This window comes from Mycobacterium sp. 852002-10029_SCH5224772, from assembly GCF_001667315.1.
Taxonomy (GTDB): domain Bacteria; phylum Actinomycetota; class Actinomycetes; order Mycobacteriales; family Mycobacteriaceae; genus Mycobacterium.
Window position 1 is genome coordinate 1 of record NZ_LZHT01000075.1, and the last position, 55756, is coordinate 55756.

Genomic DNA, 55756 nt, shown 5'->3' on the forward strand with positions numbered 1-55756 from the left:
TGCGCTTCGCGAGTTCAACTTCCCCCGCCGCGTTGAGCAACGCCGTCTTGCCGCTGAGGTCCAGTCGCACCGCACTTCTCAGGACATTCTCAGGTCGGCGGCACATTTGTGCACGTCAAGACGTGTGAGATGGCGGACCGCTGGGAACTCTGCAACCTGGTCGGTCGTTGAACCCGATGACAGAACAAGCCGAACGGGAGGTCGCTATGGCGAACGCCAGCACGAGCAGATTTGACGGCGATCTGGATGCTCAGAGCCCCGCGGCGGATCTAGTGCGCGTGTATCTGAACGGAATCGGCAAGACGGCGTTGCTCAACGCGGCGGGGGAAGTTGAACTCGCGAAGCGCATCGAAGCCGGGCTCTATGCCGAGCACCTGCTCCAAACGCGTAAGCGCCTCGGGGAGAACCGTAAACGCGATCTAGAGGCCGTGGCGCGCGACGGGAAAGCAGCGCGCCGTCACCTGCTGGAAGCGAACCTGCGCCTGGTGGTGTCGCTGGCCAAGCGGTACACGGGACGCGGCATGCCGCTGCTGGACCTCATCCAGGAGGGCAACCTCGGTCTGATCCGCGCGATGGAAAAGTTCGACTACACAAAGGGATTCAAGTTCTCGACCTACGCCACGTGGTGGATCCGTCAGGCCATCACCCGCGGCATGGCCGACCAGAGCCGCACCATCCGGCTGCCCGTGCACCTGGTCGAGCAGGTCAACAAGCTGGCGCGGATCAAGCGCGAGATGCACCAGAACCTGGGCCGCGAGGCGACCGACGAGGAACTGGCCGCCGAATCCGGCATCCCGGTCGAAAAGATCAACGACCTGCTCGAGCACAGCCGCGATCCGGTGAGTCTGGACATGCCGGTCGGCTCCGAGGAAGAAGCTCCGCTGGGCGACTTCATCGAGGACGCCGAAGCGATGTCGGCCGAGAACGCGGTGATCGCCGAGCTGCTGCACACCGATATCCGCAGCGTGCTGGCCACGCTCGACGAGCGCGAGCACCAGGTGATCCGGTTGCGGTTCGGCCTCGATGACGGCCAGCCGCGCACGCTGGACCAGATCGGCAAGCTGTTCGGGCTGTCCCGCGAGCGGGTTCGTCAAATCGAGCGGGACGTAATGTCCAAACTCCGCAACGGGGAGCGCGCCGACAGGCTACGGTCGTACGCGAGCTGACAACTCACTCAAGCTAGGTAGCAGACAGTATGCCCGCCGCGTCAGCGGCGGGCATACTGCTTGCCTGGGAGGCGTTACACCCATTCATGCAGCTGGCCAAGTAGACTCAGCGTCGATGGAAGGTGCTGAATGAACGACCTGGTTGACACCACCGAGATGTACCTGCGGACCATCTACGACCTCGAAGAAGAGGGCGTAACGCCGCTACGTGCCCGAATCGCCGAACGCCTCGATCAAAGCGGGCCGACTGTCAGCCAAACCGTCTCCCGCATGGAGCGCGACGGGTTGCTCCACGTGGCCGGTGACCGCCACCTCGAGCTCACCGACAAGGGCCGGGCGCTGGCCGTGGCCGTCATGCGCAAGCACCGCCTCGCCGAACGCCTGCTGGTCGACGTCATCGGGGTGCCCTGGGAAGAAGTGCACGCCGAGGCGTGCCGCTGGGAGCACGTGATGAGCGAGGAGGTCGAACGGCGATTGGTGAAGGTGCTCAACCACCCGACCACGTCGCCCTTCGGCAACCCGATCCCCGGGCTCCTGGACCTGGGCATGGGCCCCGAGTCCGGCGCCGAGGAGGCCAACCTCGTCCGCCTGACCGAGTTGCCCCCCGGCTCACCGGTGGCCGTGGTGGTGCGGCAGCTGACCGAACACGTCCAGGGCGACACCGGCCTGATCACCCGCCTCAAGGACGCCGGCGTCGTCCCCAACGCGCGCGTGACCGTCGAGACCGGCCCCGTCGGGGTGACCATCGTCATCCCGGGCCACGAGAACGTCACCCTGCCGCACGAGATGGCCCACGCGGTCAAGGTCGAAAAGGTCTGAACCCTCCGTCGCCGCCCAGCTAGCCCGCCCTGCGGCCGAAGGGCCGCCGCGGCGGCAGCCGCACCCCGAACTGCTCGGCGAGCCGGTAGCCGGTGAGTGCGAGATCCCGGATGTCCTCGGGCCGCAGACCCGACTGCAAAGCGGTGTCCAGCATGCCCGCCATGCGATGCTCGGGCTCGCAACCCAGCGCCTCCTGCAGCGACACCCCGGCCAACGGACCGTCGCCGCGGGCATAGGCGCTGAACGCGAGCAGGACCAGCGCCTCGACCCGCCACGGCGGCGGCAACGTGCGCGCGAGTACGGCCCACAACGATTCGACCTCGTCGGCTCCCTCGCCGACGGCGAGTGCGTAGAGGATGTCGCGCACCTGCGGATGGCTGAGCGCGCAGCCCAGCGCCGCCAGCTCGGCATCGGACAGCGCCTCGCCGGAGGCGACCCGGGCGGCGGCCGCCATCGCGTTCTCCACGTCGTCGCGGGTGCAGCGGACCGGATTCGCGCGATGCGCCGTCCGGCGCCGGGCGGCCTGCCGCCTGACCGCGCCGGCCAAGGCGGCGGTGCGCTTCGGATCGTCGGGCACGATGACCGCTTGCAGGTCGGCGCGCCGCGGGTAGAGGCGCCTGCCCTCCAGCACCGCCGCGGCCGCCAGCGGCGACGCCAAGGGATCCTCGACGAGGCCACTCGAGCCGCAACCCTCGACGCAATGCCAACGCCCGCCGAGGGCAACCCGGTCGACCACGTGGGTGGCCCATAGCTCAATGTCGCGCTGCGACAAGGACTCTGCGAGTGCCTCACACAGCTGCCGGTACTCCTCGTTGCAGCTGGGACAGTGCGCGCCGTCCGCGTCGACGATCACCGCGATGACGGCCTCGGGCTGGGCCGCGGCGGCGACCACGGCCAGATGGCCGACCCGGCCGGTCAACTCCTCGCAGAGGTCGACACGCATCACCGATCCGAGCTGCCGATCGCCCAAAGACACCAATATCAATGAATTTTCGGGAATGAAGCCGAGAACGGCGGGCAGCGCGGCGATGAGCGCGCCGGGGCGGGAAAGCTCGAAGTCGGGTTGTCGATGCGTCGTCATGAGCCCAACGCTGATGGCCGCCACCGTCAGCCGGTGCTCGCGCGCGCTCGCGCGGCAGCGGAGCTGTGGATGAACCCGGCACTGTGAGTGGTGCTGCTCTACTGTTTAGCGCATGAGCTCGGCGCAAGAGTACGACATGGTGGTCATCGGTTCGGGGCCCGGTGGGCAGAAGGCCGCCATCGCCTCCGCCAAGCTGGGCAAGTCGGTCGCCGTCGTCGAACGCGGCCAGATGATCGGCGGCGTGTGCGTCCAGACCGGCACCATTCCGTCAAAGACGTTGCGCGAGGCCGTCCTTTACCTCACCGGGATGAGCCAACGCGAACTCTACGGCGCCAGTTATCGGGTGAAAGAAAAGATCACCCCGGCCGATCTGCTGGCCCGCACCCAGCACGTGATCGGCAGGGAAGTGGACGTGGTGCGCAACCAACTGATGCGCAACCGGATCGACCTGCTGATCGGCCACGCGCGATTCATCGACTCGCACACCATCGAAGTCGAAGACCCCTCGCGGCGCGAAAAGATAACCATCAGTGGCAAATACGTCGTCGTCGCCACCGGCACCAGGCCGGCGCGGCCGTCGGGCGTCGAGTTCGACGAAGAGCGCGTCCTCGACTCCGACGGGATCCTCGACCTCAAGGTGCTGCCCACCTCGATGGTGGTCGTCGGCGCCGGCGTCATCGGCATCGAGTACGCCTCGATGTTCGCCGCGCTGGGCACCAAGGTCACCGTGGTGGAAAAGCGCGACGACATGCTGGACTTCTGCGACCCCGAAGTGGTCGAGGCCCTCAAGTTCCACCTGCGCGACCTGGCGGTGACGTTCCGCTTCGGTGAGGAGGTGACCGCGGTCGACGTCGGCTCGGCGGGCACCGTCACCACGTTGGCCAGCGCCAAGCAGATTCCCGCCGAGACCGTGATGTATTCGGCCGGGCGGCAGGGCCAGACCGACCATCTCGACCTGCACAAGGCCGAACTGGAGGCCGACGACCGCGGCCGGATTTTCGTTGACGACCATTTTCAGACCAAGGTGCCCCACATCTACGCCGTCGGGGACGTGATCGGTTTCCCGGCGCTGGCCGCGACCTCGATGGAGCAGGGGCGGCTGGCCGCCTACCACGCGTTCGGGGAAGCGTGCGACGGCATCACCGAGCTGCAGCCGATCGGCATCTATTCGATCCCCGAGGTCTCCTACGTCGGGGCCACCGAGGTCGAGCTCACCAAGGACTCGATCCCCTACGAGGTCGGGGTGGCCCGCTACCGGGAGCTGGCACGTGGCCAGATCGCCGGGGATTCCTACGGCATGCTCAAGCTGCTGGTGTCCACCGAGGACCTCACGCTGCTCGGGGTGCACATCTTCGGCACCAGCGCCACCGAGATGGTGCACATCGGACAGGCGGTGATGGGGTGCGGGGGCACCGTGGACTACCTGGTGGACGCGGTGTTCAACTACCCCACGTTTTCCGAGGCCTACAAGGTGGCGGCGCTCGACGTGATGAACAAGGTGCGGGCGCTCAACGAGTTCCGGCGCTAGCCAGACGGTGGCGACCCGCTGCGCCCTGTAGTGGCGATCGCCGCGGCCGCGCTGGCGATCACCACTAACAGGCGTCCTGCAGGTCGCTGGGGATCGGGTCGCCCGGACCACCGGCTTCGGCGCGGGCCAGCAGCTCCGCGGTCTGGGCGTCGAACGGCGCCGAATACGAGATGTCCGCGGCGCACCCGCCGCGCTCGAGACCACCGATCAGCCCGGTGAGCGTGGTACCGCTGACCCATGGCGCACCGCTGGTGCCGTCCACCAGACCTTCGCACGCCAGGGCGGGGAACCCGCTGTCGCTGACCGAGGTACTGCCCTGACACCCGATGGGCGCCCCACCCACGCCGACCGGATACCCCAGCACGGTGACGCGACTGCCCGGCGCGGGCGTCACCCCCAGCGTCAGCGCCAAACCCACCCGCGATTCGACGCCGGCGCCGCTGTCGTTGTTGACCCGCGCGACCGCGTAGTCGGCATGCGGGTCCTTGCTGGCGGTCCAGCGCGGATCGAGGTAGACCGCGTCCGCCTTCCACACGTCGGTGGCCGCGGGCGCGGCGTCGCCGGCGAAACCGGGAACGAAGGTGATCAGCGACGCCCCGGCCAAACAATGCGCCGCGGTCATGATCAGGTCCCCGCCCTTCGAATGCACCACCGAACCGGTGCAAACGTGTAGCGGCCCACCGTCGATGAAGATCGCCCCGATGCGCCGATCCGGCTCCACCGGACCCGCGACCGCCTTCTGCTCGGGCTGGCTGAGCCGCTGCACCGGGCCGCTGGCCCGCGGAGCCGACACCGGGGCGCCCGACACCTGCTCGACGGGCCGGTGACACGACGTCAGCGACGCCGCCACCCCCACCACCGAGCACAGCACCAGGATCCGAATGCGCATCGCCTTCATCATGCCCGACGGTGCGGTGCCGAGCCGACTTCCACGCAACACCGGGCGGCAAGGGGTTTGCTGACGCGCCGGCGGGTACCACCCGACATGTTCTGTCCGGATTACGTCTGAGAATTATCGCGTTTCATATGTAAACGCGGACCGGAGTTCGCTGTTCGATATCGGTGCCGCCTGATTCGGGGGACACTTGGTAGGGCACCCTGGAGAGACCTCGAGAGGAGGCGATCGAAGATGGATCACCATCAAGACGCAGGTGATCAGTACCAGCGCGGGCAGCCCGGCATGTACGAGCTGGAGCTGCCGGCGCCGCAGTTGTCGACGTCCGACGGCCGTGGCCCCGTGCTGGTGCACGCCCTGGAAGGCTTTTCCGACGCGGGCCACGCCATCCGGCTGGCGGCCTCACATCTCAAGGCGGTGCTAGATACCGAACTGGTCGCGTCCTTCGCGATCGACGAATTGCTGGACTACCGCTCGCGACGGCCGCTGATGACCTTCAAGACCGATCACTTCACCCACTACGACGATCCGGAACTGAGCCTGTACGCGTTGCGCGATACCGTCGGCACCCCGTTTCTGCTGCTGGCGGGGATGGAACCGGACCTCAAGTGGGAGCGCTTCATCACGGCGGTACGCCTGCTCGCCGAGCGCCTCGGCGTGCGCCAGACCATCGGCCTGGGTACCGTCCCGATGGCGGTTCCGCACACGCGGCCGACCACCATGACCGCCCACTCCAACAACCCGGAGTTGATCGCCAATTTCCAACCGTGGATCTCGGAGATCCAGGTCCCCGGCAGCGCATCCAACCTGCTGGAATACCGGATGGGCCAGCATGGCCATGAGGTGGTCGGCTATACCGTGCACGTCCCGCACTACCTCACGCAGACCGACTACCCGGCCGCCGCGCAGGCGCTGCTCGAGCAGGTCGCCAAGACCGCGTCCCTGGAGCTGCCGCTGACGGCGTTGACCGAAGCGGCAGAGGTGATCCGGGCCAAGATCGACGAGCAGGTCGAAGCGAGCGCCGAGGTCGCTCAGGTGGTGGCCGCGCTGGAGCGCCAGTACGATGCCTTCATCGACGCTCAGGAGAACAGATCGTTACTAGCGCGCGACGAGGATCTGCCGAGTGGCGACGAGCTGGGCGCGGAGTTCGAGCGATTTCTGGCCCAGCAGGCGGAGAAGAAGTTCGACGACGACGATCAGGCCTGACCCCCAGCGACACCGCCCTTAGCCCGGCCCGACAGCAAGGTTGGCGATATGACCGAGCGGAAGCGCAAGAACACGCTCCGCCCGGTGCGGGAAGTGACCGCACCCAAACTCGAGTTCCGCACCATCCACGGTTACCGGCGCGCGTACCGCATCGCCGGCTCCGGGCCGGCGATTCTGCTGATCCACGGCATCGGCGATAACTCCACCACGTGGAATGCCGTGCAAGCCAAGCTTGCCCAGCGCTTCACGGTTATCGCCCCAGACCTGCTGGGCCACGGCCAATCGGACAAACCGCGCGCCGACTACTCGATCGCGGCATACGCCAACGGAATGCGCGACCTGCTCAGCGTGCTCGATATCGAACGCGTGACCATCGTCGGCCACTCGCTGGGCGGCGGCGTGGCCATGCAATTCGCCTACCAGTTCCCGCATTTGGTGGAACGGCTGATCCTGGTCGGCGCCGGCGGCGTGACCAAGGACGTCAACTTCGTCTTGCGGTGGGCGTCGCTGCCGATGGGCAGCGAGGCGATCGCCCTGCTGCGATTGCCCCTGGTGCTGCCGGCGGTTCAGGTGGTGGGTCGCGTCCTGGGCGCGGCGTTCGGCAGCACCGGCCTGGGCCGCGACCTGCCCAACGTGCTGCGGATCCTCGACGACCTGCCGGAACCGACGGCATCGGCGGCGTTCAGCCGAACCCTGCGGGCGGTGGTGGACTGGCGCGGGCAGATCGTCACCATGCTCGACCGATGTTATTTGACCGAAGCCATCCCGGTGCAGATCGTCTGGGGCACCAAGGATGTGGTGGTTCCGGTCCGCCACGCGTGGATGGCCCATGCTGCGATGCCCGGTTCGCGCCTGGAAATCTTCGAAGGCTCCGGGCACTTCCCCTTTCACGACGACCCGGCCCGCTTCATCGATGTCGTCGAGCGCTTCATCGACTCCACCGAACCCGCCGAATACGACCAGGTCGCCCTGCGCGGGTTGCTCCGCAGCGGCGGCGGCGAGCATGCCGTCACCGGCGCCGCTCCCACCCGCGTCGCCGTTCTGAACGCCATGGGGTCCGACGAACGCAGCGCCACCTGACTCCACCTTGATCGAACCGGCCGGGTTCGGGGTCGTACAGTCGGGCCATGGGTATCGACGTCACGGTGTTGCGCGTGTTCACCGATTCGGGCGGCAATTTCGGCAATCCGCTCGGCGTGGTGGACGCGAGCCAGGTCCAGGTCGCGGACCGGCAGCGGTTGGCGACCCAATTGGGCTACAGCGAAACGGTTTTCGTTGACGTTCCGGCCGCGGGCTCCGCGACCGCGCACGCCACCATTTACACGCCCCGCGCACAGCTCCCCTTCGCCGGGCACCCGACCGTCGGCGCCTCGTGGTGGCTGCGGGAGAACGGCTCACCGATCAACACGTTGCGGGTGCCGGCGGGGATCGTGCAGGTGGGCTACGACCAACATCGCACCCGCATCAGCGCACCCGCGGAATGGGCGCCCGAGTTCGCCCTGCACGAATTCGGTTCGGCCGACGACGTTCTCGCCGCCGACCCGGCGGACTTTCCCGACGACACGGCGCACTACCTGTGGGCCTGGACCGACCGGGCCTCCGGGTCGCTGCGGGTCCGCATGTTCGCCGCCAACCTCGGTGTGCCCGAGGACGAGGCGACCGGTTCGGCCGCGATGCGGATGACCGACTACCTGAGCCAAGACCTGCGGATCACCCAGGGCAACGGCTCCGTCATCGAGACCACCTGGAGCGCCGAGGGCTGGGTCGGGGTGGCCGGACGGGTGGTCAACGACGGTGTGCGACAGCTGGACTGACGACGGGCCGCGCCGCCGGCGAATGTTCAGCGTTGGCGGCGCAACACCGCGGCGAGGTGGTCCTGTAGCGGCTGGCCGACCGCACCCATCTGCACCGAGTAGGACAGCTCATCGCCGTCGATGCGGAAGGAACGCCCAAGGCCCGTCACCTCTTTGGCGGTAGGGGTCCGGCCGACCGCCGTGGTGGACATCTGCATTTCGATGCGGTCGCCGGTGACCGAATAGGTGCCGACCTCGATCTCGGTGATGCCGCTCGGATGGGCCAGCACGAGTTCGATGTGGCCCGGCTGCGGCACGCGCAGGTATCCCGTCTCGGCGTGTAACGGCTTGCCGTCGGCCACCGCCTTGGTTTTCTGGGCGTAGGCCAAAAACGGTTTGCCGACATGGGCGAACGTGACTTCTTCGAAATATTCGAAGGGCTGGATCGTCGGGTACTTGCCTGCACCCTGACCGGCCCAGGTGCCAAGGAGCGGGGCCAACGCCGCGAGGTCGGGGTGCAACTCAGTGGGCATGCACCCGAGCCTAGCGGGCCATCAGACCCAGCCCGGCGAGGTCGGTCAGCCCGGAGTCGCCACCCCGCGGTGCTCACGAAGCGCCTGGATCTCGCGCTCGAAGTCGTCTGCGGACTCAAAGGAGCGATATACGGAGGCGAACCGCAAGTACGCCACCTCGTCGAGGTCACGCAACGGGCCCAGGATGGCCAGGCCGACCTCGTGGCTGGGGACCTCCGGGGAGGCCGCGGCGCGCACCGTGTCTTCGACCTGCTGGGCCAACAGATTCAGCGCGTCGTCATCCACCTGACGGCCCTGACAGGCCCGGCGGACTCCGCTGATGAGCTTTTCCCTGCTGAAGGGCTCGGTGACGCCGCTGCGCTTGACCACGGCCAGGACCGCGGTTTCCACGGTGGTGAAACGCTTTCCGCACTCGGGGCACGACCGGCGGCGCCGGATGGCCTGCCCTTCATCGGTTTCGCGCGAGTCGATCACCCGGGAATCCGGATGACGGCAGAAGGGACAGTGCATGACCGCTCCTTCACCGTGCCGACAACCAGCTACTGCAGGACTTTGAGCGTACCTGTGTGCTGACCTGCACGGCCAACAGAGCCGCCGAGCGCACGCCCTCTGCACGCGCGTGGGGCGTCCGCCGGGCCGGAGCCGTTGTCGCGCAACGGCCGTCAGCCGATGGGAGCGATCAGCGTTTGGCCCGCGACCAGCGTCGGCGAGTTCAGCTCGTTGAGCTCACGGATGCGGTCGGCCACCTGCGCGGCCGGGGCGTCGGGCGCCACCCGGTGAGCGACATCCTGCAGCGACTCCCCCGCGTCGACCCGCACGACGGCGAGCCGGTTCGGAACGGGCGCGGCCGAATTCGCCGAGTCACCGTTGAGCGCCTGCCCGACGTTCGCGACGAGACCCAGCCACAACGTGATCGCCCCGGCGGCCAGCGCCAGCCCGACCGTCGTCGCCCAGGTGACGGCGCGCCTGCGGTGCGGAGCGACAGACATCGCGACCCCGGTGCCGTAGTAACGCGTCGCCGCGCCCGCCGGCCTCGACGGCGCGGGCCGGCGCGAACGGGCCACCCCGTCCCCGCCGTACCGAATGCCCTGCACCGGTCCGTTGACTGGGCGCCGAAGACTGCTGGTACGCGGCGCAAGCGTATGGATGACTGTCATCTGCGTTCCTCCGGTCAACTAGCTCTCGCTCGTGTGTTCGACTCTAATCGCTTGTGTGTTCGAAACCCGAACATTTGAGCGAAGCGTGTCGCACGAGCAGAAGGCTAGATCACACCACCGACAAGTCCGTCGGCCACTATCACTGTCACGAGCCCCAAATACCCGATCGCGGCAAGAGTTACACATTTGTGATTCGGCCGATGGCGCCGCTTTTCCGGCGGCGCCACCGTCGGGCGACACGCCAGTCGAACACATGTTTGATTCTTGTCGGCGGTGCGGCTACATTCAGTGCCATGGGCGACAGCAACGACACTTCCCCGAACGACACCCGCCCGGCCGGAGCGGGCGGGCGGCCGCACTCGGTGGATTCCGCGCTGACCGAACGGCAGCGCACCATTTTGAATGTCATTCGCGCCTCGGTCAGCAGCCGCGGCTATCCCCCGAGCATCCGGGAGATCGGCGATGCCGTCGGGCTAACGTCGACGTCGTCGGTGGCGCACCAGCTGCGCACCCTGGAACGCAAGGGCTATTTGCGCCGCGACCCCAATCGCCCACGGGCGGTCGATGTCCGTGGCGCCGAGGACGACGTGGCGGCGCCCGCCACCGAGGTTGCCGGGTCGGATGCGCTGCCGGAACCCACGTATGTCCCGGTTCTCGGCCGTATCGCGGCCGGTGGACCCATCCTTGCCGAGGAAGCCGTGGAAGATGTTTTCCCGCTGCCGCGTGAGCTGGTCGGCGAGGGCGCGCTCTTCTTGCTCAAAGTGGTCGGTGATTCGATGGTGGAGGCCGCGATCTGTGACGGCGACTGGGTGGTGGTGCGCCAGCAGAACGTCGCCGACAACGGTGACATCGTCGCGGCGATGCTGGACGGTGAGGCCACCGTCAAGACGTTCAAACGCGCCGGCGGTCAGGTGTGGCTGATGCCGCACAACCCGGCGTTCGACCCGATCCCGGGCAACGACGCGACCGTGCTGGGCAAGGTCGTCACGGTAATCCGCAAGGTCTAGCGACCGGCGCGCGAGCCGCGCTAATCAGCCCTGGTGAAGCCGTTGGCCAACGCGACCTCTTCGCTCGACAGCCAGATTTCGGGCAGCGTGTCCTGATACAGGTCGCTGCCCGGCGTGTAATACAAGCCGTAACGAGCGCTCGCCTTGATGGGGTAGCCGTCGGGCGCCTGGTACGGATCATCGAGCGGCAGATGGATTGTCGGCCGCCCGTCCGGGCCCGCCAGCGCATCGTCCGGGCCGGTTTCCGCGTCCGCGGCGGCGTGCCGTCCGCCGGATCGCTGCGCCGCCCCGGCGACGACGGCCCCGGCCGCGACGGATCCGAGGGCCTGCGACACGTCGGTCTCCGCGGTGATGTCTTCTGCGGGTTCGACTTCCGCCTCCGGCACTGCCTCGTCGGGATACTCGTCCTCGGGTACGGCGGTTTCCAGGGCGCCGGTCACGGCCTCGCTGTCGGGCGGGGTGTGCGGAACGGCGACGTCGGGATACTCGTCCTGCCGATACTCGTCCTCCGCAAAGTCTTCCTCCGCAAAGTCGGCATCCGCGTAATCGGCGTCGACATAGGCGGCGTCATCCGCGGTCTCGGCCTCGGCGACCTCGGGAACGGCATCGGTGTAGTCGGTGTAATCGGCCCCCGCATCGGCATAATCGGCCTCCGACAGCATCTCCTCCGAGACGACCGGGATGGAATCGGTATCGATCGCGTCGGGGTCGTCGTCCTCGAACCCGTATTCGCTCTCCGGCGGAGCCTGGCGCTGCCAGCTGACCCGCGCGGGGGCCGAGGCCTCCGGCGGCTCCTCGGGTTCGGGCTGCCCACCGCCTGCGAAATGCTCGGTGGCGAGCTCGGGATCCTCCTGCCCCCAGGGCACCTCGGCCGCGTCATAGCCGTGGTCGGGCGCGTAGCCGGCGGCGTCGTCCGGCCCGGAGCGACGGCGGCGCCATACGAACAGCACCCAGACCAACACCACCAGCAGCACCAAAACCGGAATGGCGGCCAGCAGCCACCACGAATGCCAGCCGAACTTCGTGGCGTGTGACGGCATGGCCGAATTGCTCGGCTGGTTCTGACCCGACACTTGCAGGCCGCTCAACAGCGGCGCCAGGTTGGACGGGTCCGTGCTGAACGTGTTCTTGGCCCGGTTCCAGGAAATCTTGCCGCCGGTGAACTGCTGCGAGATCACGTCGCCGTCCACCGCCTGGTCGCCGACCGGCGCGCCCAGTTTGCCGGCCGGACCGCGAAGTTTGTCCCACGCGGCCTTCATCGCCCCGCGCACGACGAACGCGCCGTGCTCGGCGGTCCGGAAGATCACCGGCTTGTCGGCGGCCGCGAAGGTGCAGATCCGGCTGGAAGGCCCGATGCCGCCGTCGGTCTCGTTGGTGATGGGGAATCCGAGGTCGCTGCCGACCGGTCCGCCGAGCGACTCGTATTTGGCCAGGATGTCGGTCTCCAGGGCGTTCGCACCGGTAGCCGGGGTGAAGAACACCTTGCCGCCGGCGAAGTTCTGGACGATGCCATCACCGCCGATGGGGGTCTGCCCGCCCTGCTTGGCGCCCAGCTGCCCATTGGGTCCTCCGGCCGCGCGCCAGGCCATGTTGATGGCCGCGGTGGGATCGATGGCTACCTGCAAACCCTTCAATTGGTCGGCCAACGCCGGCGGTTCGGTGGTGAACTGCTTCGTCTGCCGGTTCCACGACACCTGGCCGCCGCTGAATTTCTGCGAGGACACCTCGCCGTTGTAGGTCTCGTCGCCGACCGGCGCACCGAGCACCCCGCCCGAACTGCCCAGCTTGTCCCAGGCGGAATTGATGGCGCCGCGCACCACGTACGGGCCGTGCTCAGGCGTCCAGAAAATGACCGGCTTGTCGGTGGCCGAGAAAGTGATCACCCGGCTGTCGGGACCGGCGAGGCCCGGCACTTCGTTGATAGCCGGGAACCCCAGATCGCTGCCGGCCGGCCCGCCCAGCATCTCGTATTTCTCCAGGATCGGCCCGTAGGCGAATTTGGCGCCGGTGGCCGGGGTGAAGAACATTTTGCCGCCGTCGAAGTCCAGTACGAAACCGTCCCCGGCGGGGTACACATCACCCTTGCGGGCGCCGAGCGGTGACGTGTCGCCGCCGGCCTTCTCCCACGCGGCCATCATGGCCGCTTCGGCGTCGCCTATCGGGCTCGCCGTCGCGACGGGCGCCAGCAATACGGCGGCTAGTGCTGTGGTCGTCAGGCTGACCAGCGCGCTTCCGATCAGCTTGCGCATGTGACCTCTTTGCACCTTCACCAAGCCTTCCAGCCTCCGGATACGGCTCTATCTGCGGCTATGCCCTTACCTGCATAACCGGCGATCGGGCCGCACTTCCGCGGGGAATGGACCCGCTTACGATCCGCCTTGTCGCCGGGCTCGCATAACTTTGCTCCAGCCAACAAGAAATGCGAAGTCGAATCACGAATTTTACAAAAAGGGATACCACACCGATGTCGAAATGATGCAGGACCACAGCCGAATCGCGATCATCCTTGCACCGCCGGCGCGGTGTTGCGGATATCGCACCGAAAGCCGATCGGGAACCGCCCGTCGAAGCGCGCGCCCGGCTTGCCGAGTCGCACAGAACAATTGCGCCCGACGAGCCATCAACACTTTGACGATCTAGACGACACCGCGCGCCAATCACGGATCGATGAATGCGCCGCGGCGCCGCGCATTAGGGCGAAAAGGCAATGCCGTTACCGGGCACGGCGTTCGCGGCCTGGATGACGGTCCAGCAAACGAAAAGCTATACCCCGAGGCTGCGACCGATGATCTCCTTCATGATCTCGGTCGTGCCGCCGTAGATGGTCTGCACCCGGGCGTCTAGATAGGCACGGGCGACGGGGTATTCACGCATGTAGCCGTAGCCGCCGTGCAGTTGCAGGCAGCGGTCGATCAGGTACACCTGCTTTTCGGTGCAGTACCACTTGGCCATTGCGGCCTGTTCGGCGGTCAGCTTGTGGTCCAGGTGCAGGCGAACGAATTCGTCGACCAACATGCGCACCACGGTCGCCTCGGTCGCCAGCTCGGCGAGCACGAAGCGGCTGTTCTGGAAGCTGCCGATCGGCTTACCAAATGCCTTGCGCTCCTTGGTGTATTGCAGCGTCTGGTCCAGCACCTGCTCCATCGCCGCGGCCGCCATGATGGCGATCGAAATCCGCTCCTGCGGCAGGTTCTGCATGAGGTAGATGAATCCCATCCCCTCTTGGCCCAGCAGGTTTTCGGCCGGCACGTGCACGTCGGTGAACGACAGCTCCGCCGTGTCCTGCGCGTCCAGCCCGATCTTGTCCAGGTGCCGTCCGCGTTCGAAGCCCTCCATGCCGCGCTCGACGGCGAGCAGGGAGAAGCCCTGAGCGCCCTTGTCCGGACCGGTCTGCGCAACCACGATCACCAGATCCGAGTTGATTCCGTTGGTGATGAACGTCTTTGATCCGTTGAGCACATAGTGGTCGCCCTGCTTGACCGCGCGGGTCTTGATGCCCTGCAGGTCACTGCCGGTGCCGGGCTCGGTCATCGCGATCGCCGTAATCAGTTCTCCGGTGCAGAATTTCGGCAACCAGCGCTGCTTCTGTTCCTCGGTGGCCAACGCCAACAGGTACGGCGCCACGATGTCGTTGTGCAGGCCGAAACCGATGCCGCTGTAGCGGCCGGCGGTGGTCTCCTCGGTGATGATCGCGTTGTACCGGAAATCCGGGTTGCCCCCGCCGCCGTACTCCTCGGGCACCGCCATGCCCAGGAAGCCCTGCTTACCAGCCTCGAGCCACACACCACGGTCGACGATCTTCGCCTTCTCCCACTCGTCGTGGTAGGGCGCGACATGGCGCTCGAGGAAGGCCCGGTAGGACTCACGGAACAGATCGTGCTCTGGCTCGAAAAGAGTGCGCTGGTATTTGATGGCGCTGCTCATGGGAAGACCTCCGGCGACTGGGATTTCTGCAGCCCAACATATACCAACCGGACGGTTGGTCGGCAGCTGGCGGGTCGCCGACGGCCCTCACGCGGCCGTGGGCTGCGGGAACCGGTGCACAGCGGCGAGGGCCGGCCGCTCAGCGGGTGGCGAACTCGCGCAGCCGGCCGGCCAAGGCGACCGGAACCCGGGCCTTGATCCGGGTGCCCTCGGCGTTGTGCTCCTCCTGCTGGACGCGGCCGTCGGCGTGCAGGCGGGCCACCAGGTCGCCCCGGTGGTACGGGATCACCACGTCCACGGGGGTGTCGGCGGGCACGGCCAGTTCGGTGATCCGCCGGCGCAGGGCGTCGATTCCGTCGCCGGTGCGTGCGGACACGAATACCGCGTCCGGCAAGGCGTGACGGAGCTCGGCCAGGGTCAAACCGCTTGCGGCGTCGACCTTGTTGACCACCAGCAGCTCCTGCGGCGGCGTGCCGTCGTGGTCGGCGATGACGTCGGAGACCACCTGCCGGACCGCGTTGATCTGCGCCAGCGGGTTGACGTCGGAGCCGTCGACGACGTGCACCAGCAGGTCGGCGTCGACGACCTCCTCCAGCGTGGAGCGGAAGGCCTCGATGAGTTGGGTGGGCAGATGCCGGACGAAGCCGACGGTGTCGGTAAGCACGAACGGCCGACCGTCATCCAACTCGGCGCGGCGGGTGGTGGGCTCCAAGGTGGCGAACAACGCGTCCTGGACCAGCACCCCCGCTCCGGTCAGCGCGTTGAGCAGGCTCGACTTGCCGGCGTTGGTGTAGCCGACGATGGCGATCGACGGCATGTCGCTGTGCAGCCGCCGGCTGCGCTGGGTGTCGCGGACCTGTTTCATGTCCTTGATCTCGCGGCGCAGCTTGGCCATCCGCTCGCGGATGCGGCGCCGGTCGGTCTCGATCTTGGTTTCACCGGGGCCGCGCAGGCCCACCCCGCCGCCGCTGCCGCCGGCACGGCCGCCGGCCTGCCGCGACATCGACTCGCCCCACCCGCGCAGCCGCGGCAGCATGTATTCCATCTGGGCCAGCGACACCTGCGCTTTGCCTTCCCGGCTGGTGGCGTGCTGGGCGAAGATGTCCAGGATCAGCGCGGTGCGGTCGATGACCTTGACCTTCACGGCCTTCTCCAGCGCGGTCAGCTGCGCCGGGGACAGTTCACCGTCGCAGATGACGGTGTCGGCGCCCGTCGCCAGCACCACCTCGCGCAGTTCGGCTGCCTTACCCGAGCCGATGTAGGTCGACGGGTCGGGCTTGTCGCGGCGCTGGATGAGCCCTTCGAGCACCTCGGAGCCGGCGGTTTCGGCCAGGGCCGCCAGTTCGGCCATGCTGGCCTGGCTGTCGGCGGCGGTGCCGTCGGTCCACACGCCCACCAGGACGACCCGCTCGAGCCGAAGCTGGCGGTACTCGACCTCGGTGACGTCGGCGAGTTCGGTCGACAGGCCGGCAACGCGGCGCAGCGCCGACCGATCCTCGAGGGCGAGTTCGCCCGTGCTTGGCTCCGTGACCGCCGGAGCGTGATTGCGAAATTCGGGATGTGTCATAGGCAATTAGAGATGATGCACGCAAAGTTGGTGTCGTGCACTTGAATTAACGCCACTGTTCGCGCCACCATTCCTCGCTGATTTCTCCCTGGGCCACCAGTACCGACGGCCCCCGCAGGTAGCTGGTGGCGTCGGTGATGGTGACGACGACCTCGCCGCCCGGTACCCGAACGGTCAGCGTGCCCGTGTCGGCGCCGGTACCGGCCAGCGCGGCGACCTCGGCCGCCACCGTTCCGGTGCCGCACGAGCGTGTTTCGCCCACCCCGCGTTCGTGGACTCGCATGTGCACCACCCCGCCGGCCGGTGCGGTGAGGATCTCGACATTCACTCCGTCCGGGAATTGGGCGGGATCGAAACTGACCGGAGCGGCCACGTCCAGCGCCGCCAGCGCGTCCGCGGTCAGATCGGGGTCGACGCAGGCCAAGTGGGGATTGCCCACGTCGATCGCCAAGCCGGAAACCCGCCGGCCCCCCAGGACGGCGTCTGCCGGGCCCAACGTGTTGGCCTTGCCCATGTCGACGCTGATGTCGGCGGTGGTCGCATCGACGCGATGCACGGTGACCGGTCGGGGACCGGCCAGCGACCCGACCACGAAATCGTCGCGACCCTCCAGCTCGCTGGCCCGCAGGTAGTGGGCGAAGACCCGCACGCCGTTGCCGCACATCTGGGCGATGGACCCGTCCGCGTTGCGGTAGTCCATGTACCAGTCGTCGGCGGTCACGCCGTCGGGCAGCCGGTCGAGCACGCCGGCCGCGGCGGCGGCGGCCGCGGTGGTGACCCGCAGCACCCCGTCGGCGCCCAGCCCGCGTCGCCGGTCGCAGAGCGCGGCCACCCGCGGCCCGGTCAGGCTCAGCTCGGCCTGCGGGTCTTCCAGCACCACAAAGTCGTTCTGGGTGCCGTGGCCCTTTGCGAATTTCACCTGTTCAGGATACGTGGCGCCAGGCGCTCAGCGTGCCGTCGACGAGACCGGCGCGATCGGCGGCGTCCAGCCAGCGCACGCGGTGGTCACGGCGAAACCACGACCGCTGCCGTCGCACGTAGCGTCGGGTGCCCACGAACGTCTGCTCCCGCGCCTCGCGCAGTAGATCCGGCCCGCCCCCGGCATCGAGCGCAGCGATCACCTGCGCATAACCCAGGGCCCGCGAGGCGGTGACCCCGTCGCGCAGGCCACGCTCGAGCAGCGCGGTCACCTCCCCGACCAGGCCCTGGTCGAACATCGCGTCGGTGCGCCCGGCCAGCCGGTCATCGAGAAGCGTTGTGTCACAATCCAACCCGACGATGACGGTGTCCCACCTCGGTGCGCCGATCCGCGGGGCGGAGGCGGCGAACGGCTGACCGGTCAGCTCCACCACTTCCAGGGCCCGCACCGTGCGCCGGGCGTCGGTGGGCAGGATCGATGCCGCCGCGGCCGGGTCACGCCGGGCCAGCTCGGCGTGCAGCTCGCCCACCCCGACCTCGGCCAGGCGCCGCTCCCAGCGGGCGCGCACCGCGGGATCGGTGGCGGGAAACGACCAGTCGTCGAGCAGCGACTGGATATAGAGCATGGAGCCGCCCACGATGATCGGCGCCGCGCCGGCGGCCGCGATCGCTTCGATGTCCGCCGCGGCGGCGCGCTGATAACGGGCGACGGTGGCGGTCTCGGTGACGTCGAGGACGTCGAGCTGATGATGCGGGATGCCGCGGCGCGCCTCGACGGGCAGCTTGGCGGTGCCGATGTCCATGCCGCGATAGAGCTGCATCGCGTCGGCGTTCACGATGTGCGCGCCCACCCGTTCGGCGATGTCGAGGGCCAGCTGCGACTTGCCGGTACCCGTCGGGCCGATGATCGCCAGCGGTCGCGCGGCCACCGTCACAGCTGCCAGGCGCCGGCGAAGTAGCCCACCCCGTAGGGCGCTCCCCGGTACAGCTCCTTGGTGGATCGGGGTCCCGGCCCGGCCAGGCCGGCCAGTACCTGAAAGGCGACCCGGCCCAGGATCTGGTGCGGCAGGCGGATCAGCCCCGTGACGTCGCCGCCGGCCAGCGCGTCGTCCAGGGCCTCTTGCGCGGCGGCGTTGTCCGGGTCATGCCCGCCGGGGGCGGCCGGGGTCAGGGTATTGGCGCCGTCGGCCACGACCAGCGCGCCGATCGGTTCCGGCAGCCGGTCGAGCTCGGCGCGCAGCTCGCGGCCGCGGCTCAGCGCGGTATCGACGTCGTGGTCGCCGCGGTAGACCCGGACCCCCGCGCTGGCCTGCGGCTGCGCCTGGCCACGCACCCAGCCGCCCAGCAACGCGCACAACGGCAGCTCCCGTGGCTCGAGCGAGTCGCCGCCCGGCGGGGACAACCGGACACGCACGTCGGCACCGAAACCCGCGAACGTGCCCACGGCATCGGGACCGAATTCGTCGTCGGCGGAGCCCGTCCCGACGATCACCCAGCGGCCGGGCAGCAAGGCTGCCGCCGCCAGCGTCGCCGCGGCCACGTCGGCCACCTCGACGGTGGCCGCGCCGGCGAGTTCGGGAACGAGCACCGGCGCCGACGGGACGATGGCAATGACGCTCAGCACGCCACCAAACTAACGTGACCGCGCCGGCAAGCCGGAACTAGTGGCAATCGCAAGCGCGGCCGTGGCGATCGCAAGCGCGGCGTAGCCGGGCGCAGCGGGTTGCCACTACAGGGCGTAGCCGGGCGCAGCGGGTTGCGACCATCAAGCTGTTCAGCAACGTGAGCCGTCGGCCACCACCAGACAGTCACCATAGGGACCCACGCCGTCGGTGGCGGCGGCGTCACGGGACCGCACTTTTCGCGGCGCGCCCCCGCCGGGTTCGGTCCGATCGACGGCGGCGGCCTCGCCGCGAGCCAATGCGATCGTCGCGACGATCACCACCGACACGGCGGCGATCAGCACGAATGCCTCGGGACCGCTGGCGTTCAGCGTCTCGCCCAACACCAGCACTCCGAGCAGCCCCGCGACGACGGGCTTGGCCACCGTCATCGTCGGCAGGGACGCGGTCAGCGTGCCGGCGCGGAAGGCCGATTGCTGGAAGATCATCCCGGCCAGGGCCACCAACAGCCAGGGCACGAACTCCGGCGACGTCAGCACGCGCATGATGCCGTGCTCGGACATCTCGACGATGCCCTTGGTCAGCACCGCGAACAGCGCCAACGAGGAACCCGCCACCACCGCCAGCAGCACCGCCGCGAACGGGCTGCCGGACCAAATTCGTGCGGCCACCACGCAGCCCACCAGCAGCGGCACGATGATCAAGGCCACGATGATCCACGTTTGCAGCGGCGCGCGCTGGTGGCCGGCCGCCGGGTCACCGACGATGATGACCACGGCCAGCCCGGCGGCCAGGACCATCGCCCACATCCACTCCCGTGGCTTCACCCGATGATGGGCCACCCGGGCGTAGATCGGGAGCGCGAAGAGCAGCGCGGTCACCTGCAACGCCGTCACCAGGACCACCGAACCCCACGCCAGGGCGGCGGCCTGCAGGCTGTAATTCGTGACCGCGGCCATGCCGCCGAGCCACCATCGCGCGTCGCGCAGCGACATGCGGAACAGTTCGAGGTGCCCGACCTGTTTGTCGGTGATCTCGTGTGCGGAGCGCTGACGAATCACATCGCCGATCGCCGATGCCAGTGCCGCGCACAGGGCAATCAACGCAGCGACATCAACCTTGGACATATCCCCGACCCCCAGAGCTCACGACCATCCGACCCAGCTTTCCCCGAGGCGCAAGCAAATACACGCACATTTCGCGCTCAGTTCAACCACAAACCTATGACGTTTCACACGTTGTCCACCGCGCCGCGGGCGATCATCCGATTTTTACTTCAGCAACCTATGTAACCGCTTGGATAACCCTAAGAGAGTGTCACAGGTAGCTCCCGCCCGCTGGGATGGGTGTCGCGCGGGCCCACCGCCGCCACCCGGCCGGGAATACCAAGGTGGCAGCGTGTGGCGGGGCAAGCTGCTTGAATACTGTTAGGCACCTGCTGGGAAAACCTGGACGGGTCGTCCGCAGATGCAGGAGACGGTGCCGCTACGCGCGGCAGGCGCGCGGGACACAAACCGCGCGGAAGGTTGCGAAAGGGTAGTGACGAGCGCATGACGGCTGACGAGCCTCGCGACGATTCAGCTCGGCCCGTACCGCGTCCGGGACCGCGTCCCGGTCCCCGGCCGGTGAGCTCGGGGTCGCGGCCGGCCGTTCACCCGGTGGTGGTGCCGCCGCCGCCCAGCAATCCGCACGAGTTCGGGCGCGTGGACGACGACGGCACGGTGTGGCTGATCAGCGCGGCCGGCGAGCGTGTCATCGGCTCCTGGCAGGCCGGCGACCGCGAAGCCGCGTTCGCCCACTTCGGTCGGCGGTTCGACGACCTGGCCACCGAGGTCACGCTGATGGAGGAGCGGCTGGCCTCGGGAACCGCGGATGCGCGCAAGATCAAGGCTCACGCCTCCGAGCTGGCCGAAACGCTGCCGACGGCCGCCGTGCTGGGCGATATCGATGCGCTCGCTACCCGGTTGCGCAGCATTGCCGAACACGCCGAGGCGACCGTCGCCGCGGATCGCTCCCGGCGCGAGGAGCATCGGGCCGCCCAGACCGCCCGCAAGGAGGCGCTGGCCGCCGAGGCTGAGGAGTTGGGCGCCACCTCGACGCAGTGGAAGGCGGCGGGCGACCGGCTGCGCGCCATCCTCGATGAGTGGAAGACCATCAGCGGTCTGGACCGCAAAGTGGATGACGCGTTGTGGAAGCGCTACTCCGCGGCCCGGGAGGCCTTCAACCGGCGGCGGGGAGCCCATTTCGCCGAGTTGGACCGGGAACGCTCGAGCATCCGCCAGGCCAAGGAACAGCTCTGCGAGCGCGCCGAGGAGCTGTCCGATTCGACCGATTGGACGGCCACCAGCGCGGAGTTCCGCAAGTTGCTCACCGAATGGAAAGCGGCCGGACGAGCGACCAGGGAGGTCGACGACGCCCTGTGGCGGCGCTTCAAGGCGGCCCAGGACGTGTTTTTCGCCGCCCGCAATGCGGTGACGGCGGAGAAGGACGCGGAGTTCCGCGCCAACGCGACCGCCAAAGAGGAGCTGCTGGCCGAGGCGGAAAAGCTGGACACCAGCAACCACGAGGCCGCCCGGGCGGCGCTGCGCTCGATCGCCGAGAAGTGGGATGCGATCGGCAAGGTCCCGCGGGAGCGCTCCGCCGAGCTGGAGCGGCGACTGCGCGCGGTCGAGAAGAGGGTGCGCGACGCCGGCGAGGCGGGTTGGTCGGATCCCCAGGCGCAGGCCCGGGCCGAGCAATTCCAGGCCCGCGCCGAGCAATACCAGCAGCAGGCCCAAAAGGCCGCAGCGGCGGGCCGGACCAAAGAAGCCGAAGAGGCCCAAGCCAACGCCGAACAGTGGCGGCAGTGGGCGCAGGCGGCCGTCGAGGCCCTGACCCGCAAGTCCTAATTGCCGCCGTCAGGTCCAGTACTGCCGTCGGGATCGCGGGGCCGCCCCGGGGCGCCCGGGTTGTCCAGATCGTCCAGCAGCGAGGTCGACTGCTGCTGCGCGGCGACGCGGCGGCGTTGCTCCTCGGCGGCCAATTGCACGATGGTGCGCGACCACACCACGCGCGCCCAGTGATAGATGAGCAGGAGCACGGTGATCCAGGCGACGATCAGGCCCCACCCCGGCCCCGGATGCCCCGCGGCCACGGTCTGACGCGACCAGATCGCCAGCATGCCCGCGGCGCCCGCGATGGCCGAACCCGCCAGCGCGACCCAGGCCAGCGCCCAGCGCCGGGTCACCAACGCCAGCATCGAGAAACCCACGCCGAACACCAGCGCCAGCCAGGCGAACACCCGCGACGGCAGCGCGACCGCGGCCGCACCGGCGCCGTGGCTGCCGAACAGCACGTCCCAGCCGCGCACATCGCCGGTGTGCGGCAGGATGAACGATCCCAGCAGCACGAACACCAGGATCGACACGAAGAAAGCCCTTGGGCCGGGGTCGATTCCGCGTGCCACCCGGCGTTCGGCGGCCTCGATCTCTGTCCGCAGGGCGCCGAGATGTTCGTCGTCTTTTTTGATCTCTTTTTTCACAGTGCACATCCCAAGGGTTCGGCCGGGCCGACGGGCGGCCCGACGGCCGGCATACCAAGACCGATACCGCGCGGGCGTCGCCCGGCGGCGTGCGCGTCACCGGCGCGGGTGCGGCGATGGGTCAGGATGCCCGCGTCGGCGATGAGGTGGTGGGGCGCGGCCCCGGTGACCACCGTGGTGACCATGTCGCCGGGGCGCGGGTGGGTGTCGGCGGGTGCGTCGACAGCTGGGCCGGCGGCAAAGTGCACCAGCCGGCCGTCGCGGGCCCGTCCGCTCATCCGCGCGGTGGCGGCGTCCTTGCGCCCCTCACCGGTGGCGACCAGCAATTCGACGGTCTGCCCGATCAGGGCGCGATTGCCCTGCAGCGAAATCTCCTCCTGCAGGTCGACCAGGCGCTCATAGCGTTCCTGCACAACGGCTTTCGGTAGCTGCCCGTCGAGTTCGGCGGCGGGGGTGCCGGGCCGCTTGGAGTACTGGAAGGTGAACGCGGCCGAGAACCGGGCCTGGCGCACCACGTCCAGCGTGGCCGCGAAGTCCTCCTCGGTCTCACCGGGAAATCCGACGATCAGATCGGTGGTGATCGCGGCGTGCGGCATGGCGGCCCGGACGCGGTCGATGATGCCGAGGTAGCGCTCGGCGCGGTAGGAACGCCGCATCGCGCGCAGCACCCGGTCGGATCCGGACTGCAGCGGCATGTGCAGGGCGGGACACACATTCGGCGTCTGCGCCATGGCCTCGATGACGTCGTCGGTGAATTCGGCCGGGTGCGGCGAGGTGAAGCGCACCCGTTCCAACCCGTCGATGTCGCCGCAGGCCCGCAGCAGGCGGGCGAAGGCACCGCGGTCGCGGGGCAGCGCGGGGTCGGCGAAGGACACGCCGTAGGCGTTGACGTTCTGGCCCAGCAGCGTGACCTCGAGCACGCCGTCGTCCACCAGCGACGTGACTTCGGCCAGGACGTCGTCGGGGCTGCGGTCGACCTCTTTGCCCCGCAGCGACGGCACGATGCAGAACGTGCAGCTGTTGTTGCAGCCGACCGAGATGGAAACCCAAGCGGCGTAAGCGGATTCGCGCGCACTGGGCAGCGATGACGGAAACTCCTGCAGCGCCTCGGCGATTTCCACCTGGGCGACCTTGTTGTGCCGGGCCCGTTCGAGCAGCGTGGGCAGCGACCCGATGTTGTGGGTGCCGAAGATGACGTCGACCCAGGGCGCCTTGCGCAGCAACGCATCCCGGTCTTTTTGCGCCAGGCAGCCACCCACGGCGATTTGCATCTCGGGGTTACCCCGCTTGCGCGGGGCCAGGTGGCTGAGGTTGCCGTACAGCTTGTTGTCGGCGTTTTCGCGAACCGCGCAGGTGTTGAACACCACCACGTCGGCGTCTCCAAAATCCGAGCCCTCGACCGCCCGCTGATATCCGGCCGCTTCCAGCAGACCCGCCAAGCGCTCGGAATCGTGGACGTTCATCTGGCAGCCGTAGGTGCGGACTTGATAGGTGCGCGCCGATGCGGCGTCCGCCGCCACGGCCTCTCGCACCATCGAAGTCACGGGGCCATGGTACGGCGAGCGGTCGGTACGCGAGAAACCGCACGTCGCGGGCTAGACCCGGCGGCGCTCCCGCTCGGCGGCCAACTCGGCGAACACCACCTCGCACGCCAGGTTCTGGCTGTAGCCACGGCGCGCCAGCATCCCCACCAGCCTGCGCGTCACCCGCGCCTCGTCGGTCAGCGTCTCGCGGCGCAGCTTGGACCGGACCAGCTGCTCGGCCCGGTCCCGCTCGGCGCCGGCGTCGATCCCGGCCAGCGCCGTGGTGATCACGTCGTTGTCGACGCCCTTGGTGTGCAACTCGGCGGCCAAGGCGCGCTTGCTTTTCCCGGCGTGCGCCCGGCGGGACCGCACCCACTGTTGGGCGAAGTCGGTGTCATCGACTAAGCCGACGGAGGCCAACCGGTCGAGCACCCGCTCGCTGACGTCGTCGGGATAACCGCGTTGGGCCAGCCGGCCGTGCAGCTCGGCCCGGGTGCGCGCTCTCGCGGTGAGCAGGCGCAGGCACAACGCCCGCGCCTGCTCTTCGCGGGAGGGCTCAGAAGTCGACGGGGGCGGGGAGGACATCACCGGAGGGGTCATCGGTCATGACCGCGCCAATGCCGAGCTTTTCCTTGATCTTCTTCTCGATCTCGTTGGCCACGTCGTCGTTTTCCATCAAGAAGGTGCGGGCGTTCTCCTTGCCCTGACCGAGCTGCTCGCCCTCGTAGGTGAACCAGGAACCGGACTTGCGGATGAAGCCGTGCTCCACACCCATATCGATCAGCGAGCCTTCCCGGCTGATCCCGTGGCCGTAGAGGATGTCGAACTCGGCCTGCTTGAAGGGCGGCGCCACCTTGTTCTTGACGATCTTGACCCGGGTGCGGTTACCGACCGCGTTGGTGCCGTCCTTGAGCGTCTCGATCCGGCGCACGTCCATGCGCACCGACGCGTAGAACTTCAAAGCCTTTCCACCCGTGGTGGTTTCGGGGCTGCCGAACATCACCCCGATCTTCTCGCGGAGCTGGTTGATGAAGATCGCGGTGGTGCCCGAATTGTTCAGCGCGCCAGTCATTTTCCGCAGCGCCTGGCTCATCAGCCGGGCCTGCAGACCGACGTGGCTGTCACCCATCTCGCCTTCGAGCTCGGCGCGCGGCACCAGCGCGGCCACCGAGTCGATGACCAGGATGTCCAGGGCGCCGGAGCGGATCAGCATGTCGGCGATCTCGAGGGCCTGCTCCCCCGTATCCGGCTGGCTGACCAGCAGGGAATCGGTGTCCACGCCGAGCTTCTTGGCGTAGTCGGGGTCCAGGGCGTGCTCGGCGTCGATGAAGGCCGCGACGCCGCCGGCGGCCTGGGCGTTGGCCACCGCGTGCAGGGCGACGGTGGTCTTACCCGAGGATTCCGGGCCGTAGATCTCCACGACCCGCCCGCGGGGCAGGCCGCCGATGCCCAGGGCCACGTCCAGTGCGATGGATCCGGTCGGGATGATCGAGATCGGCTGACGCGTCTCGTCGCCGAGACGCATCACCGAGCCTTTGCCGTAGCTCTTTTCGATCTGGGCCATCGCCAGTTCGAGAGCCTTTTCGCGATCGGGGGCTTGCGCCATGGTGCCTCTCCTATAGTCGGTGTTCGTCTGACCGGTATCGGTCGGTTGTCGGTGACACTAGGGAAGGCCACCGACAAGTTGACTGGCCGAACGCTCACCACACTAGCCGAACAGGTGTTCGATTCAAGTCTGACACGCCGTCGCCGCCATCGCGTGTGGCAACATCGGCTACCGAAAGGCGTCGACGGGCGTTCCGGCCGGAAAGCCCGAGGAAACCGGTGTGAGTCCGGTGCGGTCCCGCCACTGTGATCGGGCACATCCTGGCCCGAGAGCCAGACACTCGCCGTCGACGCTCCCTCACGACGACTGGGGCGGATTTCCCCAAAGAGGCGGTCGCGAACCCATGGACATCTCCACCGAGCTGGCCGAAATAGCTTCTTACGGAGGATTTTTCGCCCTGACCGTGGGTGGCGACGGGGCAGGATGGCATCCGGTCGAGCAGTCCTACGCCGACGGCTGCGCCGACCTGATCGACGCCACCGTGCGGCGCTACCGCACGACCGACCTGCGGATCGGTGCCTCACTGGTTCACCTGGCCCACGCCACCCGGCTGTGGTCCCCCGTGCTCGGGTGCACGATCGCTCACGGCGTCCTGCCCGACCTCGACAACCTGCAACGCGCCGACGGCGGCGCCCAGCTACGACTGCCCGAACCCCTCGGAAAACCCGCCGATTCACCGGACGCGCTGTACCGCGTCGTGGTGAGCGAGCACATGCGTCCGCTCGCCGCCGGCCTGCCGGTCAAACTGGCGCCCGCGCTGCTCGCGGGCAACATTGCCTCCGCACTGGTGGGAGCCGCGCGGGCACTGCAGTCGGTGCGGCCCGACCTGCGCTGCGCGATCGTCGAGACGACCCGGTCCCTGCTGGACACCGGCGTGCTCGCCGGATCCGGCGTGATCACCGGCCAGCGGCTGGACTTCCGGCGCCACAGCTGCTGCCTGTTCTATCGGCTGCCCGGGGGTTCTCTGTGCGGCGACTGCGTGCTGCACCGGACGTGCCGGTAGGGCCGGGCGTCGTTTGGCGTTTCCCCGCCGGGGTATGTGGCCACCATGTCCTCACCCGCACCGCAATCCCTGCGCGCCATCGCACTGGTCTGCTCGTTGAAGAAGAGCCCGGCGCCGTCCAGCAGCGAGCTGATCGCCGGCCAGTTGCTCGATCAGCTGCGCGGCGCGGGCGTCGAGGGCGAGACCGTCCGGTGCGTCGACCTGGCGCTGCTGCCCGGCGTCGAGGCCGACATGGGACCGGGCGACGAGTGGCCGGCGCTGTTGACCAAGATCAAATCGGCGGACATCGTCATCGTGTCAACGCCCACCTGGGTCGGTCACATGTCCAGCGTCGCGCAGCGGGTCCTGGAGCGCCTCGATGCCGAGCTGTCCGACACCGACGACGCGGGACGCCCGCGGATGGTGGGCAAGGTGGCTCTGGCGGCGGTCGTGGGCAACGAGGACGGGGCGCACAAGATCGTTGCCGACCTGTTTCAGGCGCTCAACGACATCGGGTTTTCGATCGCCGCGCAGGGCTGCACCTATTGGAACGGCGAGGCCATGCAGGGCACGGACTACACCGACCTCGACGACGTCCCGGAGGCTGTCGCGTCCGCCACCGAGAATGCGTCCCGCAACGCCGTGCACCTGGCCACCGCGCTGCGGCAGAACCCTTATCCGGCATACGAATAACGCGCGCGGATCACCACTGCTCGTGGGGCACGTCGAAGTCGACGCACAACGCCCGCCAGATGTCGCGGGGCTCGATGCCCTCCTCGATGGCCTGGGCGGCCGTTCGACCGTCGAAGCCGGTCAGCACGTGGTCGGCCAGCACCGACGAGCCGTAGGTGGTGCCGAAACGCAGGACTACCCGCTCGTGAAACTCCGTTAGCCGCACGCCAGTGAACATACCCAGCGGCCAGCGATCGTGAACGCGGGTTACCGCCAGCTGGCCGGCAGGTCGACGATGTGGTTGGGGCAGTCCTCCTGGACCGCGATGGACATGATGTCGCGGGCGCGTTGCGCCGACATCGTGGCGCGCAACTGCATGAAGGCGTATTCGGCCGGCGCGAGTCCCTGTTCAGCGGCGGCCGGATCGTCCATCAGCTGGCAGGCCTGCCGCTCCGCGGGGCTGTCGGCGCGCGCGACGCTTGTTCCGAACACCGAGCCCGCCATTAGGGCGCCGGCGGCGATTGTCGTGATGACCCTCATTGCGCGCCTCCCGCCGAAGCATAGGACGGCCCGGGCGGTGCGTGGCGGATCATCCGGGCACTGCCAGCGCCTCGCGGCACACCCGGACCGGATCGGCGACGTCGGCGACGCCGGCGGCGGCCCGAAGTGCAGCGGCCCGGTAGCCGGGCGATGCCAGCACCTCGTTGACCGCGGCCACCAGCGCGTCGGCGGTCAGCGGCCGGACCAGCCGCGCGCTGCCCTGGCGGACGATGCGGTTGGCGATCTCCCACTGGTCCCCGCCGCCGGGCACGGCCACCAGCGGCACCCCCGCCAGCAGCGTCTTGGCCACCATTCCGTGTCCACCGCCGCAGATCACCACGTCGGCGTGCGTCAGCAACTCCGCCTGGCTGCCCAGCCCGACCACCGCCCACGGCGGCACCGCCAAGTCCGCGCCGCCCAGCCGCGAGACCACCACCCGCGCCCCCGCCGGCAGCGTGTCCCCCGGCGTCAGGCAGGCCAGCGCCACCTCGGCCAGCCCCTCGGTGCCGGTCAACGCGGTCGACGGCGCGACCACCACCACCGGCCCGGATCCCTCGGGGATTTCCAGCACCCGATCGGTCGGCTCGAAGTGCAGCGGACCCACCACCACCGCCTCCGGCGGCCAGTCCGGCCGGGGCACCTCGCAGGCGGGCAGCGTGGCGATCAGCCGTCGTAGCGGTCCGGGGTCCTCGGCCGGCAATCCGATCTCGGCCCGCACCGCCGCGCGCTGCCGCAGGCCCGCCCGCCAGGAACGCGCGGTGAGCGCGCGCATCGCGGCGTCGCGCAGCCGGCCCTGGACGCCGGTGCCGGGCGTCAGCCCGCTGCCGATCGGTGGCAGGCCTTTCGACGGCAGATACAGCGGATGCGGGTTGAGTTCGACCCACGGGATCCCCAGCAGCTCGGCGGCCATACCGCCGCCCGCGGTGATGACGTCGGACACCACCAGGTCGGGCGCCAGGTCGCGCAGCGCGGGGACGTTGAGCACGGCCATCCGTGCCGCGCGCCGGTGGATCCTGGCCCCGGCGTCGACGTCGTCGTCGGTGGCGATCAGCCCGTCCAGCGCGACGGCGTCGATGCCGGCGCCGTCGGCGGTGTCGATCCATTCGGCGCCGGTGAACAGCGTGGCCTCATCGCCCGCCTCGGCAAAGCGCCGGCACAGCGCGAGCGCCGGGAACGAATGCCCGGGATCCGGCCCGGCGACCACGGCGACACGCATCGGGGTTACCCTGCCACAGCGCCCGGCCGCCACGCTCGCCTACGCTGGCAAGATGACCGAGCTGACTGGGACAACCGCTGCGAACACCCGTACGGTCGAAGGATTCCTGAACGCGCTGCAGGACGCGGACTACGACGCCGCCGACGCCGCGCTGGCCGACGACCTCGTCTACGAAAACGTCGGCCTGCCGACCATCCATGGCCGCGCCCGGGCCATGAAGCTGTTTCGCCAGATGGAAGGCCGCGCGGCCTTCGAGGTGAAGATCCACCGCATCGCCGCCGACGGCGGCGCGGTGCTCACCGAACGCACCGATGCGCTGATCTTCGGCCCGCTGCGGCTGCAGTTCTGGGTGTGCGGCGTGTTCGAGGTCCACAACGGGCGAATCACGTTGTGGCGGGACTACTTCGACTTCTTCGACATGCTCAAGGCCACCGCGCGTGGCCTGGCGGCGCTGGTGCTGCCGTCGCTGAAGGCGACGTTGTAAGCGCGACGCCCGCATGCATCAGTCGTACATCGAGCGCTACGGCCCGCGCCCGGAAGGCTAGCCGGCGCCGCGCAATCCGCCGAGTTCGTCGAACGCCTGCGCCCAACCGACCAGGCGGTCGGTGGCCCCGGCCAGCTCGGCGCGGTAGCGCTGCGATTCGATGAGCCCGTCACCGTTTGCCGACGACACCAATTGCGCTGCGGCGGTGACCATTTCGTTGTACTGACGGACGCCGGCGCTCAGTTGGGCCGTGAACGCGTTGATGGTCGGCACCAGGTACGACCGGGACTGTTCGTTTGCCTGCGCCGCCCGCTCCATCGACACCACCTGCGCGGCGGTGGACGCCATGGCCGCGGAGGTTTTGGTGGCGGCCGCGGTCAAGTCGCGGATCTCGGCCGTCGGCAACATCGCGCCCCGCTCCAGCACGGCCACCAGCGAGAAAAATCCGCGCTCGGAGGCGCCCAGCGCGTACATGGCGGGGCGTGCCGCCGAACCGGGCGGCGGCAGCCGGCGCGCGTTCGTGGTCCGGGGCACCGGCAGTGGCTCGGACCGCAGCCAGCGGTAGCGCAGCAGCAACAAGGTGGCCGGGATGGCCATGACGACCGCGACGCCGCCGGTGATTTCCAGCAGCAAGGCGAACCACCCCCAGGCCGCGAGCAACATCGTCACCACGGCCCAGAACAGGCACCCGGCGCCGAATATCAGGCCCCACCGCAGCGCGCGCCGACGGCGCCGCAACTGGCGTGCGCGCGGATCCGCGGCCGCGCTGATCCTGCGGGCCAGCAGGTCGGAAAGGTCGGCGGCGGTGGCCAATCCGCGGTGCAGCAACCCGCGCCAGAGGCCGGGCCGCGGCGCGTTCACCGCCATGGCGCCGGGCTACTGGCCAAGTGGCTTCTCGCTGACCGCGCCTCCGGCGCTCTCCGCGGGCGCGGGAGTGACGGGAGTGGAGCCGGCCGCGGGTGTCCCCCCGGTCGGCAGGGCCTCGCCGCGCATGGAGGCGCGGATCTGCTCGAGGCGGGAATGGCCGGCCATCTGGACGCCGGCCTGCTCGACCTCGAGCATTCGGCCCTGCACCGAGCCCTGGGCCAGCTCGGTGGCGCCGATCGCGTTGGCGTACCGGCGCTCGATCTTGTCGCGCACCTCGTCGAGGCTGGGGACGTTGCCGGGGGCGGCCAGATCGCTCATCGACTGCAGCGAGGCGCTGACCTGCTCCTGCATCTTGGCCTGCTCGAGCTGGCTGAGCAGCTTGGTGCGCTCGGCGATCTTCTGCTGCAGCACCATGGCGTTCTGTTCGACCGCCTTCTTGGCCTGGCCGGCCGCGTTCAGCGCCTGATCGTGCAGCGCCTTGAGGTCTTCGACGCTTTGCTCGGCGGTGACCAGCTGGGCGGCGAACGCCTCGGCGGCGTTGTTGTACTCGGTGGCCTTGGCGGTGTCGCCGCCGGCCGTGGCCTGGTCGGCCAGCGTGAGGGCCTGGCGCACATTGACCTGCAGCTTTTCCACGTCCGCCAGCTGTCGGTTGAGCCGCATCTCGAGTTGCCGCTGGTTGCCGATGACCTGCGCGGCCTGCTGGGTCAGCGCGTGGTGCGTGCGTTGCGCTTCCTCGATGGCCTGCTGGATCTGCACCTTGGGGTCGGCATGCTCGTCGATCTTCGCGTTGAACAGCGCCGTGAGGTACTTCCACGCCTTGACGAACGGATTGGCCATGAGTTAGCTCCACCTTCGCTTCTTGAGGGGCCGGATGGTTCCGGATCGACCCTGGCGGGCCCTGCGCCTGACGCTCAATTTAATGGGTTGGCGCCGATCGCCCCACCCCTTACGCGGGATCGGGCCGCCTGAGGCTCAGGCCAGCGCGAGCGACGCCACCGGCGGAATGACGACCTTGGTGCTGACGTCGATGCTGGTGCCGGCCGCCGCCTCGGCGGGCGCGCCGACGGCCGCGCGTTCGTGGGCCCTTTCCTGGCCGGCCATCCGCTCACCGGCGTGGGTCAGCACTGACGACAACGGGACGCACAACGCGTCGCAGATCGCGTTGAGCAGTTCGCTGGACGGCTCCTTGCGGCCGCGCTCCACCTCGGACAGATACCCGAGGCTCACTCGCGCCGAATCGGACACCTCACGCAGCGTGCGGCCCTGTGTCGTGCGGGCTTCGCGCAGCACGTCGCCGATGACCTCGCGCACCAATGACGGCATCCCGCCCCTCCTTCGTCCAGTCGGCCCTGCGCGGCACGTAGGAAGCTTGCCTCCGGCAGGTGCTCATTAGGTGAACGCCGCCAGCGGTGCTCTGGTTCCCGTTCGGAGCCCTGAAATCAGCCGTTCGTCCGGCGCACTTCCCGGACGGTCGACACCACGTAGTCGATCCCGGTGATCACCGTCAGCACCACCGCCGCGGCCATCACGACGGCCGCGGTCACCCGGAACGGCCCCGCCAGCGGCAGGACGAACAATCCGATCGCCAACACCTGCACCACGGTCTTGACCTTGCCGCCCCAACTGGCCGGGATGACCCCGCGGCGGATCACGGCCAACCGCAGGACGGTGACCCCGACTTCGCGGGCCATGATCACCACGGTGACCCACCACGGCAGCTCGCCGAGCATCGACAGCCCGATCAGCGCCGACCCGACCAGCGTCTTGTCGGCGATCGGATCGACGAACGCGCCGAATTCGGTTGCCATGCCATAGTTTCGGGCCAGCAGACCGTCCAGCCGATCGGTGATGCAGGCCACCGCGAAGATCAGGAATGCCACCACCCGCAGGCCGGCTTGCTGGCCGTCCCCGGCGAACAGTGCGAGCAGGAAGACCGGCACCAGGACCAGCCGCAACAGCGTCAGCGTATTGGCGAGGTTGGCGATGTTCGCGCGGCCGACCACCGGACCCGTCTGCGGCTGCCACGACACGGCAACAGAATAACCGTTGACCAGCGCCGCCGTGCCCGATGTCGATACTGTTAGCCGTGAGCACAAGTCCACCGGGCTACCGGCCGCTGGTTCGGCGAGCGCGAACGTCCGATGTTCCCGCCATCAAGCAGCTGGTCGACACGTACGCGGGAAAGATCCTGCTCGAAAAGAATCTTGTGACGCTCTACGAGGCCGTTCAGGAGTTTTGGGTGGCCGAGCATGAGGGCCGCGTGGTCGGTTGCGGGGCGCTGCACGTGCTGTGGGCCGACCTCGGCGAGGTGCGTACCGTCGCGGTCAACCCGGCGATGACCGGCCACGGCATCGGCCACGCGATCGTCGACCGGCTGCTGGTAGTCGCCCGCGAGCTGGCGCTCAAGCGGCTGTTCGTGTTGACGTTCGAGACCGAGTTCTTCGCGCGGCACGGGTTCACCGAGATCGAGGGAACGCCGGTCACCGCCGAGGTGTTCGAGGAGATGTGCCGCTCGTACGACATCGGTGTGGCCGAGTTCCTGGACCTCAGCTACGTCAAGCCGAACATCCTGGGCAACTCCCGGATGCTGCTGAGGCTGTAACCGGCGAGCGCTATTCGGGGTCGCCGCCGTCGGCGTCGCTGCCACCCCTGATCAACGCCAGCGTTCCCGCCAGTTCGTCGGGCTTGACCAACACCTCGCGCGCCTTGGACCCTTCCGACGGCCCGACGATGCCGCGGGTCTCCATCAGGTCCATCAGCCGGCCGGCCTTGGCGAAGCCGACGCGCAGCTTGCGCTGCAGCATCGAGGTGGAGCCGAATTGGCTGGACACCACCAGCTCGACGGCCTGCAGGAACACGTCCATGTCGTCGCCGATGTCGGGGTCGACGTCGGTGCGTTCGCCGGTGGGCTTGGCGTTGGTGACGCCCTCGGTGTACTCGGGTTCGGCCTGGTCCTTGCAGGCGGTGACGACGGCGTGGATCTCCTCGTCGGTGATGAAGGCGCCCTGCAGCCGGATGGGTTTGTTGGTGCCCATCGGCAAAAACAGGCCGTCGCCCATGCCGATCAGCTTTTCCGCGCCGGCCTGGTCCAGGATCACCCGGCTGTCGATGAGCGATGACGTGGCGAACGCCAGCCGGGACGGCACGTTGGTCTTGATCAGCCCGGTGACCACGTCCACCGACGGGCGCTGGGTGGCCAGCACCAGGTGAATGCCTGCGGCGCGGGCCTTCTGGGTGATCCGCACGATGGCGTCCTCGACGTCGCGCGGCGCGGTCATCATCAGGTCGGCCAGCTCGTCGACGATCGCCACCACGTACGGGTAGGGCCGGTACTCGCGCTGGCTGCCCAGCGGCGCCGTGATGGCCCCGGAGCGCACCTTGTCGTTGAAGTCGTCGATGTGCCGGACCCGCGACGCCTGCATGTCCTGGTAGCGCTGCTCCATCTCCTCGACCAGCCAGGCCAGCGCGGCCGCCGCCTTCTTGGGCTGGGTGATGATCGGGGTGATCAGATGCGGAATACCTTCGTACGGCGTGAGTTCCACCATCTTCGGGTCGATCAGGATCATCCTGACCTCTTCCGGGGTGGCGCGGGTCAGCAGCGAAATCAGCATCGAGTTGACGAAGCTGGACTTGCCGGATCCGGTGGAGCCGGCAACCAGCAGGTGCGGCATCTTGGCCAGGTTGGCCGAAATGAAGTCGCCCTCGATGTCCTTGCCCAGCCCGATGACCAGCGGGTGGTGGTCGCGCCGGGTCGACGGATCGGTGAGCACGTCGGCCAGCCGCACCATTTCGCGGTCGGTGTTGGGTACCTCGATGCCCACGGCGGACTTGCCGGGGATGGGCGCGAGCATGCGCACGCTCTCGGTGGCCACCGCGTAAGCGATGTTCTTTTGCAGCGCGGTGATCTTCTCGACCTTCACCCCCGGGCCCAGCTCGACCTCATAGCGGGTGACGGTCGGCCCGCGGGTGCAGCCGGTCACCGCCGCGTCCACCTTGAACTGGGTCAGCACCTCGGTGATGGCGTCGGCCATGACGTTGTTGGCGGCGCTGCGCTTCTTGGGCGGGTCCCCCGCGACCAGCAGACCCAGCGACGGCAGCGTGTAGGGCCCCTCGACGACGCGGTCCAGCTCGATGGTGGCCTGCTTGTCCGCCGACCGCCCGCGCTTGCGGCCCCGCGCCGCGCCGGGTTCTGAGCCGGGTTCCAGGGCCGGTTCGGGAACCGTGGGGATGTCGTCCTGCAGTGCGGCCTGGGCGTCGTCGTCGGGCGACCACGGCGCCGGCTCGTCGTCCGGCGCCGACGATGCCTCGTCGTAGTAATCCCCGTGGGCGGGTTCGACGCCGTCGTCGAATTCGTCGGCGTAGTCGTACGGCTCGTCGTCGTAGTCCTCGTCGACGAACCGAGTGTGGAACAGGTTGCGCATCACCACGGGCACCTCGCGGATGGTGGTGCCCGTCAGGAGCAGCAGGCCGAACATGAACCCGATGAACAGCAGCGGCGCCGCGATCCAGGGAGTCAGCCCGTCCGACAGCGGCCCACCGATGGCGAAGCCGATGAATCCCGCCGCGCGGCGGCGCGCCTCCGGGTCTCCCGGCGAACCGGACCACAGGTGGCGCAGGCCGAGCACCGACAGCGTGATCAGGCTGGCGCCCAGGATCAGCCTGGGGCGCACCTCGGGGTCGGGCTCGGTCCGCATCAGGGTCACCCCCACCGCGGCGGTGACCACCGGCAGCGCCAGCACACCGGCGCCGAGAAAGGTCCGCAGCAGGGTGTCGACCCACGCCCCGACCGGGCCGGCCGCGTGGAACCACGAGCTCGCGGCGACCACCACGGAAAAGCCCAGCAAAAGCAGCGCGATTCCGTCGCGGCGGTGTCCGGGATCGATGTCGCGAGCGCGCCCGATCGACCGCGCCGCGCCGCCGGTCCCCCGCGCGGCCATCAGCCAGGTGGCGCGCAGGGCGCGGCCGCAGGTCAGCCCGATTCCGACCAGCGGCGAGCGGTTCCGGCGCCGAGCGGGTTTGCTGGGCTTCCTGCGGGGCGCCGCTGGTCGCGCGCCGCGGGGCCGGCTGGCACGCGAAGTGGCCTTTGACCTGCTCGTTCGGCTTCCGGAGCGGGCGGCGGTCTTACTGGGCATGACGGCAAGGGTAGTCGCAACGGCATCATCTACACCACCCGCCACACTGGTAACCGCCCGGCTTGTGAGGCATGGGGCGGATCGGCCGCACAGCTGCGTGAGTAGGGTGACAATCCGGTGCGAGAAGTCGTGCTCGTCACCCGTCCCGGAGCGCCCAGGAGGCCATCAATGCCCGTTGTCGTCGTCGCCACCATGACCGTCAAACCGGAATCGGTCGACACCGTTCGCGACATCCTGACCCGCGCCGTCGCAGAGGTGCACGACGAACCCGGCTGCCAGCTGTACTCGCTGCACCACTCCGGCGAGACCTTCGTCTTCGTCGAGCAATGGGCCGATGAGGAGGCGCTCAAAGCGCACAGCACCGCGCCGGCGATCGGCAAGATGTTCAGCGCGGCCGGCGAACACCTCGACGGCGCCCCCGACATCAAGATGTTGCAGACGATCTCGGCGGGTGATCCGGCCAAAGGACAGTTGCGTCCCTGATGGCCCCCTCGCCGGACGGCCCACTGAAAGGGAAGGTCGCCTTCATCACCGGCGCGGCCCGCGGGCAGGGGCGCGCGCATGCGGTGCGGCTGGCCGCCGACGGCGCCGACATCATCGCCGTCGACCTGTGCGACCAGATCGCCAGCGTCCCCTACTCGCTGGCCACGCCGGAGGACCTGGCGGCCACCGTGAAGCTCGTGGAGGACACCGGATCGCGCATCGTGGCCGCTCGTGGCGACGTCCGGGACCGCGAATCGCTGTCCGCGGCCCTGCAAGTGGGCCTCGACACGTTCGGCCGCCTCGACATCGTGGTGGCCAACGCGGGGATCGCTCCGATGCAATCCGGTGACGACGGCTGGCGCGACGTCATCGACGTCAACCTCACCGGCGTCTACCACACCATCAAGGCCGCGATACCCACGATGGTCAAGCAGGGCACCGGCGGGTCGATCGTGTTGATCAGCTCCAGCGCGGGGCTGGCCGGCGTCGGCAGTCCGGACGCGGGTTCCGTGGGCTACGCCGCCGCCAAGCACGGGGTCGTCGGGTTGATGCGGATTTACGCGAATCTGCTTGCCGGGCAGATGATTCGGGTCAACTCGATTCATCCTTCGGGTGTCGAGACGCCGATGATCAACAACGAGTTCACTCGCGAATGGCTGGCCAAGATGGCCGCCGCAACCGACACCCCCGGCGCCATGGGCAACGCCATGCCGGTGGAGGTGCTGGATGCGGAGGACATCGCCAACGCGGTGGCCTGGCTGGTATCCGATCAGGCCCGCTACATCACGGGTGTCACCTTGCCGGTCGACGCGGGCTTTTTGAACAAGTAGCGGCCATGGCGCGAAATCCGGTAGCACAGACGGCGTTCGGCCCCATGCTGTTGGCCGCCGTCGAGCAGAACGAGCCGCCCGGGCGCCGGTTGGTGGACGACGATTTCGCCGAGCTGTTTTTGCCCGCCCCGCTGCGGTGGCTGGTCGGCGCGACGCGGTACGGGCCGGTTCGTCACCTGATGGTCCGCGGCTCGGAGTTCACCGGTCCCGGGCTGTGGGCAAATCTGGCCTGCCGCAAGCGTTTTATCGCCGACAAGCTCACGGAGTCACTCGACGACATCGACGCCGTCGTCATCCTCGGGGCGGGGCTGGACACCCGCGCCTATCTGCTGACGCGGCGGGTCCGCATCCCGGTGTTCGAGGTCGATCTGCCGGTGAACATCGCCCGCAAGTTCAAGACGGTCCGCCGGGTGCTGGGCGAGCCGCCGCTGTCGGTGCGGTTGGTGGCGTTGAACCTCGAGCAGGACGACCTGCTCACCGCGCTCGCCGAACACGGGTATCGCACCGATTACCGCGTCTTCTTCATCTGCGAGGGCGTCACCCAATACCTGACCGAAGCCACCGTTCGCCGGACGCTGGAGGGGCTGCGCGCGGCGGCGCCCGGCAGCCGGTTGGTGTTCACCTACGTCCGTAAGGATTTCATCGACGGCACCAATCGGTATGGCACCCGCACGCTGTACCGCAACGTCCGGCAGCGCCGGCAGCTGTGGCGTTTCGGCTTGCAGCCCGACGACGTCGCCGCGTTTGTCGGCGAGTACGGCTGGCGGCTGGCGGGGCAGGCCGGGCCCGACGAACTCGCGCAGCGTTACGTCGAGCCCACCGGGCGCAAACTCAAGACCTCGCAACTGGAGTGGTCGGCCTACGCCGAGAAGATCTAGCGGGGGCTCAGACCTCCATGGCGGCGACCCGCTTCGCCCGGCTGCGCCGCGCTCGCGATCGCCGCTAGACCTCGATGACGGTCGGCACGATCATCGGCTGGCGGCGGTAGGTTTCGCCCACCCATTTGCCGATGGTGCGCCGCACGCCCTGGGCGATGCGGCCCGGGTCGGTGATGTTCTCGGCCAGCAGCGCTTCCAGCTCCGCCTCGACCCTGCGCACGGCCGGCTCGAGCGCCTTGGGATCCTCGGAGAAACCGCGCGAATGCAGGTGCGGCGGGGCCACCGGGCGCCCGGTGCCCCGCTGAACCACCACGGTCACCGCGACGAAACCCGATGACAGGATGAGCCGTTCGCCCAGCGTGATGTCGCCGACGTCGCCGTCGATCAGGCCGTCGACGAACATCTTGCCGACCGGCACCGCCCCGGCTATCGCTGCCTTGCCCGCGACCAGGTCGACACTGACCCCGTTCTCGGCCAGCAGGATTGATTCCTCGGGCACGCCGGTGCGGGCCGCCAGCTTGGAGTTGGCGCGCAGCATTCGCCACGTCCCGTGCACGGGCATGACGTGGCGGGGCCGAATCCCGTTGTAGAGGAACAACAGCTCACCTGAGTAGGCGTGGCCCGAAACGTGAACGCGCGCTTGGGCGTTGGTGACAACGCGGGCGCCGATCTTGGCAAGCTCGTCGATGACGCCGTAGACGGCCTCCTCGTTGCCCGGGATCAGCGACGACGCCAGCACCACGAGGTCGCCCGCGGTCAGCGTGATGCTGCGGTGCTCGCCGCGCGACATCCGCGACAGCGCCGACATCGGCTCGCCCTGGGTGCCGGTGGTGATCAGGACCACCTTCTCGGGCGGCATCATCTCGGCGGCGCCGATGTCGATCACATCGGAATCCGCGACCCGCAGGAAGCCGAGCTCCCGGGCGATGCCCATGTTGCGCACCATGGAGCGGCCGACGAACGACACCCGCCGACCCAATGCCACTGCGGCATCGATGATTTGCTGAACCCGGTCCACGTTGGAGGCGAAGCACGCCACGATCACGCGCCCCTCGGCGCTGCGGATCAGGCGGTGCAGCGTCGGACCCACTTCGCTTTCCGACGGCCCGACGCCGGGCAGCTCGGAGTTGGTCGAATCACACAGGAACAGGTCCACTCCCGCGTCACCGAGCCGGGACATGCCGGGCAAATCGGTCGGCCGCCCGTCCAGCGGAAGCTGGTCGAGTTTGATGTCGCCGGTGTGCAAAACCGTTCCCGCACCGGTGTGCACGGCGATCGCCAGCGCGTCGGGGATGGAGTGGTTGACGGCGAAGTATTGGCATTCGAACACGCCGTGCGTGCTCTTCTGGCCCTCGGCCACCTCGACGAACACCGGCTTGACGCGGTGTTCGCGGCACTTCGCGGCGACCAGCGCAAGCGTGAATTTCGAACCGACGACCGGGATGTCGGGGCGCAGCTTGAGCAGGAACGGAATGCCGCCGATGTGGTCCTCGTGGGCGTGGGTGAGCACCAGCGCCTCGATGTCATCGAGCCGGTCTTCGATATGGCGCAGATCGGGAAGGATCAGGTCGACGCCGGGCTCGTCGTGGGTGGGGAACATCACCCCGCAGTCGATGATCAGCAGCCGGCCCAGGTGTTCGAAAACCGTCATGTTGCGGCCGATTTCGCTGATGCCGCCAAACGCGGTGACCCGCAACCCTCCAGCGGCCAACGGGCCAGGCGGGGCGAGGTCTACATCCACTTCTCGGACGCTCCCTGGGTCACCTGAGCACCGAGGCCGCGCGCATATCGGCGGCCAACGCGTCGATTTGCTCTGCCGTTGCGGGCATTTGGGGCAGTCGGGGGTCGCCGACTTCGATGCCCTGCAGGCGCAGACCCGCCTTGGACAACGTCACCCCGCCCAGGCGGGCCATCGCGTCGCACAGCGGCGCGATGTTGGAGTTGACCTTCCGGGCGGTGGCGATATCCCCAGAATTGAAGGCGGACAACATTTCCCGAAGCTGATTGGCCGCCATATGCGAAATCACGCTGATGAAACCGGTGGCCCCCATGGCCAGCCACGGCAGGTTCAGCGCATCGTCACCGGAGTAGTAGGCCAGGCCGGTGTCGGCGATGATCTGGCCGCCGCTGTGCAGGTCGGCCTTCGCGTCTTTGATTCCGACGATGTTCGGGTGGGCGGAAAGCGCGCGGATCGTGTCGGGCTGGATCGGGATCACCGAACGTGGCGGGATGTCGTAGAGCAGCACCGGCAATTCGGTCGCGTCGGCGACGGTGGTGAAATGTGCGATCAGCCCGCTCTGGGGTGGTTTCGAGTAGTACGGCGTGACCACCAGCAGGCCGTGGGCGCCTTCGGCCGCGCAGGCCTTGGCCAGCCGGACGCTGTGGGCGGTGTCGTAGGTGCCCGCGCCGGCGATGACGCGGGCCCGGTCGCCCACCGTCTCGAGCACGACGCGGAGCAACTCTCGCTTCTCGTCGTCGGTGGTGGTCGGCGACTCGCCGGTGGTGCCGGAGACCACCAGTCCGTCGCAGCCCGCGTCGATCAGGTGGTTGGCCAATTGCGCGGCGGTGGCGGTGTCAACGGAGCCGTCGGGGCGAAACGGTGTGACCATCGCGGTCAGCACGGTTCCCAACCGCGCTGGGGCGTCGAATCCGACCGTGCTCACGGTGTTCAGGTTACCTGGCACCGGCAAGCCTTTTCGCACCCACACAGCCGCGCGTTGCCGCGCCGATCGTCCGTTGGGCGGTCGCGGGGGTGCCAGTCGGCTGGATATCGGTCACGCGCCCGCCTAGCAGCGACAACGGGGCCGCCCGAGTGGGCGTCGTTGGCCGTTGTCGCTGTGAGGCGGGCATAACGCCTCATGGTCCGCCCAGTGACGGCAGTGCCTGACCGGACCTCGCCGGCTCAGGCTTCGGTCGCCAACGGACTGGTCGCGACCTCGGTCCCGTCGGCCAGCGTGGCGATCTCGAAATCGGCGAATACCGCGGGCGCCGTGCCCGTCAGGTGACGCAGGCACTCGATGGCCAGCCGCCGGATTTCCACGTCGGCGTGCTCGCTGGCGCGCATGGCGACGAAGTGGCGCCAGGCCCGGTAGTTCCCGGTGACGACGATGCGGGTTTCGGTGGCGTTGGGCAGCACGGCGCGGGCGGCTTGGCGCGCCTGCTTGCGCCGCAGGATGGCGCTCGGCTGGTCGGCGAATTTGGCCTCCAGCTTGGCCAGCAACTCCATGTAGGTGGCGCGGCCGGCGTCGGCTGCCGCGGCCAGGATTCGCTGCAGTTCGGGATCGTCTTCCATCCCCGGCGGCACGACGACGTGCGAGTCCTTCTCGGGGACGTAGCGCTGCGACAGCTGTGAGTAGGAGAAGTGCCGGTGCCGGATCAACTCGTGCGTGCACGAGCGCGAGATGCCGGTGATGTAGAACGACACCGTCGCGTGCTCGAGCACCGAGAAGTGCCCGACGTCGATGATGTGCTTGATGTAGCCGGCGTTGGTCGCGGTCTTGGGATTGGGTTTCGACCAGCTCTGGTAGCAGGCGCGGCCGGCGAACTCGACAAGCGCGGGGCCGCCGTCGGCGTCGGTGCTCCACGGCACCTCCGGGGGCGCCAAGAACTCGGTCTTGGCGATCAGTTGCACGCGCAGCGGCGCGATCTCGGCCACGGCGCTCACCTTAAAGCGTGCCGGGCGGAATCCGCACCTTGCCGGAGATCAGCAACGGCAGCAGCGCATCACGCAAGCCGGACAACCGGGTGCTTTCGGCGCGCCGGGCGTGGCACAGCGCGCCCAGCCAGGTGATCGTCCGCAGCGCCGCCGGACCCAGCCGGCGGACGTCGGGGACCACCACGTCGACGAGGTCGCGCGGTTGAATCCGCTGATGGCTCTCCGACGTCCCCGCGGCCCGCCGTTGCACCCGCAGTGAGACGTCCGGTTGTCGCAGCGCCGACCACAGCGCCGAGGAATGAATTCCGAGCGGCTTGAGCACGACGAACTCCGTGCTGGCCAGCGACATCTCCGGCGGCAGGCTCACCACATTCCAGATCCGCGGAATCCTGGGGTTCAGCTTGGCGAACAGGACGCACGGCTCGGACAGGAGCAACTTGCCGCTTTTCACCGACCGTCCGTCGACCAGGCGGGGTTTCGCCCCGTCGTCGAACGCCGGAAGGCTGAAATGGGCGACCCGTGCGGGGAACTCCTGCACGTTGCGGAACGCGCTCGACGGGGCCGCCAGGCTCGACAACGGCACCCGGCCCACCACCGATTCGGCGTGGGCAACCATCAAACGTTCGGCGGCCTCGATCACGCGGTCGTTGGCGGCGATTTTGTCGTCGAGGGCACCGAGCACCTCCGCGATCCGCTGACGCTCGTGCGACGCGACGGTCGACACCGAAACGTCGTGCAGGATCCGCTGATTGAGCAGGGGTTGTCCCGACCCGGATCGGTGATCGCCCAGCCGGCAGGTGTGCAGGGCGTAATACCAATACCGCGTCTCCCGCGGATCCTTGGCCCGGCACACCAGCGCGTTCTCGGTCACCCAGACATCGGAGTCGCAGTAGCGCAGACTGCCGCAATGGGATCCGACGCGGCCCACCACGATCAGCGGCCCGCCGGCGTTGCGCTCCGCGGCAAAGCCGATCGCGCCGTTGGCGCCGTAGACGGGAAAGCGCCCGTTGAGGGCGCGCACCGGCGCGCCGCTGCCGCTGCTGAAGTCGAGATGCTCACCCAGGATGGTGTTCACCGCAGCCGCCCCACCTGCTGGCGCACCACCTGTTCTGCGCGCGCGGAATCGTCGAGCGCCGCGAGCAGCCCGTCGGTCAATCGCGCGATCTTGTCGCCGACCGGCTCCCCGTCGTCCGGGGCGCTCGGCGCGTCCACGTAGCGTCCCGGCGTCAGCACGTGTCCCGCGGCCCTGACGTCATCCAGCGGCACGGACTGACAAAACCCCGGAACATCGTGGTAGGTCAGCCCTTTGGCAAGGGCTGACTTCGTACCGCACCACGCGTGGTAGGTGTCGCCGATCCGGACGATCTCCTCGCGGGTCAGCGCGCGCTCCGCGCGATCCACCAGGTAACCGAGGCCTCGGGCGTCGATGAACAGCACCTGGCGTGACCGGTGCGCCTTATCCCTGGCGAAGAACCACACGCACACCGGTATTCCGGTGCTGCGGAACAGCTGTGCGGGCAGAGCGACCATGCACGACACCAGATCCGCCTCGATGATCCGCGCCCGGATGTCGCCCTCGCCCTTCGCCTTCGAGGACATCGAGCCGTTGGCCATCACCACGCCGGCCGTGCCGCCCGGTGCCAGCTTGGACAGGATGTGCTGAATCCAGGCGTAATTCGCGTTGGTTGCGGGTGGAACACCGAAGCGCCAGCGCGGGTCGTCGGCGTCGCGGGCCCAATCTTTGATGTTGAAGGGCGGATTGGCCAGCACGTAGTCCATCTGCACGCCGGCATGCAGGTCGGTGACCAACGTGTCGGCGCACCGCGGGCCCAGGCCGCGGTGGTCGATGCCGTGCACGGCGAGGTTCATTGTCGCCATGCGCCAGGTCTGTTCGACACTTTCTTGGCCGTAGACGGTGAGGTTCGCGGGATCGCCGTCGTGTTCGGCGATGAAGTGCTCGGTCTGCACGAACATCCCGCCCGAGCCGCAGCACGGGTCATACACCCGCCCCCCGGACGGTTCGAGCACCTCGACCAGCAGCCGCACGACGCTGGGCGGGGTGAAGAACTCACCGCCCCGCTTTCCCTCCGCGCGGGCGAAATTCCCCAGGAAGTACTCGTACACCTCGCCCATCAGATCCCGATGGGCCTCGCGCCCGCCGCATCGCAGGGTGTCCAGGAGGTCCATCAGTTCACCGAGGCGGCGCTGGTCGAGGTCTTCGTACAGCCGCGGCAGCCCCGCGGCCTGCATCGCGTCGTCGACGAGCCGGCCGAGCTTGTCGGCTTTGCTGTTGTCCGCCAAGGCTTTCCATTGCGCCTCGGAGACGTGTCTGAGGAAGACCAGTCCGAGGATGACGTCCTTGTACTGCCCGGCCGACAGGGAGCCGCGCAGCTTGTTGGCCGCCTTCCACAGGGTGTCCTTGAGCCCTTTGTCGGTCGCGCGCATCAGCTGACCGCCCGCAGGGCGCCGGCCAGGTCGCCCCGGGTGGCCACGCTGAACCCGCCCAGCCCCAGCCAGCACGCCATGGACTCCAGCTCGCCGGCGAGCGCCGCGGCGACGCGGGCTCTGGGCGTTTCGGGTTCGGCGAATGCGCCGACGACGCGCAGGCAGTCGGCGGCCCGGTCGGCCTTGAGGTCGACCCGCGCCACCAACCGCCCGTCCATCAGCAGCGGCCACACGTAGTAGCCGTACTGTCGCTTGGCGGCCGGTGTGTAAATCTCGATGCGGTAATGGAATTCGAAGAGCCGTTCGACCCGGGGCCGGAAGAAGATCAGCGGGTCGAACGGGCACAGCAGCGCGGTGCCCCGGTCGGCTCGGGGCACCGTCCGGCCTACCCGCAGGTAGGCGGGGGCGGACCAGCCGTCGACGTCGACCCGCTCGATGTCACCGGCGGCCAGCAACTGACCGATCGCGGGCTTGACCTGGGCGGCCGACAGCCGAAAGTAGTCGCGGATGTCGGCCTCGGTGCCCACGCCCAGCGCGGTGGCCGCCCGCAGCGTCAGCTCGCGGATCGCCTCGTGGTCGTCGACCTCGCGGGCTAGCACGCCGGCCGGCAACACCCGCTCCACCAGGTCGTAGTGGCGGGCGAAGCCCACCCGGGTGGCCGTGGTGAGCACCCCGGAGGAAAACAGCGCCTCGGCCACCCACTTGGTGTCGCTGCGCGTCCACCAGGTGCCTTTCTTCTGTCGCGGCGCCGACAATTTCGAGGCCAGGTGCGCTTCGATTTGGCCGGCCGTGCTGGGCCCGAGTTCGGCGACGGCGGCCACCACCTCCTCGGCCAGCCGCGGATTGGCCTTGACGATGTGGGTTCCCCACCGGCCATGGGTGTACTGGCGCATCCGCCAGCGCAGCAGCGGCCAGTCCTCGACGGCCATCAGCGCGGCCTCGTGCGCCCAGTACTCGGCCAGCAGCCGCGACGAACGCGGGCCCCAGGCCGCGCGGTCGAGCACGTCACGATCGTAGGGGCCGAGCCGGCTGAACACCGGGGCGTAGTGGGCGCGCACCGCCACCGACACCGAATCCAGTTGCAGCACTTGGATTCTGGATATCAGCCGCTTCAGATGCGCCCGGGTGATCTCGCCGCCCGGCCGGGGCTCGCTAAATCCTTGGGCCGCAACGGCAATCCGCCGCGCCCCAGTGGCGGAGAGCCTGCGGGTCGACACGGCGCCGAGAATACCGCCCCGGGGGCGCCTGTCGGCGGAGGCTAGCGCAAGCTCAGCCCGCGCGGACCTTGTGTTCCAGGGGCGCCACGGCGCCGTCCGCGTCCGGGTTCTTCTGTTCTTTGTAGGCCGCCTCGAGTGCGGCCGGAACCCCGTCGAGGTCGCGGTAGACGCCCATCAGCTGCTCGAGGATCTCGATTCGCTGCGCGGTCGCCTCGTCGACCGCGCGCCGGGCCTTGTCACGGTAGTGATCGGCCCCCTGTTTCGCGTCACCGAGCAGCTGCTCGCACTCCCGCTCGGCGCTCTGGCGCGCTTCGTCGATCGCGGATTGGGTTTCGGCGCGCATCCCGGCCAGTTCGGCGTCGAGCTTTTCCTTGGTCTCCGCGTACTCGGCTTCCAGCGCCTTTTTCTGCGCGGCCATGTCCGCGAGCACCTCGTCGCGCTTTCGCTCCGCGGCTTCGGCCTCTGCCTCGGCCGCCGCGATCAGCGCGTCCGCTTCCGCGCGCGCCTCGGCCTGCATCTCGGCTACCTCGTCGACCGCGCGCCGCAGCATTTTCGCCATCCGCTGCTGCATCGCGTGCGGCGAGGGTGACGTGTCGGTCAGGACTGCGACTTCCTTGCGCAGCGCGGCGGTTTGTTCGCCGGATTCCTGCAGCCGGGCCCGCAGGCTCTCGACATCGTCTAGCAGCAGCTGCTGCTTGGTGGTCAGCATCTCGATGTGGGCATCGACCGCGCCCGCGTCGTAGCCCATGAACTTTCGCGAGAACGTCTTCACGGGTTCGGTTATCACTGCCAATTCCCCCTTCTCACCAAACGCCTGGTAAACCCTGTGCGACCGACCCCCCGAGTCCGAGTATGTCAGGTCAGGGCCGAGCGCGAGCAGGTGCGCAGACTCAGCGACGGTAGCTGTGGAAGCGATACCGCAGCCCCGAGCGGCTGGCCTGCCACTCCCCCGTCTCGCCCACCCAGGTGTCGTCCAGCGCGGGCGCCAGCGCGTCGTCGTCGTCGCGGCGCAAGTCGACCTCGATCTCGGTGACCTCGCACCGGGCGGCGTACGGGAGCGCAGCCAGATACACCTGCCCGCCGCCGATCACCCACATCGCGGGCTCGCTCTCGGCCTGGGCAAAGGCCGCGTCCAGCGAGCCGACCACCTGCGCCCCGTCGGCGGCGAAGCCGTCCTCGCGGGACAGCACGATGTTGCGCCGGCCGGGCAGCGGCCGCACCTTCGACGGGAGCGAGTCCCATGTCCGCCGGCCCATCACCACGGTGTGCCCCATGGTCACCTCTTTGAACCGGACGAGGTCTTCCGGGACGTTCCACGGGATGCCGCCGCCGCGCCCGATGACGCCGGAGGTCGACTGGGCCCACACCAGGCCCACCTCGGTGGTACGCGTCATACCGCGACGGGGGCCTTGATGGCCGGGTGCGGATCGTAGTTGCGCACGACGACGTCATCGTAGGTGTAGTCGAAGATCGAATCCCGTTTGCCCAGAACGAGTTCCGGGTAGGGTCGCGGCTCGCGGCTCAGTTGCAGCCGCACCTGCTCGACGTGGTTGTCGTAGATGTGGCAGTCCCCGCCCGTCCACACGAATTCGCCGACCGAGAGGCCGGCCTGGGCGGCCATCATGTGCGTCAGCAGCGCGTAGCTGGCGATGTTGAACGGCACGCCCAGAAAAAGGTCGGCGCTGCGCTGGTAGAGCTGACAGCTCAGCCGCCCGTCGGCCACGTAGAACTGGAAGAACGCGTGACAGGGCGGCAGCGCCATCTGCGGGATTTCGCCGACGTTCCAGGCGGACACGATGATGCGTCGCGAGTCGGGGTCGGTGCGCAGCAGATCCAGGGCCGCGCTGATCTGGTCGACGTGTTCGCCCGACGGGGTCGGCCAGGATCGCCACTGCACCCCGTAGATAGGCCCGAGATCGCCTGTGTCACTTGCCCATTCGTCCCAGATGGTAACCCCGTGCTCGTGCAGCCAGCCGACGTTGGAATCGCCGCGCAGGAACCACAGCAACTCATAAATCACCGACTTGAGGTGCACCTTCTTGGTGGTGAGCAGCGGGAAGCCGGCCGACAGGTCATAGCGCAGCTGCCGGCCGAACAGGCTTCGGGTTCCGGTGCCGGTGCGGTCGGATTTGGCCGTTCCCGCATCGAGCACCAGGCGCAGTAGGTCCTCGTAGGGCGTCGGGATCGGCACGCGGTCAGAATACTGCGAAGCGCAGGGAGTAGAACGGGTGCCATGCCGAATATCACCGACGTCGTCGCCACCCCCGATGGCACCTGCACGGTGCACCTGTTCACTCCGGAGGGGCCGGAATCCCAGGTTCCGTGGCCCGGTGTGGTCATGTATCCCGACGCCGGCGGCGTGCGGGAGACGTTTGCGCAGATGGCCGCCAAGCTGGCCGGATTCGGCTACGCCGTGCTGCTTCCGGACGTCTACTACCGCACCGCCGACTGGGCGCCGTTCGACATGGCGACCGTCTTCAGCGACCCGAAGGAACGCGGGCGCCTGTTTTCGATGATCGGCAGCATCACCCCGGACCGGATGGCTATCGACGCGACCGCATTCTTCGATTATTTGGCCGCCCGGCCCGAGGTGACGGGCGAGCGATTCGGCGTGTGCGGCTACTGCATGGGCGGTCGGACGTCGCTCATGGTGGCCGGCCGGGTGCCCGACCGGGTGGCCGCGGCGGCGTCCTTCCACGGTGGCGGCCTGGTGACCGACACCGACGACAGCCCGCACCTGCTGGCCGAGCGGATCAGCGCCACGGTGTACGTGGGGGGAGCGCAGAACGACGCGTCGTTCACCGCCGATCACGCCGAACAGCTCGACAAGGCGCTGACGGCGGCCGGCGTCGAGCACACGATCGAGTGGTATGCGGCGGGCCACGGGTTCGCCGTCCCGGACAACGCGCCGTATGACCCCGCGGCGGCCGAGCGGCATTGGGACGCGATGACGGCGGTGTTCGCCGCGGCGTTCCCGCGCTAAGGGTCCATCAACAATCCGCGATGCCCTCAGGAGGGCGGCAGGTCCACCAGCTCGGCCAGCCGGGTGCGGTGACGGTACCCGGTGCCGAATGCCAGCTGGTCGCTCTTGGCCCGCTTGAGGTACAGGTGCGCCGGATACTCCCAGGTCATGCCGATGCCGCCGTGTAGCTGTATGCATTCCTCGGCGGCGTGCACGGCGACATCGCTGCAGTAGGCCTGGGCGATGGCCGCCGCTGCGGCGGCGTCATCGCCGGCACGGGCACATGTGTCGGCCGCGTAGCGGGCGGCGGCCGTCGCGGCGCCGACCTCGAACCACAGGTCCGCCAACCGGTGCTTGATCGCCTGGTAGGAGCCGATCGTGCGGCCGAACTGCCTGCGCTGCCTGACGTAGTCCAGTGTGGTGTCGAAACACCATTGGGCCACTCCGAGTTGCTCGGACGCCAGCAGGGCCACTCCGGTGAGGACGGCCTCGGCTATCGGGCCGTCGCCCGCCCCGAGCGGGGACGACGGTGTACCCGAAAACGACACGGCGGCAAGGGGTCTCGTCATGTCCAGCGCGAGCAGCGGCGACACCTGTACGCCGGCCGCCGCACGGTCGACGGTGTGGAGTTCGAGACCGTCCGGCCCGGCGACGGGCACCACCAGCACGTCGGCCTCGCCGGCGCCGACCACGCCGGTGACAGATCCGCTGAGTCCGCCGGAACCGCCGTTCACCCCCACGACCGGATCGCCGGGTGCGGTCGTCAGCGGCACCACCAACGCCGCCGTCAGCTCGCCCTGGGCCAGCGCCGGCACGGTCTGGGTGTCCCCGGCACGCAAGAGCGCGACCGTGGCGAGGACCGCGCTGGACAAGAACGGCACCGGCGCAACGGCCCGGCCGACCTCCTCCATGACCACCGCGGCCTCGCGGGCGCCCGCGCCGGCGCCGCCCAGCGATTCGGGAACCAACAGGCCGGCCACGCCCAGTTCAGTGGCCAGCGTCCGCCACACACCCGAGAAGTCTTGGGGTGCAGCGTCATAGACACCGGCCACCGATTCGGGCGGGCAACGCTCGGCGAACAGCTGACGGACGCCGGCCCGCAGCGCCTCTTCGGTGTCGGAGTACAGCAGGTCTCCGGTCGGCACGCGCTGGGGGCTCATCGGGGCAGGTCCTTCCACGCGGCGTCCTTGTCGACGCGATGTTCACCCGGCAGGCCCAGAATCCGCTCGGAGATGGTGTTGCGCAGGATTTCCGAGGTGCCGCCCTCGATCGAGTTGCCGCGCGCCCGCAGGTAGCGGTATCCGGGTTCGCGACCGATCAGGTCGACGGTCTCGGGGCGGCGCATGGTCCAGTCGTCGTAATACAGGCCGGACTCGCCGTGCAGCTCGATCTCGAAGCCCGAGATCGCCTGCGCCAGATCGGCGAACGCCACCTTCATGCCGGCGCCCTCTGGCCCCGGCTGACCGGTGGCGGCCTGCTGTCGCAGCCGTTCGCCGGCGAGCCGGAAGACCTCGGCCTGCACCCACAGCCGCATCAGTTGATCGTGCATGGCGGGGTTGCGCAGCGCCGGCTCGTCACGCCAGGCTTCGGCGACCTTGCCGATGTGGCCGCCTTCCCGCGGGACCCCGGCGCGGGAACCGATCGCGACCCGTTCGTTGTTGAGGGTGGTGGTCGCGACGCGCCAGCCCCCGCCCTCCGGGCCCAGCCGATTCGCATCGGGCACCCGGACGTCGGTGAGAAACACCTCGTTGAACTCGGCCTCCCCGGTGATCTGGCGCAACGGCCGGATCTCGACCCCGGGTTGCGTCATATCGCAGAGAAAATAGGTCAGGCCATGGTGTTTGGGCACGGTCGGATCGGTGCGGGCGACCAGGATGGCCATCTGCGCGTGTTGCGCCTGCGAGGTCCACACCTTCTGCCCGTTGACAATCCACTGATCACCGTCGCGGACCGCGCGGGTGGACACCCCGGCGAGGTCCGATCCCGCGCCCGGCTCGCTGAACAGTTGGCAGTAGATCTGCTCACCGGTGAACAACGGGCGCAGGAACGTTCGCTTCTGCTCGTCGGTGCCGAAGGCGGCGATGGTCGGCGCGGCCATGCCCATCCCGATGTAGTTCTTGGGGGTGCCGCCCACCGGCGCACCCGCGGCGGCCAGCCGCGCGTCGATACGCTCCTGGGCGGTGCGCGGCAGATCCAGGCCGCCGAAGCCCTGCGGCAGGTGCACCCAGGCCAGACCCGCATCGTATTGCGCGCCGAGGAATTCGCGCGGGTCGGCAGCCTTCGGATCGTGCGCGTCGAGCAGTGCCTGCACCCGCGCGTCCAGGTCGGATGTATCGATGGCGGTCATTGCCCGCCGCCGGGTGCGGACCGGAATCCCTGTGCGGCGCCGAGCAGTAGGCCACCGTCGATGACCATGGTTTCGCCGGTGATCCAGCTCGCCGCGTCGGAGACCAGGAAGGCGACCGCCGCGGCCACGTCGATCGGTTCGCCGATGCGCCCGAGCGCGATCGACGACGCCAGCGGGTCCTCGTGGTCCTTCCACAGCGCCTCGGCCAGCCTGGTGCGCACCACCCCGGGCGCGATCGCGTTGACCCGGACGCGCGGAGAAAGTTCCAGCGCCAGTTGCTTGGTGACGTGGATCAGCGCCGCCTTGGTGGCGTTGTACATGCCCATCGCCGGTGACTGGTGCATGCCGCCGATGGAGGCCGTGTTCACGATCGCCCCGCCGTGCTCGCCCATCCACGACTTGACGACGAGCGAGGTCCACAGCAGCGGAGCCCACAGGTTGACATCGAAGATCTTGGTGAAGCGGGCGTGGTCCTGATCGATCAGCGGACCGTATGCCGGGTTGGTTCCGGCGTTGTTGACCAGGATGTCGACGCTGCCGAAGCGCTCCAGCGTCACGTCCACGCAGCGCCGGGCCGCGTCCTCGTCGACCGCGTGCGCGCCGACCCCGACGGCCCGCTCACCGACCTGCGCGGCGGCTTCGTCGGCCGCCTCCTGCTTGCGGGCGGTCAGCACCACATTGGCCCCCGCGGCCGCCAGCTGTTGAGCGATCGACAGGCCAATTCCGCGTGACGCGCCGGTGATGATTGCGGTACGGCCGGTCAGATCTTGTGAGGTCATGTCGTGGGCCTTCCGTTGTTTGCCACAAAATTTTATTCGCCATGTTTTGGACGCGTGTTGAGGTGGTATGCCAGCCGCATGTTATCGAAATTGACACTCCTGAAACCGCTGGTCGTCGCCGGGGCTGTCGCTGCGGCTATCGCCGCCGCGCCCGCGGCCGCTGCTGACGTCTCCGTCGCCGGTCCAGCCGCCAACTCCCCCGCCCCGACCCACGTCACGTTCAAGCAAGACCCGGGCGGCGGCGGCTGTGACGCCAACGGAAACTGCGGCTCGGGCGGCCAATTCAACGGCCCCGGCGGCGGTCCGGGTGGCCAGGGTTGCGTCCCGGGCGTGGGCTGCGGCTCCGGCGGCCAGTTCGCCGGCCCCGGCGGCGTGCCGGGCGGGAACGGCTGCCTGCCGGGCGTCGGCTGCGGCTCCGGCCACGGATAATCGCTCAACCCCTCAGCCTCCCGAGAGCCTGGTGATCCAGGCCCGGGAGGCTGCCGGGTCGATGACGTCGTCCAGCTCGAACGTGGTGGCCGCGCGCAGCGCTTTGCCGTGCTCGTACGCGGCCGCCACCAGCCGATCGAAAAGGCTCTGGCGTTCTGCCGGGTCGGCGACCGCGGCCAGCTCTTTGCTGTAGCCGAGGCGCACAGCGCCCTCCAGGCCCATGCCACCGATCTCCCCGGTCGGCCAGGCGACGGTGAACTGGGGCGCGCGGAAGGAACCGCCGGCCATCGCCATCGCCCCGAGCCCGTATCCCTTGCGCAGGATGATCATTCCCAGCGGCACCGTCAGCCGCGCCCCCAGCACGAACATCCGGCCGAAGCGGCGAACCGCCGCCTGGGTCTCCGCATCGGGCCCCACCATGAACCCGGGGGTGTCGCAGAGCGAGATGACCGGCAGCCCAAACGATTCGCACAAGGTCAGGAAGTCGCCGGTCTTGTCGGCCGCCTCGGCGTCGATCGCGCCGCCCAGGTGGTGGGTGCTGTTGGCGATCAGACCGTACGGCGCCCCTTCGACGCGCACCAGCGCGGTGACGATGCCCACGCCGTAGTCTCCCCGCAGCTCTAGCACGGACCCGACGTCGACGATCGCCTCGATCGCCCGGTGGACATCGTAGGCACGTAACCTGTTCTGCGGCACCACATGCCGGGCCAGTCGCGGATCGGGTGCTTCCCACTCGCCCAGGTTGCCCTGAAAGTACGACAGGTACTGCTTGGCCAGCGCAACCGCGTGCGCCTCGTCCCGGGCGACCAGGCCGACCACGCCGTTGCGGCGCTGCACGCCGATCGGCCCGATCGCCTCCGGCGGGTACACGCCCAGTCCGCCGCCCTCGATCATCGCCGGGCCGCCCATCCCGATGTTGGCGTCCGGTGTTGCGATGATCACGTCGCAGACCCCGGCCAGCGCGGCGTTGCCGGCAAAGCATCGGCCGGACACGATCGACACCAGTGGCACCTCCCCGCGCAATCCGGCCAGCATCCGGAAGGTCGGCACGTCCAGCCCGGCGACGCCGCCGACGTCGGTGTCGCCCGGCCGGCCCCCGCCGCCCTCGGCGAACAGCATCACGGGCAGTCGTTTTCGCGCGGCCAGCTCGAAGGCGCGGTCGGTTTTGGCGTGGTTACGCATGCCTTGCGTGCCGGCCAGCACGGTGTAGTCGTAGGAGACCACGACGGCCTGGGCCGCGTCTCGCCCGAACCGGTCCGCGCCGATGGTCGCCAGGCCGGCGATCAGCCCGTCGGCCGGGGTGTTGACGATCAGGTCCTGTTCGGAACGCCGGCTGCGCTGCGCCGCGATCGCCAGCGCGCCGTATTCGACGAAGCTACCGGGATCGACCAGATCGGCGATGTTCTCCCGCGCGGTGCGGCGACCTTGCTGATGCCGCTTGGCGACCGCGGCCTGACGGCCCTCATCCAGCGTGAGCGCGTGGCGTTGCGTCACCTCGTCGAGGTCGGCGCGCGTCCGGTCCAGATCCAATGCAGCCGTGGATGCTTCGCCGTCAGCGCCCGCCTCCGTGCGGGTGAAGACCAGCAGCGGGTCTCCGGTCCCGACGACCTGTCCGGGCGTCACCAGATTCCGGACGGTCCGCAGCGCATCCGGTGCGACGAGCACATGCTGCATCTTCATCGCTTCCAGGACGACCAGCTGGCTGCCCGCTGCGTAGTCGGCCCCTTCGGGCGCCACCTCGACCACGGTGCCGGCCAGCTGCGCGCGCAGCGCGTCCTCGCCGGGATAGAGCTCGACCGCCGCCGCCTGGGGATCGCGCTGGTGAGACAGCGCGCCCGCCGCGAACCCGGGAAGGTTGTCGTCGAGGAAACCGGTGCTCACCCAACCGGATTCGACCCGGTCGTCGGACAGTAGCTCGCGGAGAAATCCGATGTTCGTGTGAATGCCCTCGATGCTGAACTCGGACAGTGCGGTACCGGCCTTGCGCACCGCCGCCCCCCACGACGTCCCGCGCACATGAACGACGACCTTGGCCAGCAGCGAGTCGTACTGTGGGCTCACGGTCAGCCCCGGCCGGCCATACGTGTCGACGCGCACGCCCGGACCGCTGGGCGGGGTGAACACCGTGAGCGTGCCCGCCGACGGCACCACCGAAAAGTCGGGCCCGAATGTCTCCATGTTGACCCTGAGCTGAATCGCGATACCGCGCTGGGTAGTCGGCTCGCCGATGACTTCGAGCCCGTCGGAAGCGATTCCGGCTGGCAGCCCCAGCTGATAGAACGACGTGCCGCCGGCGATCGCCAGCTGGACGGCCACCAGGTCCAGCCCGGTGGTTTCCTCGGTGACGGTGTGCTCCACTTGGATTCGTGGGTTGACTTCGAGAAAGACGAAGTCTTCGCCGGTGACCAGGAATTCCACCGTGGCCAGCCCGCGCAGGCCGACGCGGGCGCACAGCCGCACGGCCGCCTGGTGCAGCGCCCGGCGCAGGTCATCCGAAAGCCCTTGGGCAGGAGCTATTTCGACCAGCTTCTGGTAGCGGCGCTGGATGCTGCAGTCGCGGTCACCGACCGCCAGCGCATGCGTTTGGTGCCCGGCCGGCGCGGCGACGACCTGCACTTCGATGTGGCGGGCGTCGGTGAGCAGCGCCTCGGCGAACAGCGACGGATCACCGAACCCCAGCTGGGCTTCGGCGGCGCAGCGTTGATAGGCGTCGTCGATCTGATCGGCGCTGCGCACCTGACGCATTCCACGCCCGCCGCCGCCGGCGACGGCCTTGAGCATGACGCCGCCTTCCTGCGCGGCGAAGAAGGACTTGATGTCCGCGACGCTGCTCGCGCCCTCGGTCGCGGGCAGCACCGGCACGCCGGCGGCCATCGCGGCGCCGCGGGCCGCGGTCTTGTCGCCGAGCAACCCGAGCACCCCGGGGTCGGGCCCCACGAACGTGTAGCCACCCGCCGCGCACGCCGCGGCGAATGCGGCGTTCTCGCTGAGGAATCCGTAGCCGGGGTGGATCAGGTCCGCGCCGGAGGTCTTCGCCACCGCCAGTATGGCGGACTGGTCCAGGTAGGCCTGTGGGCCACCGCCGGGCAACCCGATCGCTTCGTCGGCGGCGTGCACGTGCGGGCTCTGCGCGTCGTCGTCGGCGTAGACCGCGATCGTGCGCATGCCCAGTTCTGTTGCGGTGCGGATGATTCGAAGCGCAATCTCGCCGCGATTGGCGACCAACAGGCTCGTGCTCATCGCAGCGGCTCCCCCCACTGCACCTGTTCGCGGAGCCTGGCCTTGAGCAGCTTGCCGCCGGCGTTGCGGGGCAACGCATTATCGACCACCGTGACATATTGCGGCACTTTGAAGTCGGCCAGCTGGCTGCGGCAGTGGTCGAGCACGGCCGGCACGTCGATTTCGTCGTCGCCGCCGAACAGCACCACCCCGACTTTCTCCCCCATGACGTCGTCGGCAACCCCGAGCACGCAGGCGTCCGCGACGCGGGGCGCGGCGAGCAGCACGGCCTCGACCTCGACACTGGAGACGTTCTCGCCCCCGCGGTTGATGATGTCCTTGAGCCGGTCGATGAGGTGCACCCTGCCCGCGTCGTCGACCCGCACCACGTCGCCGGTGTGCAGCCAGCCGCCCGCAAAGGTCGTTGCCGTGGCCTCGGAGGTCCTGGCCCGGTTCCAGTAGCCGGCGGTGACGTTGGCGCCCCGGGCCACCAGCTCACCCACGCCGGGCTCGTCCCCGAACGGGATCACCCCGAGGTCCACCGACGGGACCGCATACCCGACCGAATCGGCGTGGTCGATGGCGTCGCCGTCGGGAAGTACCGTCATCAGCGACGCCGTCTCCGTCATGCCATAGCCGTTGAACACGGTGGCGTGGCCGAACGCGTCCTTCACCGACCGCACCAGCGACGGGGCGATCGGGGCCCCGCCGTAGCCCACCCACCGGATCCCGGAGACGTCGACCCCATTAAATT

The 55756-nt window shown here is 68.9% G+C and carries 55 protein-coding genes and 1 riboswitch (1 of these 56 cut by a window edge); of the genes, 17 read left to right on the forward strand and 38 right to left on the reverse strand.

The genetic code is table 11. The features are described 5' to 3' along the window. The first annotated feature begins 176 nt into the window (after nt 1-176). Together sigB and A5775_RS12630 are read left to right on the forward strand one after the other, a co-directional pair. Nucleotides 177-1166 (forward strand): sigma-70 family RNA polymerase sigma factor SigB, encoded by a 990-nt coding sequence (gene sigB, locus A5775_RS12625; protein ID WP_082952998.1) that lies wholly within the window; start codon nt 177-179, stop codon nt 1164-1166. A gap of 129 nt (nt 1167-1295) precedes the next feature. Next, a complete protein-coding gene (locus A5775_RS12630) occupies nt 1296-1985 on the forward strand; it encodes a metal-dependent transcriptional regulator (RefSeq protein ID WP_067252519.1) in 690 nt (229 codons plus the stop codon). A gap of 19 nt (nt 1986-2004) precedes the next feature. On the opposite strand, the gene A5775_RS12635 is transcribed toward A5775_RS12630, so the two are convergent. Further along, nucleotides 2005-3066: a DUF4192 domain-containing protein gene (locus tag A5775_RS12635; RefSeq protein ID WP_067252806.1), complete on the reverse strand. Its 1062-nt coding sequence runs from the start codon at nt 3064-3066 to the stop codon at nt 2005-2007. Between the two features lie 112 nt (nt 3067-3178). Here A5775_RS12635 and sthA point away from each other — a divergent pair, with 112 nt between their 5' ends. Then, nucleotides 3179-4594, forward strand: a complete 1416-nt coding sequence (gene sthA / locus A5775_RS12640; protein WP_067252522.1) for a Si-specific NAD(P)(+) transhydrogenase — start codon at nt 3179-3181, stop codon at nt 4592-4594. Nucleotides 4595-4658: 64 nt separating this feature from the next. Here sthA and A5775_RS12645 read toward each other — a convergent pair whose 3' ends face one another. Continuing rightward, on the reverse strand, nt 4659-5495 hold the full coding sequence (locus A5775_RS12645) for a serine protease (RefSeq protein ID WP_067252524.1): 837 nt from the start codon (nt 5493-5495) through the stop codon (nt 4659-4661). A 228-nt stretch (nt 5496-5723) separates the two neighbouring features. Between A5775_RS12645 and A5775_RS12650 the strand changes: the two genes are divergently transcribed. Genes A5775_RS12650 through A5775_RS12660 form a run of 3 tightly spaced genes read left to right on the forward strand, consistent with a single transcriptional unit; the run spans nt 5724 to nt 8509 of the window. Next, complete coding sequence (locus A5775_RS12650) at nt 5724-6695, forward strand: proteasome assembly chaperone family protein (RefSeq protein ID WP_067252527.1); 972 nt, start codon at nt 5724-5726, stop codon at nt 6693-6695. Nucleotides 6696-6743: 48 nt separating this feature from the next. Further along, on the forward strand, nt 6744-7775 hold the full coding sequence (locus A5775_RS12655) for an alpha/beta fold hydrolase (protein ID WP_067252530.1): 1032 nt from the start codon (nt 6744-6746) through the stop codon (nt 7773-7775). Nucleotides 7776-7822: 47 nt separating this feature from the next. Continuing rightward, the gene (locus tag A5775_RS12660; protein WP_067252533.1) at nt 7823-8509 is read left to right on the forward strand and encodes a PhzF family phenazine biosynthesis protein; all 687 of its coding nucleotides are present in this window, start codon (nt 7823-7825) and stop codon (nt 8507-8509) included. Between the two features lie 26 nt (nt 8510-8535). Here A5775_RS12660 and A5775_RS12665 read toward each other — a convergent pair whose 3' ends face one another. The 3 genes from A5775_RS12665 to A5775_RS12675 all read right to left on the reverse strand — a co-directional run bounded on the left by A5775_RS12665 (nt 8536) and on the right by A5775_RS12675 (nt 10178). Then, nucleotides 8536-9021: a peroxynitrite isomerase gene (locus A5775_RS12665; protein ID WP_067252535.1), complete on the reverse strand. Its 486-nt coding sequence runs from the start codon at nt 9019-9021 to the stop codon at nt 8536-8538. Between the two features lie 45 nt (nt 9022-9066). After that, on the reverse strand, nt 9067-9531 hold the full coding sequence (nrdR, locus tag A5775_RS12670) for a transcriptional regulator NrdR (protein ID WP_067252536.1): 465 nt from the start codon (nt 9529-9531) through the stop codon (nt 9067-9069). A 152-nt stretch (nt 9532-9683) separates the two neighbouring features. Then, nucleotides 9684-10178, reverse strand: coding sequence for a LysM peptidoglycan-binding domain-containing protein (locus A5775_RS12675; protein WP_067252538.1), 495 nt, complete (start codon nt 10176-10178; stop codon nt 9684-9686). A gap of 293 nt (nt 10179-10471) precedes the next feature. On the opposite strand from A5775_RS12675, the gene lexA reads away from it, so the two are divergent. Continuing rightward, nucleotides 10472-11185 (forward strand): transcriptional repressor LexA, encoded by a 714-nt coding sequence (gene lexA / locus A5775_RS12680; protein ID WP_067252541.1) that lies wholly within the window; start codon nt 10472-10474, stop codon nt 11183-11185. Nucleotides 11186-11205: 20 nt separating this feature from the next. Here lexA and A5775_RS12685 read toward each other — a convergent pair whose 3' ends face one another. The 7 genes from A5775_RS12685 to A5775_RS12715 all read right to left on the reverse strand — a co-directional run bounded on the left by A5775_RS12685 (nt 11206) and on the right by A5775_RS12715 (nt 20343). After that, complete coding sequence (locus tag A5775_RS12685) at nt 11206-13434, reverse strand: LGFP repeat-containing protein (RefSeq protein ID WP_067252543.1); 2229 nt, start codon at nt 13432-13434, stop codon at nt 11206-11208. 514 nt (nt 13435-13948) lie between these two features. Beyond that, on the reverse strand, nt 13949-15109 hold the full coding sequence (locus A5775_RS12690; protein ID WP_067252545.1) for an acyl-CoA dehydrogenase family protein: 1161 nt from the start codon (nt 15107-15109) through the stop codon (nt 13949-13951). Between the two features lie 139 nt (nt 15110-15248). After that, nucleotides 15249-16676, reverse strand: a complete 1428-nt coding sequence (gene hflX, locus A5775_RS12695) for a GTPase HflX (protein ID WP_067252548.1) — start codon at nt 16674-16676, stop codon at nt 15249-15251. 46 nt (nt 16677-16722) lie between these two features. Then, nucleotides 16723-17595: a diaminopimelate epimerase gene (gene dapF, locus A5775_RS12700; RefSeq protein ID WP_067252550.1), complete on the reverse strand. Its 873-nt coding sequence runs from the start codon at nt 17593-17595 to the stop codon at nt 16723-16725. 4 nt (nt 17596-17599) lie between these two features. Further along, entirely contained in the window at nt 17600-18529 is a 930-nt protein-coding gene (gene miaA, locus A5775_RS12705) for a tRNA (adenosine(37)-N6)-dimethylallyltransferase MiaA (protein ID WP_067252553.1), read from the reverse strand. After that, complete coding sequence (locus tag A5775_RS12710) at nt 18526-19218, reverse strand: hypothetical protein (protein ID WP_067252556.1); 693 nt, start codon at nt 19216-19218, stop codon at nt 18526-18528. The genes miaA and A5775_RS12710 overlap by 4 nt, the downstream gene beginning before the upstream one ends. A gap of 150 nt (nt 19219-19368) precedes the next feature. Next, nucleotides 19369-20343, reverse strand: a complete 975-nt coding sequence (locus A5775_RS12715) for a DMT family transporter (RefSeq protein ID WP_067252559.1) — start codon at nt 20341-20343, stop codon at nt 19369-19371. A gap of 423 nt (nt 20344-20766) precedes the next feature. Between A5775_RS12715 and A5775_RS12720 the strand changes: the two genes are divergently transcribed. Further along, on the forward strand, nt 20767-22104 hold the full coding sequence (locus tag A5775_RS12720) for a DUF349 domain-containing protein (RefSeq protein WP_067252561.1): 1338 nt from the start codon (nt 20767-20769) through the stop codon (nt 22102-22104). On the opposite strand, the gene A5775_RS12725 is transcribed toward A5775_RS12720, so the two are convergent. The 4 genes from A5775_RS12725 to recA are packed head-to-tail and all read right to left on the reverse strand — an operon-like array spanning nt 22101 to nt 25865. Beyond that, nucleotides 22101-22724: a hypothetical protein gene (locus tag A5775_RS12725; protein ID WP_369827843.1), complete on the reverse strand. Its 624-nt coding sequence runs from the start codon at nt 22722-22724 to the stop codon at nt 22101-22103. The genes A5775_RS12720 and A5775_RS12725 overlap by 4 nt on opposite strands. An 8-nt stretch (nt 22725-22732) precedes the next feature. Then, the gene (gene miaB, locus A5775_RS12730; protein WP_067252566.1) at nt 22733-24271 is read right to left on the reverse strand and encodes a tRNA (N6-isopentenyl adenosine(37)-C2)-methylthiotransferase MiaB; all 1539 of its coding nucleotides are present in this window, start codon (nt 24269-24271) and stop codon (nt 22733-22735) included. A gap of 60 nt (nt 24272-24331) precedes the next feature. Next, nucleotides 24332-24844 carry a recombination regulator RecX gene (gene recX, locus A5775_RS12735; RefSeq protein ID WP_067252568.1) on the reverse strand — a complete coding sequence of 171 codons (513 nt, stop codon included), beginning with the start codon at nt 24842-24844 and terminating at the stop codon, nt 24332-24334. Next, a complete protein-coding gene (recA, locus tag A5775_RS12740) occupies nt 24816-25865 on the reverse strand; it encodes a recombinase RecA (RefSeq protein WP_067252570.1) in 1050 nt (349 codons plus the stop codon). The genes recX and recA overlap by 29 nt, the downstream gene beginning before the upstream one ends. Before the next feature lie 168 nt (nt 25866-26033). Then, a riboswitch (cobalamin riboswitch) is annotated at nt 26034-26168 on the forward strand. Between the two features lie 40 nt (nt 26169-26208). Between recA and A5775_RS12745 the strand changes: the two genes are divergently transcribed. Together A5775_RS12745 and A5775_RS12750 are read left to right on the forward strand one after the other, a co-directional pair. Continuing rightward, nucleotides 26209-26868: a (2Fe-2S)-binding protein gene (locus A5775_RS12745; protein ID WP_067252572.1), complete on the forward strand. Its 660-nt coding sequence runs from the start codon at nt 26209-26211 to the stop codon at nt 26866-26868. A 45-nt stretch (nt 26869-26913) separates the two neighbouring features. Further along, on the forward strand, nt 26914-27540 hold the full coding sequence (locus tag A5775_RS12750; protein ID WP_067252808.1) for a flavodoxin family protein: 627 nt from the start codon (nt 26914-26916) through the stop codon (nt 27538-27540). A gap of 10 nt (nt 27541-27550) precedes the next feature. On the opposite strand, the gene A5775_RS12755 is transcribed toward A5775_RS12750, so the two are convergent. Genes A5775_RS12755 through A5775_RS12765 form a run of 3 tightly spaced genes read right to left on the reverse strand, consistent with a single transcriptional unit; the run spans nt 27551 to nt 29275 of the window. Then, complete coding sequence (locus A5775_RS12755; protein WP_067252574.1) at nt 27551-27757, reverse strand: DUF3046 domain-containing protein; 207 nt, start codon at nt 27755-27757, stop codon at nt 27551-27553. A 29-nt stretch (nt 27758-27786) separates the two neighbouring features. After that, nucleotides 27787-28059 (reverse strand): hypothetical protein, encoded by a 273-nt coding sequence (locus A5775_RS12760; protein WP_067252576.1) that lies wholly within the window; start codon nt 28057-28059, stop codon nt 27787-27789. Nucleotides 28060-28108: 49 nt separating this feature from the next. Continuing rightward, entirely contained in the window at nt 28109-29275 is a 1167-nt protein-coding gene (locus tag A5775_RS12765; RefSeq protein WP_067252578.1) for a glycosyltransferase, read from the reverse strand. A gap of 52 nt (nt 29276-29327) precedes the next feature. On the opposite strand from A5775_RS12765, the gene A5775_RS12770 reads away from it, so the two are divergent. Then, nucleotides 29328-29759 carry a limonene-1,2-epoxide hydrolase family protein gene (locus tag A5775_RS12770; RefSeq protein ID WP_067252580.1) on the forward strand — a complete coding sequence of 144 codons (432 nt, stop codon included), beginning with the start codon at nt 29328-29330 and terminating at the stop codon, nt 29757-29759. A 57-nt stretch (nt 29760-29816) separates the two neighbouring features. Here the strand turns inward: A5775_RS12770 and A5775_RS12775 are convergent, their stop codons facing one another. The 4 genes from A5775_RS12775 to pgsA form a co-directional block, all read right to left on the reverse strand. Then, entirely contained in the window at nt 29817-30626 is an 810-nt protein-coding gene (locus A5775_RS12775) for a hypothetical protein (protein WP_067252582.1), read from the reverse strand. A gap of 9 nt (nt 30627-30635) precedes the next feature. Next, on the reverse strand, nt 30636-31463 hold the full coding sequence (gene pspA, locus A5775_RS12780) for a phage shock protein PspA (RefSeq protein WP_067252584.1): 828 nt from the start codon (nt 31461-31463) through the stop codon (nt 30636-30638). A 135-nt stretch (nt 31464-31598) separates the two neighbouring features. Further along, nucleotides 31599-31949 (reverse strand): transcriptional regulator ClgR, encoded by a 351-nt coding sequence (gene clgR / locus A5775_RS12785; protein ID WP_067252586.1) that lies wholly within the window; start codon nt 31947-31949, stop codon nt 31599-31601. Between the two features lie 116 nt (nt 31950-32065). Beyond that, entirely contained in the window at nt 32066-32629 is a 564-nt protein-coding gene (gene pgsA / locus A5775_RS12790) for a CDP-diacylglycerol--glycerol-3-phosphate 3-phosphatidyltransferase (RefSeq protein ID WP_369827844.1), read from the reverse strand. 65 nt (nt 32630-32694) lie between these two features. On the opposite strand from pgsA, the gene A5775_RS12795 reads away from it, so the two are divergent. Then, nucleotides 32695-33228: an amino-acid N-acetyltransferase gene (locus A5775_RS12795; RefSeq protein ID WP_067252811.1), complete on the forward strand. Its 534-nt coding sequence runs from the start codon at nt 32695-32697 to the stop codon at nt 33226-33228. 10 nt (nt 33229-33238) lie between these two features. Here A5775_RS12795 and A5775_RS12800 read toward each other — a convergent pair whose 3' ends face one another. Continuing rightward, nucleotides 33239-35758 (reverse strand): DNA translocase FtsK, encoded by a 2520-nt coding sequence (locus A5775_RS12800; protein ID WP_197512541.1) that lies wholly within the window; start codon nt 35756-35758, stop codon nt 33239-33241. A gap of 168 nt (nt 35759-35926) precedes the next feature. On the opposite strand from A5775_RS12800, the gene A5775_RS12805 reads away from it, so the two are divergent. Genes A5775_RS12805 through A5775_RS12815 form a run of 3 tightly spaced genes read left to right on the forward strand, consistent with a single transcriptional unit; the run spans nt 35927 to nt 37949 of the window. Then, on the forward strand, nt 35927-36241 hold the full coding sequence (locus A5775_RS12805) for a putative quinol monooxygenase (protein WP_067252590.1): 315 nt from the start codon (nt 35927-35929) through the stop codon (nt 36239-36241). Next, nucleotides 36241-37071 carry a mycofactocin-coupled SDR family oxidoreductase gene (locus A5775_RS12810; protein ID WP_067252593.1) on the forward strand — a complete coding sequence of 277 codons (831 nt, stop codon included), beginning with the start codon at nt 36241-36243 and terminating at the stop codon, nt 37069-37071. The genes A5775_RS12805 and A5775_RS12810 overlap by 1 nt, the downstream gene beginning before the upstream one ends. Before the next feature lie 5 nt (nt 37072-37076). Continuing rightward, nucleotides 37077-37949, forward strand: a complete 873-nt coding sequence (locus tag A5775_RS12815; protein WP_067252595.1) for an SAM-dependent methyltransferase — start codon at nt 37077-37079, stop codon at nt 37947-37949. A 64-nt stretch (nt 37950-38013) separates the two neighbouring features. On the opposite strand, the gene A5775_RS12820 is transcribed toward A5775_RS12815, so the two are convergent. From A5775_RS12820 to A5775_RS12860, 9 genes are all read right to left on the reverse strand, one after another. After that, the gene (locus A5775_RS12820) at nt 38014-39690 is read right to left on the reverse strand and encodes a ribonuclease J (RefSeq protein WP_067252598.1); all 1677 of its coding nucleotides are present in this window, start codon (nt 39688-39690) and stop codon (nt 38014-38016) included. Between the two features lie 19 nt (nt 39691-39709). Continuing rightward, a complete protein-coding gene (gene dapA / locus A5775_RS12825; RefSeq protein WP_067252816.1) occupies nt 39710-40612 on the reverse strand; it encodes a 4-hydroxy-tetrahydrodipicolinate synthase in 903 nt (300 codons plus the stop codon). A 239-nt stretch (nt 40613-40851) separates the two neighbouring features. Continuing rightward, nucleotides 40852-41604: an FAD-dependent thymidylate synthase gene (gene thyX, locus A5775_RS12830; protein ID WP_067252819.1), complete on the reverse strand. Its 753-nt coding sequence runs from the start codon at nt 41602-41604 to the stop codon at nt 40852-40854. Nucleotides 41605-41614: 10 nt separating this feature from the next. Next, nucleotides 41615-42679, reverse strand: a complete 1065-nt coding sequence (locus tag A5775_RS12835; RefSeq protein ID WP_067252600.1) for a restriction endonuclease subunit S — start codon at nt 42677-42679, stop codon at nt 41615-41617. Beyond that, entirely contained in the window at nt 42676-44049 is a 1374-nt protein-coding gene (locus A5775_RS12840; protein ID WP_067252603.1) for a type I restriction-modification system subunit M, read from the reverse strand. The genes A5775_RS12835 and A5775_RS12840 overlap by 4 nt, the downstream gene beginning before the upstream one ends. Next, entirely contained in the window at nt 44049-45266 is a 1218-nt protein-coding gene (locus tag A5775_RS12845) for a winged helix-turn-helix domain-containing protein (RefSeq protein ID WP_067252605.1), read from the reverse strand. Before A5775_RS12845 ends, A5775_RS12840 begins: the two co-directional genes overlap by 1 nt. Before the next feature lie 52 nt (nt 45267-45318). After that, nucleotides 45319-46053 (reverse strand): DivIVA domain-containing protein, encoded by a 735-nt coding sequence (locus tag A5775_RS12850; RefSeq protein ID WP_067252607.1) that lies wholly within the window; start codon nt 46051-46053, stop codon nt 45319-45321. 103 nt (nt 46054-46156) lie between these two features. After that, a complete protein-coding gene (locus A5775_RS12855; protein ID WP_067252610.1) occupies nt 46157-46660 on the reverse strand; it encodes a dihydrofolate reductase in 504 nt (167 codons plus the stop codon). Beyond that, nucleotides 46657-47457, reverse strand: coding sequence for a thymidylate synthase (locus A5775_RS12860; protein WP_067252612.1), 801 nt, complete (start codon nt 47455-47457; stop codon nt 46657-46659). Before A5775_RS12860 ends, A5775_RS12855 begins: the two co-directional genes overlap by 4 nt. A gap of 42 nt (nt 47458-47499) precedes the next feature. On the opposite strand from A5775_RS12860, the gene A5775_RS12865 reads away from it, so the two are divergent. After that, nucleotides 47500-48249: a dienelactone hydrolase family protein gene (locus A5775_RS12865; RefSeq protein WP_067252614.1), complete on the forward strand. Its 750-nt coding sequence runs from the start codon at nt 47500-47502 to the stop codon at nt 48247-48249. Between the two features lie 26 nt (nt 48250-48275). Here A5775_RS12865 and A5775_RS12870 read toward each other — a convergent pair whose 3' ends face one another. From A5775_RS12870 to A5775_RS12880, 3 genes are read right to left on the reverse strand one after another with little or no spacing between them, the layout of a single operon-like run. Continuing rightward, nucleotides 48276-49373 (reverse strand): acyl-CoA dehydrogenase family protein, encoded by a 1098-nt coding sequence (locus A5775_RS12870; protein WP_067252821.1) that lies wholly within the window; start codon nt 49371-49373, stop codon nt 48276-48278. An 11-nt stretch (nt 49374-49384) separates the two neighbouring features. After that, nucleotides 49385-50575, reverse strand: a complete 1191-nt coding sequence (locus A5775_RS12875; protein ID WP_067252616.1) for an acyl-CoA dehydrogenase family protein — start codon at nt 50573-50575, stop codon at nt 49385-49387. Next, the gene (locus tag A5775_RS12880) at nt 50572-51354 is read right to left on the reverse strand and encodes an SDR family oxidoreductase (RefSeq protein WP_067252618.1); all 783 of its coding nucleotides are present in this window, start codon (nt 51352-51354) and stop codon (nt 50572-50574) included. Before A5775_RS12880 ends, A5775_RS12875 begins: the two co-directional genes overlap by 4 nt. A gap of 99 nt (nt 51355-51453) precedes the next feature. On the opposite strand from A5775_RS12880, the gene A5775_RS12885 reads away from it, so the two are divergent. Then, complete coding sequence (locus A5775_RS12885) at nt 51454-51783, forward strand: PE-PGRS family protein (protein WP_067252824.1); 330 nt, start codon at nt 51454-51456, stop codon at nt 51781-51783. Between the two features lie 12 nt (nt 51784-51795). On the opposite strand, the gene A5775_RS12890 is transcribed toward A5775_RS12885, so the two are convergent. Continuing rightward, nucleotides 51796-55023, reverse strand: coding sequence for a carboxyl transferase domain-containing protein (locus tag A5775_RS12890; protein WP_067252621.1), 3228 nt, complete (start codon nt 55021-55023; stop codon nt 51796-51798). After that, nucleotides 55020-55756, reverse strand: partial view of a class I adenylate-forming enzyme family protein gene (locus tag A5775_RS12895; protein ID WP_197512543.1) — the 3' end only. The gene runs 805 nt beyond the window's last position; the window shows 737 of its 1542 coding nt (coding positions 806-1542); its start codon lies off the right edge, out of view; it ends in the stop codon at nt 55020-55022. Before A5775_RS12895 ends, A5775_RS12890 begins: the two co-directional genes overlap by 4 nt.

Bases quoted from the DNA above. Each gene is read 5' to 3' on its own strand.
- A5775_RS12840 (WP_067252603.1), bottom strand. From the start codon at position 44,049: ATGCGCGCGACCGACAAAGGGCTCAAGGACACCCTGTGGAAGGCGGCC.
- A5775_RS12800 (WP_197512541.1), bottom strand. From the start codon at position 35,758: ATGCCCAGTAAGACCGCCGCCCGCTCCGGAAGCCGAACGAGCAGGTCA.
- A5775_RS12675 (WP_067252538.1), bottom strand. From the start codon at position 10,178: ATGACAGTCATCCATACGCTTGCGCCGCGTACCAGCAGTCTTCGGCGC.
- A5775_RS12805 (WP_067252590.1), top strand. From the start codon at position 35,927: ATGCCCGTTGTCGTCGTCGCCACCATGACCGTCAAACCGGAATCGGTC.
- A5775_RS12880 (WP_067252618.1), bottom strand. From the start codon at position 51,354: ATGACCTCACAAGATCTGACCGGCCGTACCGCAATCATCACCGGCGCG.
- A5775_RS12665 (WP_067252535.1), bottom strand. From the start codon at position 9,021: ATGCCCACTGAGTTGCACCCCGACCTCGCGGCGTTGGCCCCGCTCCTT.
- A5775_RS12715 (WP_067252559.1), bottom strand. From the start codon at position 20,343: ATGTCCAAGGTTGATGTCGCTGCGTTGATTGCCCTGTGCGCGGCACTG.
- A5775_RS12745 (WP_067252572.1), top strand. From the start codon at position 26,209: ATGGACATCTCCACCGAGCTGGCCGAAATAGCTTCTTACGGAGGATTT.
- A5775_RS12855 (WP_067252610.1), bottom strand. From the start codon at position 46,660: ATGACGCGTACCACCGAGGTGGGCCTGGTGTGGGCCCAGTCGACCTCC.
- A5775_RS12720 (WP_067252561.1), top strand. From the start codon at position 20,767: ATGACGGCTGACGAGCCTCGCGACGATTCAGCTCGGCCCGTACCGCGT.
- A5775_RS12865 (WP_067252614.1), top strand. From the start codon at position 47,500: ATGCCGAATATCACCGACGTCGTCGCCACCCCCGATGGCACCTGCACG.
- A5775_RS12875 (WP_067252616.1), bottom strand. From the start codon at position 50,575: ATGACCGCCATCGATACATCCGACCTGGACGCGCGGGTGCAGGCACTG.
- A5775_RS12660 (WP_067252533.1), top strand. From the start codon at position 7,823: ATGGGTATCGACGTCACGGTGTTGCGCGTGTTCACCGATTCGGGCGGC.
- lexA (WP_067252541.1), top strand. From the start codon at position 10,472: ATGGGCGACAGCAACGACACTTCCCCGAACGACACCCGCCCGGCCGGA.
- nrdR (WP_067252536.1), bottom strand. From the start codon at position 9,531: ATGCACTGTCCCTTCTGCCGTCATCCGGATTCCCGGGTGATCGACTCG.
- clgR (WP_067252586.1), bottom strand. From the start codon at position 31,949: ATGCCGTCATTGGTGCGCGAGGTCATCGGCGACGTGCTGCGCGAAGCC.
- recA (WP_067252570.1), bottom strand. From the start codon at position 25,865: ATGGCGCAAGCCCCCGATCGCGAAAAGGCTCTCGAACTGGCGATGGCC.
- hflX (WP_067252548.1), bottom strand. From the start codon at position 16,676: ATGACACATCCCGAATTTCGCAATCACGCTCCGGCGGTCACGGAGCCA.
- recX (WP_067252568.1), bottom strand. From the start codon at position 24,844: ATGTCCTCCCCGCCCCCGTCGACTTCTGAGCCCTCCCGCGAAGAGCAG.
- sthA (WP_067252522.1), top strand. From the start codon at position 3,179: ATGAGCTCGGCGCAAGAGTACGACATGGTGGTCATCGGTTCGGGGCCC.
- A5775_RS12635 (WP_067252806.1), bottom strand. From the start codon at position 3,066: ATGACGACGCATCGACAACCCGACTTCGAGCTTTCCCGCCCCGGCGCG.
- A5775_RS12750 (WP_067252808.1), top strand. From the start codon at position 26,914: ATGTCCTCACCCGCACCGCAATCCCTGCGCGCCATCGCACTGGTCTGC.
- A5775_RS12645 (WP_067252524.1), bottom strand. From the start codon at position 5,495: ATGATGAAGGCGATGCGCATTCGGATCCTGGTGCTGTGCTCGGTGGTG.
- pspA (WP_067252584.1), bottom strand. From the start codon at position 31,463: ATGGCCAATCCGTTCGTCAAGGCGTGGAAGTACCTCACGGCGCTGTTC.
- A5775_RS12650 (WP_067252527.1), top strand. From the start codon at position 5,724: ATGGATCACCATCAAGACGCAGGTGATCAGTACCAGCGCGGGCAGCCC.
- miaB (WP_067252566.1), bottom strand. From the start codon at position 24,271: ATGGTGCGAGAGGCCGTGGCGGCGGACGCCGCATCGGCGCGCACCTAT.
- sigB (WP_082952998.1), top strand. From the start codon at position 177: ATGACAGAACAAGCCGAACGGGAGGTCGCTATGGCGAACGCCAGCACG.
- A5775_RS12760 (WP_067252576.1), bottom strand. From the start codon at position 28,059: ATGAGGGTCATCACGACAATCGCCGCCGGCGCCCTAATGGCGGGCTCG.
- A5775_RS12690 (WP_067252545.1), bottom strand. From the start codon at position 15,109: ATGAGCAGCGCCATCAAATACCAGCGCACTCTTTTCGAGCCAGAGCAC.
- A5775_RS12630 (WP_067252519.1), top strand. From the start codon at position 1,296: ATGAACGACCTGGTTGACACCACCGAGATGTACCTGCGGACCATCTAC.
- A5775_RS12795 (WP_067252811.1), top strand. From the start codon at position 32,695: ATGTCGATACTGTTAGCCGTGAGCACAAGTCCACCGGGCTACCGGCCG.
- A5775_RS12755 (WP_067252574.1), bottom strand. From the start codon at position 27,757: ATGTTCACTGGCGTGCGGCTAACGGAGTTTCACGAGCGGGTAGTCCTG.
- A5775_RS12765 (WP_067252578.1), bottom strand. From the start codon at position 29,275: ATGCGTGTCGCCGTGGTCGCCGGGCCGGATCCCGGGCATTCGTTCCCG.
- A5775_RS12775 (WP_067252582.1), bottom strand. From the start codon at position 30,626: ATGGCGGTGAACGCGCCGCGGCCCGGCCTCTGGCGCGGGTTGCTGCAC.
- A5775_RS12810 (WP_067252593.1), top strand. From the start codon at position 36,241: ATGGCCCCCTCGCCGGACGGCCCACTGAAAGGGAAGGTCGCCTTCATC.
- A5775_RS12685 (WP_067252543.1), bottom strand. From the start codon at position 13,434: ATGCGCAAGCTGATCGGAAGCGCGCTGGTCAGCCTGACGACCACAGCA.
- A5775_RS12655 (WP_067252530.1), top strand. From the start codon at position 6,744: ATGACCGAGCGGAAGCGCAAGAACACGCTCCGCCCGGTGCGGGAAGTG.
- A5775_RS12890 (WP_067252621.1), bottom strand. From the start codon at position 55,023: ATGAGCACGAGCCTGTTGGTCGCCAATCGCGGCGAGATTGCGCTTCGA.
- A5775_RS12815 (WP_067252595.1), top strand. From the start codon at position 37,077: ATGGCGCGAAATCCGGTAGCACAGACGGCGTTCGGCCCCATGCTGTTG.
- A5775_RS12770 (WP_067252580.1), top strand. From the start codon at position 29,328: ATGACCGAGCTGACTGGGACAACCGCTGCGAACACCCGTACGGTCGAA.